The organism is Desulfothermus naphthae, assembly GCF_054657475.1.
Window position 1 is genome coordinate 1898693 of record NZ_BAAHYQ010000001.1, and the last position, 57671, is coordinate 1956363.

Annotated in this window: 57 protein-coding genes and 1 tRNA gene (1 of these 58 cut by a window edge); 47 read left to right on the forward strand and 11 right to left on the reverse strand. The window is 35.4% G+C overall.

The annotated features are described in order from the left end of the window. The first annotated feature begins 188 nt into the window (after positions 1 to 188). The 3 genes from ACYQ1E_RS09210 to cas6 are packed head-to-tail and all read left to right on the forward strand — an operon-like array spanning position 189 to position 1145. Positions 189 to 350 carry a hypothetical protein gene (locus ACYQ1E_RS09210; protein WP_459878251.1) on the forward strand — a complete coding sequence of 54 codons (162 nt, stop codon included), beginning with the start codon at positions 189 to 191 and terminating at the stop codon, positions 348 to 350. Beyond that, the gene (locus ACYQ1E_RS16290) at positions 334 to 702 is read left to right on the forward strand and encodes a hypothetical protein (RefSeq protein WP_488193119.1); all 369 of its coding nucleotides are present in this window, start codon (positions 334 to 336) and stop codon (positions 700 to 702) included. Before ACYQ1E_RS09210 ends, ACYQ1E_RS16290 begins: the two co-directional genes overlap by 17 nt. Further along, on the forward strand, positions 612 to 1145 hold the full coding sequence (gene cas6 / locus ACYQ1E_RS09215) for a CRISPR system precrRNA processing endoribonuclease RAMP protein Cas6 (RefSeq protein ID WP_459878507.1): 534 nt from the start codon (positions 612 to 614) through the stop codon (positions 1143 to 1145). Before ACYQ1E_RS16290 ends, cas6 begins: the two co-directional genes overlap by 91 nt. Here the strand turns inward: cas6 and flgL are convergent. The 9 genes from flgL to flgF form a co-directional block, all read right to left on the reverse strand. Further along, complete coding sequence (gene flgL / locus ACYQ1E_RS09220) at positions 1136 to 3013, reverse strand: flagellar hook-associated protein FlgL (protein ID WP_459878254.1); 1878 nt, start codon at positions 3011 to 3013, stop codon at positions 1136 to 1138. The two genes, cas6 and flgL, sit on opposite strands and share 10 nt — an antisense overlap. A gap of 80 nt (positions 3014 to 3093) precedes the next feature. Next, a complete protein-coding gene (gene flgK / locus ACYQ1E_RS09225) occupies positions 3094 to 5250 on the reverse strand; it encodes a flagellar hook-associated protein FlgK (protein ID WP_459878257.1) in 2157 nt (718 codons plus the stop codon). After that, positions 5251 to 5727 (reverse strand): flagellar export chaperone FlgN, encoded by a 477-nt coding sequence (gene flgN / locus ACYQ1E_RS09230; RefSeq protein WP_459878260.1) that lies wholly within the window; start codon positions 5725 to 5727, stop codon positions 5251 to 5253. Between the two features lie 51 nt (positions 5728 to 5778). Then, positions 5779 to 6696: a peptidoglycan DD-metalloendopeptidase family protein gene (locus ACYQ1E_RS09235; RefSeq protein WP_459878263.1), complete on the reverse strand. Its 918-nt coding sequence runs from the start codon at positions 6694 to 6696 to the stop codon at positions 5779 to 5781. Then, positions 6697 to 7818 (reverse strand): flagellar basal body P-ring protein FlgI, encoded by a 1122-nt coding sequence (locus tag ACYQ1E_RS09240; protein ID WP_459878266.1) that lies wholly within the window; start codon positions 7816 to 7818, stop codon positions 6697 to 6699. Continuing rightward, on the reverse strand, positions 7806 to 8480 hold the full coding sequence (locus ACYQ1E_RS09245) for a flagellar basal body L-ring protein FlgH (RefSeq protein WP_459878269.1): 675 nt from the start codon (positions 8478 to 8480) through the stop codon (positions 7806 to 7808). The genes ACYQ1E_RS09240 and ACYQ1E_RS09245 overlap by 13 nt, the downstream gene beginning before the upstream one ends. Before the next feature lie 19 nt (positions 8481 to 8499). Next, a complete protein-coding gene (gene flgA, locus ACYQ1E_RS09250; protein WP_459878271.1) occupies positions 8500 to 9447 on the reverse strand; it encodes a flagellar basal body P-ring formation chaperone FlgA in 948 nt (315 codons plus the stop codon). 6 nt (positions 9448 to 9453) lie between these two features. Further along, positions 9454 to 10236 carry a flagellar basal-body rod protein FlgG gene (gene flgG / locus ACYQ1E_RS09255; protein WP_459878274.1) on the reverse strand — a complete coding sequence of 261 codons (783 nt, stop codon included), beginning with the start codon at positions 10234 to 10236 and terminating at the stop codon, positions 9454 to 9456. Positions 10237 to 10259: 23 nt separating this feature from the next. Beyond that, the gene (gene flgF, locus ACYQ1E_RS09260; protein ID WP_459878277.1) at positions 10260 to 11027 is read right to left on the reverse strand and encodes a flagellar basal-body rod protein FlgF; all 768 of its coding nucleotides are present in this window, start codon (positions 11025 to 11027) and stop codon (positions 10260 to 10262) included. Between the two features lie 215 nt (positions 11028 to 11242). Here flgF and ACYQ1E_RS09265 point away from each other — a divergent pair. From ACYQ1E_RS09265 to ACYQ1E_RS09435, 35 genes are all read left to right on the forward strand, one after another. Beyond that, positions 11243 to 11318, forward strand: a tRNA-Gly gene (locus ACYQ1E_RS09265). Positions 11319 to 11405: 87 nt separating this feature from the next. Further along, positions 11406 to 11876: a ribosome maturation factor RimP gene (locus ACYQ1E_RS09270; protein WP_459878280.1), complete on the forward strand. Its 471-nt coding sequence runs from the start codon at positions 11406 to 11408 to the stop codon at positions 11874 to 11876. A gap of 73 nt (positions 11877 to 11949) precedes the next feature. Further along, on the forward strand, positions 11950 to 13179 hold the full coding sequence (gene nusA, locus ACYQ1E_RS09275) for a transcription termination factor NusA (protein ID WP_459878283.1): 1230 nt from the start codon (positions 11950 to 11952) through the stop codon (positions 13177 to 13179). A gap of 46 nt (positions 13180 to 13225) precedes the next feature. Further along, complete coding sequence (locus ACYQ1E_RS09280) at positions 13226 to 13441, forward strand: YlxR family protein (protein ID WP_459878286.1); 216 nt, start codon at positions 13226 to 13228, stop codon at positions 13439 to 13441. A 23-nt stretch (positions 13442 to 13464) separates the two neighbouring features. Further along, a complete protein-coding gene (gene infB / locus ACYQ1E_RS09285; RefSeq protein ID WP_459878288.1) occupies positions 13465 to 16068 on the forward strand; it encodes a translation initiation factor IF-2 in 2604 nt (867 codons plus the stop codon). A 32-nt stretch (positions 16069 to 16100) separates the two neighbouring features. Continuing rightward, positions 16101 to 16388, forward strand: coding sequence for a DUF503 domain-containing protein (locus ACYQ1E_RS09290; RefSeq protein WP_459878290.1), 288 nt, complete (start codon positions 16101 to 16103; stop codon positions 16386 to 16388). A 73-nt stretch (positions 16389 to 16461) separates the two neighbouring features. Next, a complete protein-coding gene (locus ACYQ1E_RS09295) occupies positions 16462 to 17415 on the forward strand; it encodes a DHH family phosphoesterase (protein ID WP_459878293.1) in 954 nt (317 codons plus the stop codon). A gap of 31 nt (positions 17416 to 17446) precedes the next feature. After that, positions 17447 to 18391 carry a tRNA pseudouridine(55) synthase TruB gene (truB, locus tag ACYQ1E_RS09300; RefSeq protein WP_459878296.1) on the forward strand — a complete coding sequence of 315 codons (945 nt, stop codon included), beginning with the start codon at positions 17447 to 17449 and terminating at the stop codon, positions 18389 to 18391. 29 nt (positions 18392 to 18420) lie between these two features. Beyond that, positions 18421 to 18690: a 30S ribosomal protein S15 gene (rpsO, locus tag ACYQ1E_RS09305; protein WP_459878299.1), complete on the forward strand. Its 270-nt coding sequence runs from the start codon at positions 18421 to 18423 to the stop codon at positions 18688 to 18690. Between the two features lie 190 nt (positions 18691 to 18880). Continuing rightward, positions 18881 to 21094, forward strand: a complete 2214-nt coding sequence (gene pnp, locus ACYQ1E_RS09310; protein ID WP_459878302.1) for a polyribonucleotide nucleotidyltransferase — start codon at positions 18881 to 18883, stop codon at positions 21092 to 21094. Between the two features lie 169 nt (positions 21095 to 21263). After that, positions 21264 to 23957: an HDOD domain-containing protein gene (locus tag ACYQ1E_RS09315; RefSeq protein ID WP_459878305.1), complete on the forward strand. Its 2694-nt coding sequence runs from the start codon at positions 21264 to 21266 to the stop codon at positions 23955 to 23957. Next, complete coding sequence (locus tag ACYQ1E_RS09320; RefSeq protein WP_459878308.1) at positions 23938 to 25263, forward strand: MinD/ParA family protein; 1326 nt, start codon at positions 23938 to 23940, stop codon at positions 25261 to 25263. The genes ACYQ1E_RS09315 and ACYQ1E_RS09320 overlap by 20 nt, the downstream gene beginning before the upstream one ends. 18 nt (positions 25264 to 25281) lie before the next feature. After that, positions 25282 to 26442 carry a lipid-A-disaccharide synthase gene (gene lpxB / locus ACYQ1E_RS09325; protein WP_459878310.1) on the forward strand — a complete coding sequence of 387 codons (1161 nt, stop codon included), beginning with the start codon at positions 25282 to 25284 and terminating at the stop codon, positions 26440 to 26442. Positions 26443 to 26460: 18 nt separating this feature from the next. Further along, a complete protein-coding gene (locus ACYQ1E_RS09330) occupies positions 26461 to 27456 on the forward strand; it encodes a Gfo/Idh/MocA family oxidoreductase (protein WP_459878313.1) in 996 nt (331 codons plus the stop codon). Between the two features lie 97 nt (positions 27457 to 27553). Then, positions 27554 to 27784, forward strand: a complete 231-nt coding sequence (locus ACYQ1E_RS09335) for a 4Fe-4S binding protein (protein WP_459878316.1) — start codon at positions 27554 to 27556, stop codon at positions 27782 to 27784. Between the two features lie 106 nt (positions 27785 to 27890). Further along, entirely contained in the window at positions 27891 to 28091 is a 201-nt protein-coding gene (locus tag ACYQ1E_RS09340; protein ID WP_459878318.1) for an FmdB family zinc ribbon protein, read from the forward strand. 43 nt (positions 28092 to 28134) lie between these two features. Continuing rightward, the gene (gene rlmN, locus ACYQ1E_RS09345; RefSeq protein WP_459878320.1) at positions 28135 to 29169 is read left to right on the forward strand and encodes a dual-specificity RNA methyltransferase RlmN; all 1035 of its coding nucleotides are present in this window, start codon (positions 28135 to 28137) and stop codon (positions 29167 to 29169) included. A gap of 1 nt (position 29170) precedes the next feature. Further along, the gene (gene hisI / locus ACYQ1E_RS09350) at positions 29171 to 29554 is read left to right on the forward strand and encodes a phosphoribosyl-AMP cyclohydrolase (RefSeq protein WP_459878323.1); all 384 of its coding nucleotides are present in this window, start codon (positions 29171 to 29173) and stop codon (positions 29552 to 29554) included. Then, positions 29555 to 30436: an ATP phosphoribosyltransferase gene (hisG, locus tag ACYQ1E_RS09355; RefSeq protein ID WP_459878326.1), complete on the forward strand. Its 882-nt coding sequence runs from the start codon at positions 29555 to 29557 to the stop codon at positions 30434 to 30436. Positions 30437 to 30439: 3 nt separating this feature from the next. Further along, positions 30440 to 31192 (forward strand): tetratricopeptide repeat protein, encoded by a 753-nt coding sequence (locus tag ACYQ1E_RS09360; RefSeq protein ID WP_459878329.1) that lies wholly within the window; start codon positions 30440 to 30442, stop codon positions 31190 to 31192. Beyond that, positions 31152 to 31382 (forward strand): hypothetical protein, encoded by a 231-nt coding sequence (locus tag ACYQ1E_RS09365; RefSeq protein ID WP_459878332.1) that lies wholly within the window; start codon positions 31152 to 31154, stop codon positions 31380 to 31382. The genes ACYQ1E_RS09360 and ACYQ1E_RS09365 overlap by 41 nt, the downstream gene beginning before the upstream one ends. Positions 31383 to 31530: 148 nt before the next feature. Then, a complete protein-coding gene (locus ACYQ1E_RS09370) occupies positions 31531 to 32826 on the forward strand; it encodes an IS5 family transposase (protein WP_459878335.1) in 1296 nt (431 codons plus the stop codon). Between the two features lie 410 nt (positions 32827 to 33236). Then, positions 33237 to 33563, forward strand: a complete 327-nt coding sequence (locus ACYQ1E_RS09375) for a hypothetical protein (protein WP_459878338.1) — start codon at positions 33237 to 33239, stop codon at positions 33561 to 33563. 148 nt (positions 33564 to 33711) lie between these two features. Further along, positions 33712 to 34686, forward strand: coding sequence for a Wzz/FepE/Etk N-terminal domain-containing protein (locus ACYQ1E_RS09380; RefSeq protein WP_459878341.1), 975 nt, complete (start codon positions 33712 to 33714; stop codon positions 34684 to 34686). Further along, on the forward strand, positions 34673 to 37543 hold the full coding sequence (locus ACYQ1E_RS09385; protein WP_459878344.1) for an SLBB domain-containing protein: 2871 nt from the start codon (positions 34673 to 34675) through the stop codon (positions 37541 to 37543). The genes ACYQ1E_RS09380 and ACYQ1E_RS09385 overlap by 14 nt, the downstream gene beginning before the upstream one ends. Positions 37544 to 37574: 31 nt before the next feature. After that, positions 37575 to 39734 (forward strand): YjbH domain-containing protein, encoded by a 2160-nt coding sequence (locus ACYQ1E_RS09390; RefSeq protein ID WP_459878347.1) that lies wholly within the window; start codon positions 37575 to 37577, stop codon positions 39732 to 39734. Then, entirely contained in the window at positions 39731 to 40486 is a 756-nt protein-coding gene (locus ACYQ1E_RS09395; RefSeq protein WP_459878350.1) for a hypothetical protein, read from the forward strand. The genes ACYQ1E_RS09390 and ACYQ1E_RS09395 overlap by 4 nt, the downstream gene beginning before the upstream one ends. Positions 40487 to 40820: 334 nt before the next feature. Further along, positions 40821 to 42251, forward strand: coding sequence for an undecaprenyl-phosphate galactose phosphotransferase WbaP (gene wbaP, locus ACYQ1E_RS09400; protein ID WP_459878353.1), 1431 nt, complete (start codon positions 40821 to 40823; stop codon positions 42249 to 42251). 645 nt (positions 42252 to 42896) lie between these two features. Then, the gene (locus ACYQ1E_RS09405; RefSeq protein ID WP_459878356.1) at positions 42897 to 43046 is read left to right on the forward strand and encodes a hypothetical protein; all 150 of its coding nucleotides are present in this window, start codon (positions 42897 to 42899) and stop codon (positions 43044 to 43046) included. A 112-nt stretch (positions 43047 to 43158) separates the two neighbouring features. After that, a complete protein-coding gene (locus tag ACYQ1E_RS09410; RefSeq protein ID WP_459878359.1) occupies positions 43159 to 44049 on the forward strand; it encodes an RpnC/YadD family protein in 891 nt (296 codons plus the stop codon). Positions 44050 to 44603: 554 nt separating this feature from the next. Then, a complete protein-coding gene (locus tag ACYQ1E_RS09415) occupies positions 44604 to 44807 on the forward strand; it encodes a hypothetical protein (RefSeq protein ID WP_459878362.1) in 204 nt (67 codons plus the stop codon). After that, positions 44794 to 45237 carry a PIN domain-containing protein gene (locus ACYQ1E_RS09420; protein ID WP_459878364.1) on the forward strand — a complete coding sequence of 148 codons (444 nt, stop codon included), beginning with the start codon at positions 44794 to 44796 and terminating at the stop codon, positions 45235 to 45237. The genes ACYQ1E_RS09415 and ACYQ1E_RS09420 overlap by 14 nt, the downstream gene beginning before the upstream one ends. A gap of 69 nt (positions 45238 to 45306) precedes the next feature. Then, a complete protein-coding gene (locus tag ACYQ1E_RS09425; RefSeq protein ID WP_459878367.1) occupies positions 45307 to 46161 on the forward strand; it encodes an RpnC/YadD family protein in 855 nt (284 codons plus the stop codon). 392 nt (positions 46162 to 46553) lie between these two features. After that, positions 46554 to 46784, forward strand: a complete 231-nt coding sequence (locus tag ACYQ1E_RS09430) for a four helix bundle protein (RefSeq protein WP_459878370.1) — start codon at positions 46554 to 46556, stop codon at positions 46782 to 46784. A 159-nt stretch (positions 46785 to 46943) separates the two neighbouring features. Further along, positions 46944 to 48017, forward strand: a complete 1074-nt coding sequence (locus ACYQ1E_RS09435; RefSeq protein WP_459878373.1) for an ATP-binding protein — start codon at positions 46944 to 46946, stop codon at positions 48015 to 48017. A 48-nt stretch (positions 48018 to 48065) separates the two neighbouring features. Here ACYQ1E_RS09435 and ACYQ1E_RS09440 read toward each other — a convergent pair whose 3' ends face one another. Beyond that, on the reverse strand, positions 48066 to 48506 hold the full coding sequence (locus ACYQ1E_RS09440; protein WP_459878376.1) for a hypothetical protein: 441 nt from the start codon (positions 48504 to 48506) through the stop codon (positions 48066 to 48068). A 220-nt stretch (positions 48507 to 48726) separates the two neighbouring features. Then, positions 48727 to 49326 carry a hypothetical protein gene (locus ACYQ1E_RS09445; protein ID WP_459878379.1) on the reverse strand — a complete coding sequence of 200 codons (600 nt, stop codon included), beginning with the start codon at positions 49324 to 49326 and terminating at the stop codon, positions 48727 to 48729. 639 nt (positions 49327 to 49965) lie between these two features. Here ACYQ1E_RS09445 and ACYQ1E_RS09450 point away from each other — a divergent pair. The 9 genes from ACYQ1E_RS09450 to ACYQ1E_RS09490 form a co-directional block, all read left to right on the forward strand. Further along, positions 49966 to 50157: a hypothetical protein gene (locus ACYQ1E_RS09450; protein WP_459878510.1), complete on the forward strand. Its 192-nt coding sequence runs from the start codon at positions 49966 to 49968 to the stop codon at positions 50155 to 50157. Between the two features lie 3 nt (positions 50158 to 50160). Continuing rightward, positions 50161 to 50310 carry a PIN domain-containing protein gene (locus ACYQ1E_RS09455; RefSeq protein ID WP_459878381.1) on the forward strand — a complete coding sequence of 50 codons (150 nt, stop codon included), beginning with the start codon at positions 50161 to 50163 and terminating at the stop codon, positions 50308 to 50310. A 50-nt stretch (positions 50311 to 50360) separates the two neighbouring features. Beyond that, entirely contained in the window at positions 50361 to 51422 is a 1062-nt protein-coding gene (locus ACYQ1E_RS09460) for an IS630 family transposase (RefSeq protein WP_459878384.1), read from the forward strand. Positions 51423 to 51439: 17 nt separating this feature from the next. After that, positions 51440 to 51667: a PIN domain-containing protein gene (locus tag ACYQ1E_RS09465; RefSeq protein WP_459878387.1), complete on the forward strand. Its 228-nt coding sequence runs from the start codon at positions 51440 to 51442 to the stop codon at positions 51665 to 51667. A gap of 557 nt (positions 51668 to 52224) precedes the next feature. Continuing rightward, the gene (locus ACYQ1E_RS09470) at positions 52225 to 53175 is read left to right on the forward strand and encodes a hypothetical protein (protein WP_459878390.1); all 951 of its coding nucleotides are present in this window, start codon (positions 52225 to 52227) and stop codon (positions 53173 to 53175) included. Between the two features lie 216 nt (positions 53176 to 53391). Beyond that, positions 53392 to 54318: a hypothetical protein gene (locus ACYQ1E_RS09475; protein ID WP_459878393.1), complete on the forward strand. Its 927-nt coding sequence runs from the start codon at positions 53392 to 53394 to the stop codon at positions 54316 to 54318. Positions 54319 to 54515: 197 nt separating this feature from the next. Continuing rightward, complete coding sequence (locus ACYQ1E_RS09480) at positions 54516 to 55502, forward strand: hypothetical protein (RefSeq protein ID WP_459878395.1); 987 nt, start codon at positions 54516 to 54518, stop codon at positions 55500 to 55502. Between the two features lie 210 nt (positions 55503 to 55712). Beyond that, positions 55713 to 56663 (forward strand): hypothetical protein, encoded by a 951-nt coding sequence (locus ACYQ1E_RS09485; protein WP_459878398.1) that lies wholly within the window; start codon positions 55713 to 55715, stop codon positions 56661 to 56663. Positions 56664 to 56873: 210 nt separating this feature from the next. Then, positions 56874 to 57671: the 5' portion of a hypothetical protein gene (locus tag ACYQ1E_RS09490; protein WP_459878401.1), read on the forward strand. It continues 105 nt past the right edge of the window; only the first 798 of its 903 coding nucleotides appear in the window; the start codon lies at positions 56874 to 56876; the stop codon falls past the right edge of the window.

A 57671-nucleotide genomic window follows, 5' to 3' on the forward strand; every position in this document is an offset into this window, starting at 1 on the left:
ATGGGGATATTAAGTGGTTTAATATCCAGGGGAATTCCTATGAAATCCAGGGGAATTCCTATGAAATTAATAAAGCGTAAGAGGGATATAATGATAGATTCAGCAGCATATGAGATAATAAAAAGAGAAGGGTTTGAAGAAGGGATCCAGCAAGGACTCGAGCAAGGGATTTAACAAGGAAAAGAAGAATGAAAAGTTTACATCCTCAGTACTTGTTTGATCATATAAAAATAGCAAAACTTCGCTTTATTTTTGAGAAAAATGGTAAAAGGAAAATTAAGGGTTATTCAGGCTCTGCCTGGAGAGGGGGTTATTGGAAAGACTTTAAAGAAGATCTTTTGTTGTTTTAAAAACAAACCCTGCAATGAATGTCTGGTAAAAAACAATTGTCCCTATTATAACCTGTATGAAAGACATAGTTTGGAACCTGGATTTTCAGATCTACCCAGACCATATATCTTTTATCCTTCACCTGTTACTGATAACAGATACTTAATATTGGATGTCACTCTGTTTGCCTATGGCTGTGATTTTGTCCTTCACATTATTATGGCATGTGAGGAGGCGGGAAAGCGGGGGATTGGCTTTGAGAGGATCCGTTTTTGTCTAAAATGTGTGTTACAAAACACATTGAAAAAAGAGTGGATACCTGTATATGTGCCGGGCGAAGTAAAAAAACTTATGATACAAATTTTTTATTAATTGACTGGCTTAATACTCTTCCCTGTGAACCAAAGAATGGATCCTGGAAGGTAGAAATAAGATCTCCATTGCGATTTAGAAAAAATAAAAAATATTTGAGATATGCAGATTGGGGATGGGCATTTGTCTCTCTTGCAAGGAGATTATCTCTTCTGAATTATTTATGTGGAGGCTTTAAACTAAATTCTGAACAATGGCTTGAGATAAAAAGTTTTTTGAGCCAACCAGGAAAGGTTGAAAATGAGATATTCTGGTATGACTGGAAACGTTATTCATCCACTCAGAACAAAAAAATCCCAATGGGCGGTGTTATGGGCAGGGCCTTTGTTGATGCCCCTCAATCAACAAAAGATATATGGTGGTGCTGGTGGCATGTGGCAAATATATTTCACTTAGGAAAAGGCACAAGTATGGGGCTTGGAAAGATAGAAGTTTACACGTAATTTACCAAGCTCACCTTCATTATCATTGATGCTGATTTTAATATTGCCTGATATATTGTTTGTTGCTGGCTTATCTGGGTTAATAGGTCAGCAAAGTCAATATCTTCAATGGTGCTTTTTCTTTCTTTTTGGTTTGTTTGAAGGTCTGATAAGATTGTTTCTGATGTGTTTAGTCTATTTATCTTTGCTCCAATTTGTGCGTGTATCTTAGTGACCTGAGTTAGGGCAGAGTCAATGTAGTCAAGGCAGCTCCTTATCTTATCTTGATCATTTAACTCCAGGGCAGCTATAAGTCTTCCAACCCCAACAAAGAGGTTACTTTTTTCATCAGATGCAAGGGCCATCTCCAGTCCCGAAGAATTTTTATAAAATCCACCAAATATCTGGGTGCCAACATGGGTTACTGGTATTTTTATCCCCTGGGAGATCTCTGTGTCCATACCAGCATCCCTTGGATGGATTGTGAATTGATCTCCTGATGAAAGAGAAGTCGTAACAGAAGAGGGGGCTATTTTTAGGATTCCACCTTTTACTGGCAGGGATTCATATCCTGAGCCTGTTGCAGTTATTTTATGGCCTGTATCCCATGTAATTCCACCATCTGTGCTGTATGAGTATTCTATCTCATCCCCTCCAGTAAATCCACTCCCAGTAACATTATCTATTCTCACTATCACATCTTCATGTATATCTCCCTGAGCAAATGCATATAGATCAGTGGATGATTGCTCTACTTCAATAGAACCAATTTTAAAGCTAAGTCCATTTAATTGAGGTGACGCACCTGATGAATCTAGTTTACTTAAAGTAACTTTACCCCCTGGAAGTTCTAACTCTAATTGAGGATTGGAATTATCTGCCTGAATATTGCCAGACCATGTAATTCCACCATCTATGCTATATTTATATTCAATGGGATTTCCATCTCCTAAAGTCCCTCCAGATACTATTCTTACTATAACTTCATTTTCAAAACTGCCGTTTTTTTCTGGAGTAATTGATAAGTTATAGTTACTGTAAGTAGAACTAGAAGGAATGGTCTTTATTTCAATTCCCTCTCCACTTTCATTATCGCCCTTATAAATTGCACTTGGGGCAAGTATTAATTCTGTTCTATCTTCATTTGCCAGTGTTTCATCAGTAACAACCTCATATCCTTTTTTTAGCTCAATTTGAACTCCACCAAGATCTAGAGTTGTATCCCCTGCATTTAAAGTTCCTGTTGTTATGGTAGTCTGAGAGCTCCCTTTTTTAACAGTATATGTGATTCCATTATCAATACCAATTCTTGCAGTTGCACTTCCTGATTTGCTGAATTCAATTACCACTACATCATCACTGCTTCCAGTTATGCTTTTAACATAAGCATTAACATCATCCATTCCTGTATCGTCTTTTTTATTTGAAAAAAGTGTAAGCCCTTTTTCAAAGGCCTGATTGTTGGTTTTGTGTCCAGCAAATATAGATCTGCCTTCATAGGTAGTATTTGACAGTGCAAGGAGCTGGTCAAATATCTGTTTTACTTCATTTAAGATACCTTTTCTGTCTTGTTCATTAAGGGTACCAGTAGATGCCTGAACTGTTAGTTCTTTAAGCCTTGTTAGTTGGTCTTCTGTCTGTTTTAGAGTAGTATCAGCAAGGGAAAGCCACCCTTTTGCATTATTGATATTTTCCTTATATTGTTCAATGGCCTTTATTGAGTCTCTATAAGATAGGATCCTTGCCATACCAACTGGATTGTCTGATGGTCTATTTATCTTTTTTTGAGTTGCACCCTGCTCATATAGTTTTTGTAGAGATGAAGTAGTCTGATCCAGGTAATTTATAAAATTTGTATATAACATGCTCTGGGATATTCTTGACGTCATTTTATGCTCCTTTTACATATGCTAGATAAATGGTAATTAGTAGGTAGAATTCTATTTACAACTCTATTAGACCCAACTGGTTATGGAAGCATTTGTATTACAGTGGACATCATCTGTTCAGAAACAGTTATTAGTTTTGCAGCTGCAGTATATGCCTGCTGAAATTTTAGTAAATTACTCATTTCCTCGTCTAAATTAACCCCTGAGATCTCCTTTTGTCTTTCATCTAAATCTGTTGCCAGTGATTTGAAAAAGTTGTAATTATACTCTGCCTTTGAAGTATAGGCACCAACAGTTGCAGTAAGGGAATTATAATAACTTTGTAAGGTATTTTGGGTAGTGCCTTCAGATTTTGTGGTAAATGAGACCTGTTTATATTGAAGTCCAGCAATATTGTTTGCTGTTGTGTTGTCTGCTGGATTTGCTTCTCCTGCGCCATTTATCCTTCCAGTAGCAATAAAATCAATATTTTGGTTTACATATGGATTTATGGCAACATCATACGCCCCTGTTCCTTCAAAAAAGGTGTTTATTCCAAGTGCTGCTAAAATTCCCGATGAATCTTCTCCAAAGGCAAATTGATAATTGGGATCTTTGGATGTTATTTTTAGTTTATTGTCAATTATCTCAGCAGAAAGATACGAATTAAGTCTGGAATCGTTGTTTATTGCATCCCTTAAATTTTCTAATGAATGGGTTGATGGGTCAAAATTTTCCCTCACATTGGCTGTAGTCGAATCCATATCCAGATAAAGGGCGCCCTGTACTAGCTCGCCAGTTGTTTTGTTGTAAATATAAATTCCAACATTGCCTTGAGTTAGTTTATCGTGAAAAAAAAGACCTGAGCTGCCTGAGCCAAGAGGGGCTGATGTGTTTTGGACCTGGTAGGTGCCTATTAGTTCTCCAAATTTTTTCAACCCCACTCCTTGAGAGTGCATTCTATTTACTTCCCATATGAGTTCTTTAGTAAATTCGTTAAATTTTTCTTTTATCTTTCCAATGTAGTTGTCTCTAAAATTGAACATACCTGTAATGGTTCCGCCGACCAATCTTCTGGTATTGTCCTTCTCATTTCCCAGCACCATGGGAGTTATGTTGACCTTGGATGACGTTGTTTGATACCAATATAGCCCATGTTTAGGCACAATTTGAAAGGTATCTCCTACCTCAAGTCCATTTGATCCAGTGTATTGGGATGGGTCATTTGGATCCCCAAACCATATCTTGACATCGCTATTTGGAAGGCTCACCCTGGAATCATAAGTTAAGGCAGGAATGGTGATATAGTTGCCATTTTCATCAGTAAGCCAGGTCTTTCCACCATCTATTGATATCTTCAGCCTTGCCACATTCGGATCGCTTTCACTAGATGCTACATCTCCAGCCTGCACCACCTGCAAAGTATATTCAAATTCATCTGAGCCCGAAAAATATACCTGCCCATTAAAATTTGAGCTTGGGGTAAGTGTTGTTATGCTCTGGGGACCTTCTAATGCCAATTTATAGGTTTCCATACCATCTACCAGGGTGTATCCAGATCTAGTAGTTACCAGTAGATCTCCTCCGCCATTGTCCATTACTGTGATGTCCATAAGTTGTGCAAGGTTCCTTAAAAGGGAGTTGCGCTTATCATACAGCTCATTGGGATTGTTTTTCCCAGGAACCTCGTGAGCTGTTATCTGTCTATTTAACTCTGCTATTTCCTGGATCAATTTGTTTGCCTTATTTACGTCCTGTTCTATAAAATGGTTTATCTGGGTCTGGATATTTTGCAGGTCAGTTGCTCCAATATCAATAGATTGAAGGAGGTTAAAACTATCTCCAAGTAGGGATGTTCGCACACTTGAATCATCTGGACGTTGTGCCAGATTTTGCCATGAGGCAAAAAATTGTTCTAGCGCTGCACTTAGTCCTGAATTTTCTTCATTCTTGAATACAGTCTGGACGCTATCTAGATTTTCATAGAGGGTACGCCACCTTTCTTGGTCAGAATATTTTTGGAGATATTGTTTTTCTATAAAATCGTCAAATATTCTGACAATTTCTTTGGCCCTCACACCCCTGCCCAGTTGTCCAGGGGCAAAGTCAATAGATGGCGCCTCTTCAATAATTACCTTTCTTCTGGAATAACCTGGCGTATTTACATTTGCTATGTTATTACCAGTGGTCTCTATTGCGCTCTGCGAGGTAAATAATGCCCATTTGCCTATGTCTAAAACTGATCCTATACCAACCATCTATAACCTCCCGCTAACAATACAAGGACCAGTGGTTTTGGTATCTAATGTGCCATATTTTGAATACACATCTTTGGCCTTGGGTCTTATTTGATCATATAAAAAATTAACAAGATCCTGTGTCTGCTCTAGATATGCTATTGCAAGGTCTGCATTTTTTGTGGCCTGTTCCATGCATTGATTTTCTTTTATCCTTATTTTTTCAATTAATTGTTTCAACTCATCTTTTTGTTCCTCTGAATTTATGAGCTCAGGTAGCTGGGAAAGTTTCGTTACTCTAAATTTTTTTTCAAGAACATCTAATAATTCTTGTTTTTCCTTTTGCAGTTGATAAAGCAATCTTTGAATTGCAAACTGATTTTTAGACAATTCCTTCTTGTTATTTTTTAGCAAGATCTTATATTCTTGTTTTTGTAGAGAATGTAAAACACCCAGAGCCTTTAGCTGTCTCTTTAAAGAATTAACTATCCTTTTCATTTTAATGGACTCCTGGTCTTTATATTTTTATCGTTTATTTTTAATTTTTGTTTATCCCTTTGTCCTTAGAAAATTTTGGGTATATAGTGAATTATCAATAAATTTTAAGGGATTTACTGGCCTATTATTAATCCTTACTTCAAAGTGGACATGGGGGCCGGTTGTTCTTCCCGTCAAACCTACTTTAGCTATTATGTCTCCCTTTTTTACATTATCTCCAATATGAACGAGATTTTCCTTATTATGGGCATACATTGTTTCTAATCCTGCTTTGTTTTTAATAATCACGACTTTTCCATAACCCTTTTTTTCACCAGAAAAAATTACCTCTCCATCTGTAGCTGCTTTAATTTCTGTTCCAATGGGAGCAGCTATATCAATGCCATTGTGCATTTTTTTTACCCTTAAAAAGGGATCTTTTCTCATACCAAAGTAAGAAGATATCTCTCCTGGAACTGGCAATATGATCTTAAAGGAGCTTTTAGAGTTATGTTTTTTTTCTATGTCATTTGCGATTTTGTTTACTTTATCTAGAATATAGCTGTTTTGTTCTATTTGTTCTAGCGGATTCATTTTTTTCTGGATATTGTTTGCACCCTGGATTTTTATATTTTTTGGTTCAGTTGTGTGTTCACTCTTTTTCTCAAGCTGATTTACCAGATTGTTATATAGAAATTTTGATAGTCCTATGCCTCCTTCTTGTGCCAATTTTTTTGAGAATTCAAAGTCAAAAAGATCCATATATTGATTATTTATAGGGTCAGAAAAAAGACCATTTTTTGAAACTGTCTTTTTCATCTCTCCCCATAATTTCTCAATAAAAATGGCCTCAAAATCAGTGCATACCTCTTTTAGTTTTTCTTTATCATTTCTGGAGTTGGAGGTTTTAATGGAGGTTAATTTTTGAGCTACTTTATTTAGATCCAGACTATTTTCTAATATCTTAGGGTCAATAGTTGTTTTTATCATTTAATATACCTCCAGCTCTGCATGTAAAGCTCCAGCAGCCTTGAGTGTCCTTAAGATGGAAATCATGTCCCTTGGGGATGCACCAATTGCATTTAGTCCATCAACAAGTTCTTTTAAACTGGCACCTTTTATTATGTTCAATTTTTTTACCTCTTCTTTTGCTTTGACCTGTGTCCTGGGAACACCTGTAGTGATTCCCAGACTAAATGGTGCTGGTTGAGAGACGAGAGGTGTTTCTTTTACCACTATCTGGAGATTTCCTTGAGCAATTGCAACTGGAGATATCTTTACATCCCAACCCATTACAATGGTGCCAGTTTTTTCATCCACAACCACCTTTGCCTTGGAATCTGGCGATACATACATATTTTCCAGACTTGCCATTAATGGAACTAAATTGTGTTTAAACTGTGGTGGAACCTTGAGTTCTATGGTGGATATATCCTTTGCAAAGGCAAAATTCCCACCTAACTTTTCGTTAATTTGCTTTACTATTTTTTCAGTAGTAGAAAAATCTCTAATATCTAAAGAAATAGTAATCTTGTCCTGTGAATTAAATTCAAAGGGTGTTTTCCTCTCTATTGTTGCGCCGCCAGGGATCTTTGCCACTGTGGGGATGTTTTTTACAGCAGAGGTTGCCTGGCCGCCTACGGAATATCCACCAAGCAAGATTGGTCCTTGGGCAAGGGCATATATCTTTCCATCTATTCCCCTGAGTGGGGTTAAGATAAGCACCCCGCCCAAAAGGCTTTTTGCATCTCCAATTGAAGATACAGTTACATCTATTTTGTCTCCTGGCTTTGCAGACACTGGCATCTTGGCGGAGACTACAACTGCTGCCACGTTTTTGGGCTGGATATTTTGGGGATCTACCTTTATTCCCATGTTCTCAAGCATGTTAGCGATTGAACGTATTGTAAATTCTGATCCCCTTTGATCTCCAGTGCCAGATAGTCCCACAACAAGTCCGTAGCCAATTAGTTGGTTGGTTCTAACACCACTGAATTTTGCAATATCCTTTAGTCTCACGCTCTCGCAAAATAATTGTGGATGAGATAAAAAAACTATGAAAAAGATCATCAGTATCAGCTTGATTTTTTTGTTAAATCTTAAAATGGCCATATTTTATCCACCAATTTTCCCATCCATCCCTGTTTTTGTTTGTCTGATAACACACCTTCCCCATATACATAGATCTTTGCATCTGCTAGTTGATTAGAGGTAATTGAGTTATCCGGACCTATATCTCTTGCCCTGATCAATCCATGGACTTGAATTATCTGTTTTTCTCCATTAACCATAATTTCTCTGACCCCTTGAAGTTCCATAAGGCCATTTGGAAAGACCCTGATAATTCGGGCTGCCACAGTCGCAGTGACAGTGGTCTTTCTTGTTATTTCTCCTGATGTATCCAGTTTGTTATTGTTTACAGCCTTTAAAAGGGGCACATTACCTACAGAGTTTGGGAGTCCCATAAATTTTGACTGTCCAAGAAAGCTGCTAAATCCAGCATTTATATGATATTTTTTTTCTGACTTGGTATCTGATTCACTGGAAGCGCTGCTTTGCTCCAGGATTTTTACGAGCACAATATCTCCCACCCTTTTTGCCCTGTTGTCTTCAAAAAGGAGCGTGGCCTCTGAAGGTTGAAAAAGAGAGCCTGGATTATCTATTTTTAAGATCGGTTCTGGTTGAGGAGGTATAAGTGGTGCTACATAAGAAGGGGATTTTGCTGAACATGCTGCTAAAATTGCCAGTATCAATATTACAAATATATTTTTCATAACTAAACTCCCCTCTTAATTATTCAACTTTTACAGTTTCTCTATCTACCACCTTTGCATAGACCACTCTATGGCTCTGGATGTTTAAGACCTTTATAAAATCGCCTATATTGCCATCTTCTAAGCATCTACCAATGGTCCTTAAAATAATGCTATTTCCTTCATAAACTAATTTTACCTTTTGTCCTTTTGATACCACAGGAATGGGTTCTAATCTTTCCATAGTAATTGGTTGCATGGCCCCTATTGGAACCTTGATCCTGTATGGCCCGGTTTTACCGTCCCAGATATTTTTTGGAAGATATGCGAGATTTTTTTTGATAAATGTTATTTTATCAGGTGTCAGCGGCTCTCCAATGTTTAAAGGTCTCTTTGCACAGGGCACAGGTTTAAACACATCTAGGAAAAATCTACCACTTCTCTTTTTTGTTATTTTTTTATCCTTTAATGTAATAAAATATACTGTATTTGAACCTGCTTTTATATTATTTCCATATACCTGGATATAAATTTTTTCTCCTTTTCCAAGTATTATATATTCTGGCAATACCACATCTCTCAATCTTATATCTCCACCCATTTGAGAACTATTATTTTTGACAAAATTCATAAGTAGAGAAAAGAGTTTTTCTTTATTTAGAATATATTTTCCTTTAATTATCTGAATTTTATCTGGTATATCACAACTATTTAGCAATTTATCAGGAAGATTATCTGATAATATTTTTTTCAAAGTATTTCTTTTTAGAGTAAATTTTTGAGGATAGTGCGATATATCCAATATAAGCATTTTTTTAATATTTGACGCTATTTTATTTGAACTTTCTGCAAGTATATCTTCAAATCTTACAAAGTTATCAGATACAAAAATTACGTTTTTGATTTTTATACAAAAGCAAAGTCCTTGATAAGATATTATGAAAATTAAAATGAATAAGGTAAAAATATAAAAAATTACTTTTCTCATATTCATCTACCTTATTATACTATTTGCAGTTCGTAATATTTGATCTGATGCAGTAACTGTTTTTGAATTGCTTTCAAAAGCCCTTTGGGCCATAATCATATTAACCATCTCTTCTACTAACTCCACATTGGACATCTCTAAAAATCCCTGAACAATTCTTCCAGCATTATCTGTGCCTGGAGTAACCTGTTGGGCTGCTCCTGATGCAGGAGTTTCTAAATAGAGGTTCCCGCCAATTGCATTTAGACCTGCAGGATTTATAAAGGTATATATTGGTATATCAGCTCCAGCTAATTCATTGCCTTCTTTATCTAAGGCTGAGATATGACCATCATTGGTAACTACTATATTTTGGGTCTCTGTTGGCACAGTGAATGTTGGTTGCAGGGGATATCCCCTTGCAGTAACTATCTGTCCATTTTGATCAATCTTAAAATTGCCAGCCCTGGTGTATGCCAGTTGTCCATTTACATCCACCTGAAAAAAACCATCGCCTTCTATTGCTAGATCAAGTGGATTGCCTGTGTTTTGCAGATTTCCTTCTTTAAAAAATTTGTGCACAGTAGCAGGTCTCACTCCAAGTCCAATTTGAATTCCCGTTGGGATAGTTTGGCCTGCCTGATTTTGATGTCCAGCTATTTTTAAGGTTTGATACATGAGGTCTTCAAATTCTGCCCTGCTTTTTTTAAAACTAACTGTATTTACATTGGCCAGGTTATGGGCAATGGTATCTATGTTGAGTTGTTGTGCAACCATACCTGATGCAGCAGTCCAAAGGGACCTGATCATAATAATTACCCCCTTTTCCAAAATTATGTTGGATTACCAACCTTATTTATTACGTTTCTGTCTTGGTCATTGGTATTGGTCATTACCTTTTGCATGGCCTCAAAGTTTCGCAAGGTATCAATCATTTTCACCATCTCTTTTACCACCTGCACATTAGAGCCTTCTAAATGTCCTTGATATATTTTTGGATTATTTACTGGTTTTTCATTGTTGGGATTACTTTTATATAAATTCTGCCCAAATTTTTTAACAAGGCCTTTATTTTGAAAATCCACAATTTCAATAATACCCACTTGTGTATTTCCAACATAAACTACACCATCTTCAGTTATTGTAATCTTTCCCCTTCCAGCAATCTGAATAGGTCCTCCTTTTCCAAGGAGCTTGTAACCCTGTGGAGATACAATGAAGCCATCTTTATCTAGGGTAAAATTTCCAGCCCTTGTGTACATTATTCCATGTGGGGTTTGTAATTTAAAAAAGCCTTGTCCACCAATTGCCAGATCCAGAGGATTTTGTGTGCGTCTAAGATCACCTTGAGAAAAATCTATTTTCTTTTCACCTATTCTCGGTTGGGTATTTAGATCCTTCTCAGGCCACCTTACACCTCCAGTTATCCCGAGATTTGGATCATTAAAGTCATGGGCATAGTGGATTAACACATCCTCAAAACTGAGCTTATCCTTTTTATATCCAATGGTTGAAGCATTAGCCAAATTATTGGCTATTATATCTAATCTATATTTTTGAGTCAGTGCCCCGAAAACTGAGTTGTATACACTATCCTGCATGGGAAAAAACCTCCTTTGTTGAGTAATAAGCAAAATCCAGGCCAGCTAATTTAAGACCAGTTTTGTCAATAAGGTGAAAAAATAAAGATAAGGGAAAGGTACACAGATCTTTTCGAGTTTTTTCAATTTTTTGACACCACATTTATTTTCAAATATTTTTGTTCAACCCTTGACTATTTTGAGAGTTTTGAATATATATAAAGAAGCTTATTTGAGCGGGTGTAACTCAGTTGGTAGAGTACAAGCTTCCCAAGCTTGGAGTCGCGGGTTCAAATCCCGTCACCCGCTCCACTCCTGGAAAAAATTTAATTGGAAAATTTTGGAGTGGGCCTATTTGGTCCACTTTTTTTTTGAATAATTTAAGCTTTGGAAGGGGAAATGGAGTTTGAAGATATAAAAGAAAAACTCAGAAAAATTGTAACTGATGCAGTTTTGACCCTGGGATATGATTTGTGGGGCATGGAATTTTTAGGATCTATCAGAGGTGGGGGAATACTAAGGGTATATATTGACTCGCCCTCAGGCATCTCCATTTCTGATTGTTCCCAGGTCTCAAAACATCTTGATGTAATATTGGATATAGAAGACTTAATTCCTGGTTCTTATACCCTGGAAGTATCTTCTCCTGGTCTGGACAGGACATTTTATGAGATAGATCAGTTAAAGGATTATATTGGTCAGATGGTGTCAGTTAAATCTAAGATTCCAATTGAATCTAGAAAAAAGTGGAAGGGAATACTTAAAGCTGCTGACCTAACTAATAAGGTAGTGGTAATAGAGACAGAGGTAGAGGAATTTTCAATTCCCTGGGAAGATATTGAAAAAATTAAGTTGATATATTTTGAATAGGAATTTTAAATATTGCAAGAGATGGGGGAGAGTCTTTAATTTTTGCTTAGTTTTCATAAGTGGAGGTTATCTCATGGGGTTAGAGTTAAAAAGGTCTATTGAAATTATAAGTAAAGAAAGAAGAATAGATAAAGATGTATTAATAGATACATTGGAAGAGGCTGTAAAGGTAGCTGTAAATAAAAAATATCACAATAAATTAGATATAGAGGTAAATTACAATGAAGATACAGGAGATATGGAAGTATATCAATTCAAGAGGGTGGTGCAGGAAGTAGAAGATCCTGATAGGGAAATTTCCCTGGAGGAAGCCAAAGAGATAGATCCAAATGTTCATTTAGATGATGAGGTGGGATTTAAACTGGAAGTAGAAGATCTTGGCAGGATAGCGGCCCAGTCAGCCAAACAGGTTATAATCCAGCGTATGAGGGATGCTGAACAGGAAATTATATATGAAGAATATAAAGATAGGATTGGTGAAATAGTTAGTGGAACAGTCCAGAGAAAAGAGAGGGCTGGACTTATAATAAATTTGGGTAGGACTGAAGCCCTTTTGCCCAAGGAAGAACAGATCCCTACAGAACACTATAAAAGGGGTGATAGAGTAGATGGTTATATAATAGATGTCAAAAAAGAAGGCAGAGGGCCGCAGATAATATTATCCCGTTCCCATCCAGCTTATATGGAACTCCTTTTTAAAAGGGAAGTTCCAGAGGTTAGTGATGGAACAATTATGATTATGGGAATAGCCAGGGAACCTGGAATTCGGGCAAAGGTGGCACTTTATTCAAAAGATAGAGATGTAGATCCAATAGGCGCGTGTGTTGGTGTTCGTGGCTCTCGCATAAATAAGATTATCCAGGAATTTAAAGGGGAAAAAATAGACCTTGTTGTGTGGAGTCCAAATATCACTACTTATGCTGTCAATGCACTGGCACCAGCCAGAATTTCCAGTATTACAGTTGATGAAGATGAAAAGAGTTTAGAAGTAGTGGTCCCTGACAATCAGTATTATTTAGCAGTTGGGAAAAAGGGACAAAATGTAAAATTGGCCAGCAAACTGCTTGGTTGGAGTATAGACATTATAACAGAAAGTCGTTATGGAGAAATCTATCAAAATAGACAAAAACTGGAACAACTGGCTGGAGTTGTGGGAATTAGTGTTGATGCATTTTATGAGGCTGGTCTAAATTCTTTGGAAGAAGTGGCACAGGCCTCAGATGATGACCTCCTGGAAATGGAAGGTATGGATGAGGAAAAATTAAAAGAATTGAGATCAGCGTTAAATCTATTGATGGCATAGAGGAGAGGTTTGTCAAAATTTTTGACAAATTTATGTTTAAGGCCTTATGAAATATATACCAGAGAGAACCTGTATTGTGTGTGGAAAAAAGACATATAAGCATCTTTTAGACAGATATGTCTATTTAAAGGGTAAATTTATTTTAGATAAAGATAAAAAAATGGATGGAAGGGGCTTTTATATTTGTAGAGAGGAAAGTTGTCAAAAAAAAGCAAAGAAAAAGCTTTCTTCAATTAAATCCAGATTTGAGAGAAGTAGTTAGACAAGTGGTTTTAAGGGGGGATTATGGCCACAAAAATGCGTGTTAGAGAATTATCAAAAGAATTAGGTATAAGTAATAAAGAGCTTTTACACCTTTTAAGAGAAGAAAATATCCCAGTAAAGAGTCATATGAGTGGACTTACAGATGAACAAGTCGCACATGTAAAAGAGAAATTTAAAGAAGTAAAACAACAACAGAGGGTGGAAAAAAAGAAAGTGGCCTCTGGAATTATAATAAGAAGACGGCCTGTAAAGAAAAGAGAAGAAAAAATAAAAGAGGGTCAAGAGGTAAAAGAAACTAAATTTATAGAAGAAAAAGAGCAAGAACAAGATAGTGTTGAAGAAAAAGAGGTCAAAGAAGAAGTTGAAAGAGAAGAGAAAAAAGAAGTTAGTGGACAAGGAGAAAAAGGAAAAGAGACTTTAAAGGAAGAAGAAGAGACCAAATCCCCCCATTTTAAAAAGCAAGATGTAGAAGAGAAAAAGGAAGAAAAAAAGAGAAAAAAGTCATTTAAAGACAGGAGAAAATTTAGAAAAAAAAGAACATATCCAAAGGCACGGGTGATTACAGTACCAAAAAAAGAAGATAGGCAGACCAAGGAAAGTGAAGAGCTTACTAAGGAACAAGAATTTAAGGCCCCAGAGGTTCCTGTGGTACCTGAGAAGATAGATAGGGCAAGGCGAAAGAAAAAAGGCAAAAAAGTTGTAGATGTATCAGGCATTTATGAAGAAGAAGCCAAGAAGAAAAAGGTCGATTGGAAAAAGAAAAAACAAACTCCACTGGAGGATAAAACAGGTGGAAAGGTTTTAAAGAAAAAGAAAAAAGAAGAGAAACCACATGAGCCACCAAAAATTACCACTCAGCCAATTAAGGCAGCCAAGAGAAAGATAAAAATAGAAGAGGCCATCAGAGTAGCAGACCTTGCTCAGCAGATGGGGGTTAAGGCCCAGCAGATAATTAAGAGCCTTATGGACATCGGGGTAATGGCCACTATTAATCAGTCAATAGATTATGACACTGCTGCACTGGTAGCTGCAGAATTTGACTATGAGGTGGAAAAGGTTGGATTTTCAGAAGAAGATTTTATTTTACCCAAAGAAGAAGATAGACCAGAAGACTTGAAGCCTAGACCCCCAGTGGTGACAATAATGGGCCATGTTGACCATGGTAAAACTACTCTATTGGATGCCATTAGAAAATCTGACGTGGCTCTACGAGAGGCTGGAGGTATAACCCAGCATATAGGAGCATATCATGTAAAAGTTGGTAATGGATATGTAGTATTTTTAGATACACCTGGTCATGAGGCATTTACTGAGATGAGGGCAAGGGGAGCTCAGGTCACAGATATTGTAATTTTAATAGTTGCTGCTGATGATGGTGTAATGGAACAGACCAAAGAGGCAATAAATCATGCAAAGGCTGCAGGTGTCCCTATTATTGTGGCAATTAATAAAATTGACAAAGAAAATGCGGACCCAGAAAGGGTAAAAAGAGAACTCGCAGAACTTGGGCTTTTACCAGAAGAGTGGGGTGGCGACACAATTTATGTAAATATTTCTGCAAAGAAAAAAGTTGGTATTGATCAATTGTTAGAGATGTTACTCCTTCAGGCGGAAGTCTTAGAATTAAAAGCTAATCCAAATAAAAGGGCCAGGGGGTTTATTATTGAATCCAGATTGGATAAAGGTAGAGGGCCTGTTGGAACGGTTCTCATCAAAGAAGGCACATTAAAGACAGGAGATAGCTTTGTCTGTGGTTTAAATTATGGAAAAGTCAGATCCCTAATAAATGATAAGGGTCAAAAAGTAGATAGTGCTGGGCCGTCCATGCCTGTTGAAGTGCAGGGATTTGATGGAGTGCCAAATGCGGGAGAGGAGTTTGTGGTTGTTGAAAATGATAAGGTAGCAAAGAAGATTGCAGAGACAAGGCGTCAAAAACACAGAGAAAAAGAGCTTGCCACACAGACAAAACTCACCCTTGAGAGTTTCTTTAAGGCAAAAGAAGAAGAAAATATTAAGAATTTGAATCTCATTATAAAAACAGATGTTCAAGGATCCTTTGAGGCAATAAACGAGGCTTTAGGAAAACTTTCCACTGATGAAGTAAGCGTAAAAATAATCCATGGAGCACCTGGTGCCATCAATGAAAACGACGTAAGATTGGCATCAGCCTCTAATGCCATTATAATTGGATTTAATGTACGTCCAACTGCTAAAGTAAAGGAATTTGCAGAAAAAGAGGGAGTTGAAATCAGGTTCTATTCAGTTATCTATGACCTGGTAAATGATATTAAAGAGGCTTTAAGTGGTCTGCTTGCACCAATTAAAAAGGAGGTGTACCTTGGTCAGGCAGAGGTCAAAGAGACCTTTAATATACCAAAGGTGGGAACAGTTGCAGGGTGTGTGGTCATAGATGGTAAGGTTCAGAGAAATGCACCCATTAGAGTCATCAGGGATGGAGTTGTGGTGTACACTGGAAAGATTGCATCTTTAAAAAGATTTAAAGATGACGTAAAAGAAGTAACAAAGGGATTTGAATGCGGCATTGGAATAGATAAATTTAATGATATAAAAATTGGTGATATAATAGAAGCCTTTGAAGAAGTAGAAGAGAAGAGAACTCTTTAATTTAGAAGCAATAATAATGTTGGGCAAATGTTATGCAGATTGGATGTGTAAGAGTTGAATTTTATCTCCACGGTGTTTTTTCCTTAAAGGAAAAGAGAAATATTGCAAATAGTATAAAACAAAAACTCAAGAACAAATTCAATATTTCAATTGCAGAAATAGAGTCTCAAGATAGTTTGAATAGACTTGTATTTGGTATTGCAATAGTTTCAAATAGTGGAAAGATAATCCAAAAAGTAGCTGATAATGTGTTAAATTTTTTAGAAAAAATAACCAGCGAAGAAATAGTAGATACTTCAGTGGAAATATTCAGTCTTTAGAATGAGTTTTTGAGTTGTGGGTGTTAGGATTTGAGTGTTAAGTTTTTTACTTTGGACAGAGAATATAGAAAAAATGAATATAAAGAAAAAGATAATTGATGTAATAGCTAAGAATAATACATTTTTAGTAACCTCCCATATGAACCCAGATGGAGATGCTGTTGGGTCAATGGGAGGTATGTTTTATTTACTTAAAACATTAGGGAAAGATGTTTATCTTTACAATACATCCGAAATTCCAGATAGATTTTCATACTTAGATATTAGAGATTATGTAGTCCATAAATTACTAAGAAATGAATATGACTGCATTATTTTTTTAGATTGTGGAGATAAATATAGAGCTGGTAAGGAAATAGACAGACTCCATGTAAAAGTAAGTATAAATATAGATCACCATCCCACCAATGATAATTTTGCTGATATAAATTGGGTAGATGCAACTATGTCTTCTGTTGGTGAGATGATTTTTTATTTAATTAAAGAAGCAAGAGTAGAATTAACTTATAATATATCTGAGTGTTTGTATACAGCTATAGTATCAGATACAGGTTCTTTTACATTTAGCAATACACGTCCAAGCACTTTAAAGGTTGTTATGGAAATCTTAGAGAATGGCTTTGATTTAGATGATTTTAACAGAAAATATCAAAGGTATTGGACCTTAAATAAAGTGCATCTACATGGCCTTGCTATGCAAAATGCCAAGTTATATTTTGATGGGAAATTAGCACTAACAAAGATTTCACGAGAGTTATTTGAAAAGACCAATACAACATCAGAAGAAGCAGAAGGGATAATTAATTATTTGAGACAGATCAAGGGCGTCAAAGTAGCTGCTATTTTGCGTGAAGATGAGGACAAGGTGAAGGTGAGTATGAGGTCATGGGGAGAGGTGGATGTGAGTAAAATAGCCATGGAGTTAAATGGTGGAGGTCATAAAAATGCAGCAGGCGGAAGTCTAGATTTGCCCTTGGATGAGGCTGAGGAGGCCTTTATAAAATGTGTAGCTGGTTTTATATGTTGAGGAAAAATAAAGAGTTCTATATCTGGTATTTATGGTAAAATCTGGAATGGATTCCAAAAAAATAGCCCAATGTCATGGTGTTTTAGTTCTAAATAAACCTAAAGGGCCAAGTTCAACTTCATGCATTGAAAGGATAAAGAGGAAGTTTAAGCAAAAAAAAATTGGACATGCTGGCACATTGGACCCCATGGCATCTGGAGTTTTAGTTGTTCTTCTAGGCAAGGCCACTAAATTGGCCCCTTATTTAATGGAAGGACATAAGGTTTACAGAGGAGTTATTCGTCTAGGAATTGAGACAGATACTTATGATATTACGGGAAATGTTTTAAAAGAATCGTCCTATCTAGGTTTAACAGAGGATGAGATAGTTAAGGCAGTATATGAATGGCAAAATATAAAAGAGCAAGAGGTTCCCCCTTATTCAGCGGCAAAATACAAAGGGAAGACCTTTTATTCTATGGCACGGCAAGGGGAAAGGCCTCCAAAAAGAGTGAAGAAAATTTATATTGACCAGGTAGAGGTTTTAGGCGTAAATTTGCCTTTTATAGAGTTCAGGATTAGGTGTTCAAAAGGCACTTATGTCCGTTCCCTGGCCCACAGCCTGGGGAAACGGCTAAAGGTTGGTGGTGTGCTATTTTCTCTAATCAGGGAGAGGGCAGAACCTTATGGCCTTGAACACAGTGTGTCAATGGAGGAACTCTTAAATTCCCCATCCCTTTTTTTTGAAAAGGTAATTGATCTATCTGAGAGTCTGCCTCACTGGCCAAAGTTAGCAGTTGATGAAGATATCTCAAACAAGATAAAGAATGGAAATTTGATAAGGGTAGGAGAGATTGGCGGAGCATACCCTGAAAAGGAAGGAGAGAGGTATCTTTTTTTAGATCCTTCTTTAAGGGCTTTGGCCATTATGGAGACCAGATTCATAGATGGAACTCTTTACTGGAAGATTTTAAGGGGACTTTGGGGAAGAGAGTAAAAACTAAAAATTAATTAAGGAGGTTTGCTGTGGCACTTTCAGCTGAGGAGAAAAAAAGGATTATTGACGAGTTTAAACTGCACGACAAAGACACAGGCTCACCAGAGGTCCAAGTTGCTTTGCTCACTGCAAGGATCAATTATTTAACAGAACATTTTAAGGTTCATAAACACGATTTCCATTCAAGAAATGGACTACTTAAACTCGTTGGACAGAGGAGAAAGCTCTTAAATTATCTGCGTAAAAAGAATGTAAACAGGTATAAAGAGCTTATCCAGAGATTAAATTTGAGAAAATAAAAAAATGGGTCAGGGGCAATTGAATTTATCAGCCTCTGACCCTTTGGTAAAAATAAATTTTATTGTGTGATATAAATTCACGAGAAGATGCGCTAAGTGTTAAGTGCTAAGCGTTAAGAAATTCTTAGCTTTTAGTCCTTAGCCCTTAGCTTTCTCATAAGTAATTATAAAAATTAGGAGATAAAAGAGTATGGGAGATATTAGTGGAATTAGGGTAAGTGCTGCGATTGATAACAAAGAATACATAATAGAAACAGGAAAATTAGCAAATCAAGCCCACGGGAGTGTATGGGTTCAAAGCGGTGATACAGTTGTACTAGTAACTGCTGTAACCCAGCCCCTGGATAGGGAAATAGATTTTATGCCACTTACAGTTGAATACCAGGAGATGTCATATGCCTCTGGTAGGATTCCTGGTAGTTATTTTAAACGTGAAATTGGACGACCTTCTGAGCGAGAGATTTTAGTATCGAGGCTCATTGATAGACCTCTGAGGCCACTTTTTCCAGATGGTTTTAGGCAAGAAGTGCAGATAATTGCAACTGTACTTTCAGCTGATCCAAATTGTGATCCTGATGTACTTGCTGTAAATGGTGCCTCCTGTGCCCTTCATTTGTCTCAGATCCCATTTCTTGGACCAATTGGGTGCGTTCGTGTGGCATATGTGGATGGAAATTTTGTGATTAATCCATCTTCCGTAGAATTGGAATATAGCAAGATGGATCTGGTGGTGGCAGGGACAAAGGATGCAGTTGTCATGGTGGAAGGAAGTTGTAATTTTGTCTCAGAAGAACTTGTTGTGGAAGGGATTGAGTTTGCACATAAGCACATTCATGCCTTTGTAGAATTACAGGAAGATTTAAGAAATAAGGCTGGAAAGCCAAAAATAGAAGTAGAGGAGAAGAGGGAGGATATAGAACTTTTAGATGCAATTGAAGAAGTTGGGTATAAAATCCTCTCAGATGCCCTGAGGATTCCTACAAAAGTAGAGAGGAAAATGGCCCTAAAGCAGGCCCAGGAAGAAATAATTGGAAAAATTGAACAAAGATATGCAAGCAATGAAGAGTTATTCAAGGAAAAATTAAAACATCTTCCGGGCTACATTAAAAAAGTAGAGAGTAAGATAGTCAGGGAGTGGATAAAGAATGGTCATCCTAGAATTGACGGTAGGAAACTTACAGATATCAGAAACATAGATATTGAAATAGGAATTTTGCCCAGGGCTCATGGCTCAGCCCTCTTTGCCAGAGGAGAGACCAAGGCCCTTGGGGTGGTGACTCTGGGTTCAAGTCACGACGAGCAGCACATAGAGACTTTAACTGGTGATTTCAGTAAACGTTTTATGGTACATTATAATTTCCCTCCATATTGTGTTGGTGAGGCTAAAAAATTGCGTGGTCCATCTAGGAGAGAAATTGGTCATGGGGCCCTTGCAGAGAAATCTCTAACCCCCATACTTCCTTCTCCAGAGGAATTTCCTTTTACTATTAGGTTGGTATCAGAAATAATGGAATCTAATGGTTCTTCCTCCATGGCCACTGTTTGTGCAGGATCCCTCGCACTTATGGATGCTGGAATCCCTGTAAAATCTCATGTTGCAGGCGTGGCTATGGGGCTTATTAAAGAGGATGATGAGTTTTTTATATTAACAGATATTCTGGGTGATGAAGACCACTTAGGTGATATGGATTTTAAGGTTGCAGGGAACAGAGAAGGAATCACTGGAATTCAATTGGATATAAAAATAACCGGCATATCAAAGGATATTTTAATTAGGGCGTTAAAACAGGCCAGGGAAGCCAGGTTCTTTATCCTGGATAAAATGGAGAGTGTTATATCCAAACCAAGAGAGCAACTATCAGAATATGCACCAAAGATTGAAGTAATAGAAGTAACTCCAGATAGGATAAAAGATATCATAGGTCCATCAGGTAAAAATATAAAGGCCATAGTGAAAGAAACAGGTGCAACAGTTGATATTGAAGATAATGGAAAGATAACCATATTTGCCCCTGATAAGGAATCCTTGGACAAGACCATAGAAAAAATAATGTTTTATGATCAAAAACCAGAGCTGGGCAAGACATATAATGGAAAGATAAAACTCTTAAAAGATTTTGGTGCAATAGTTGAGATACTTCCAGGTGTAAATGGGCTAGTTCATATCTCGCAGCTAGATATAGGTCGTATAAACAATATTTATAAAAGTTTTTCTCCAGGACAAAAAATCAAGGTCAAGGTTATAGAAATAGAGGAAGGCACAGGAAAAATTAAATTGAGCAGAAAGGCTGTATTGCTGGATGAACAAAAAAGAGGGGGACATATTGATCAGAGAAGTAGTAAAAGACCTGTAAATAGGGAGAAGGGTCTTAAAACGAATTTAGGATATTCAAAAAAAAGATAAAAAACCGCTTGAAATTTACATTCTCATCTCATATAAAAAAGTAAAAATATTTGGTGATCCTGAGTTGATTTTTCCTCTTTTTTTCACCAATAAGTTCTTAAAGTGTTACGTAATGGTAATAGTTTGATAACTCTCAACATGAAAAGTTTGAAGTAAGAGGGAATGAGAGTTGGAAGGTTATGACAAAAAAAGATTGAGTCCTTGCATTGAAAAGATTTTAGAAATACCATCCTTTCCTTCAGTGGCCATAAGGGCCCTGTCTCTTTCTCTAAAAGAAGATTTAGATATTAAATCATTGGCAGAGGTGATAGTTGGTGATCCAGCATTGGTTCTCACTATTTTAAAACGAGCTAATTCTTGTGAGAAGTTTCGTAGAAAAAAAATTACCGATGTATACCATGCAATATCCTTGCTTGGAATTTCTGATCTGCAATGCATACTCTTAAGTAATATTACTTTTAGTTTTTTAGAGAAATGGAAAGAGAATAAAGATGCCTTGGCCCTTCATAAAGAAATTTTAAATCACTCTCTTATTACTGGTATTTTTTCTCACCTTATAGCAAAACTCACATACCCTGAATTAAAACAAGAAGCATTTTCTTGTGGAATACTCCATGATGTGGGGAAATTGGCCATCCTTTTGTGTGAAGGAGAAAATTACATTAAAGCAGTTAAGGATAGAAACAAAAATGGAAAAGATAGTCTTTACTTAGAAAATGAAATTTTAGGTTTTGATCATACAATCTTGGGTAGAAGATTGGCTAAAGAATGGAATTTATCAGAATCTCTGATAGAAGTTATTTCCTATCATCATTTAAATGTTCAGACTCTTGGTTTTGTAAAAGATAATTTTCTCCTTATATGTATTGTAAAGCTTGCCAATATCTTATCTCATGAATTTGTCTTTGATGGTGAGATATTAGAGGAAGAAAATAAAGAAAAAAATCTTCTTATAAAAGAATTAAAGTTAAATAACGAAGAATTGAAAAACATAAAGCAATTGTTTTTAGAAGAGTATAAAGGCAAAGCAAGTTTTTTTGACCTCAAAGAAAACTTTGAAGAGCTATTTTTAGAAACAGTTGAAAGGGCCAATCGTCATATATCCCAGTTGGCTCTTAAATTAAGTGAACAGAAAAGAGAACTAAAAAGAAATTATGAATTTCAGAAATTAATTAATAAAATAGGTTTAGTTATATCAGGATCCTGCAATGTTAAAGAACTCTTTCAAAATATTGCCCGAGTTTTTGTCAATTTTCCTGTGTTCAAAGCAGGATTGATTTATGTTTTAGATAGAGAAAATTGGATATTAGAAGGTCATATCTGGCATCAATCAAAAAAAAGTAGGTCTATTAGATGTTTTTTAGATAAACAAGGCAGGCCAGTATGGGATCAGCAAACATCAAAATTTCCTACTTTACTAAAAGAATTGTTCTCTTCTTATAAGAAGAGGATTTTTCTGGAACAAGCAGAAAAACTTGATTTAGCTATATGTTATAAATATCCTTTTTATACTGTTCCTCTTTATTCTGAAAAAATAGATATGCAGGGAGAATTATGTCTGACGCCTACCTCAAAGGGTTACTCAATTTCAGATAAGGAAAAACTTTATCTAAGCCAAGTCATCAAACTTGTGGTGTCTACCCTGGAAAATATCAGGCTAATTGAGAGATTAGAAAAAAAGAATGAAGAGCTTACCTATGCATTATGGAGAAATCAGCAACTTCAAAAACAGGTCCTCCATACTGAGAGATTGGCTATTGCTGGTCAGTTGGCAGCAGGTGCTGCCCATGAAATCAATAACCCCTTAGCTGTAATAAATGCTAGGGCCCAGTTGTTACAACTAAAAGAGACTGACGAGGTAAAGAAAAAGCAACTAAATCAGATTATTGAACAAATAGAGAGAATAAGCAATATTTTAACAAGATTAATGGATTTTGCCAGGCCAGCTCCTCCAACCTTGACATCAGTTGATATCCATTCTCTATTGGATAAAGTGGTGGATTTTGTTGGTCCAGGCTTAAGAAAATACAACATAGTTGTAGAAAAAGAATATAAAGAAGATCTTCCATACATAAAGGCAGATCCGACACAGTTAGAGCAAGTTTTTTTGAATCTAATTATCAATGCCCAACATTCAATGGAACAATCAGGAGGGATGCTGCGTCTTAAGACTTCCCTCAATAGTGCTGACAAACAGGTAATTATTGAAATTGCAGATCAAGGATGTGGGATACCCAAAAACCAGTTAAAAAATGTATTTGACCCTTTTTTTACCACAAAGGAACCAGGTAAAGGAACTGGCCTTGGGCTTTCAATATCTAATTCTATAATAGAAAATCACTATGGAAAATTAGAGATAAAAAGTAAAGAAGGTGAAGGTACTACTGTTAAGGTAATATTACCATTGGACATACATGAATTAAGGGAACCAGATTCATTTGATTCATATTCAAAACAGCCCAAGACATATAATATTAAACCCAAAATATTAATAGTGGATGATGAAAAACACATAAGAGAGATATTGTATGAAACATTGGAAGAAGAAGGTATGGAGCCAAATATCTGTTCAAATGGGGCAGAAGCACTGGAGCTATTGGGAAAGAAGAGGTTTGATCTAATTTTGTTGGATATGAAGATGCCTGTATTAGATGGGCTCTCACTTATTAATGCAATAAAAAGAAAGGATTTAACTATACCTATAATTATTATAACAGGAATGGCAACACATGAAGAAATAAAAGATGCTTTGAGTAAAGGTGTATATAAGTGTATTAAAAAGCCCTTTCATATTAAGTCCCTTCTAAAAGACATAAAGAGCATCCTCTCCAAGGAGGGTCTTTTTGAAGAACTCTCAATGTAGGATTATATCTGTTGCCAGTGGTAAGGGTGGAGTAGGAAAAACTTCCTTTTCTCTTAATTTAGCATATAATCTCTCAATAAAAAAAAAGAAGGTCTGTATAATAGATGCAGACTTAGGACTTGCCAATATTGATGTAGTGCTTGGGATAAATCCAAAATATACCCTGGAAGATTTGATTTTTAATGGCAAAAGTGTTGAAGAGATTATTTATCCAGTGGATGATTTTCTTCACCTTCTTCCAGGAAGCTCGGGCATTCCAAAGTTAGCAGACCTCTCTCCTTCTCAAAGGAGAGAGCTGATTCAGAAGTTTTCATCCCTCACAGGATACGATTTTATTATAATAGATAATTCCCCTGGAATAGCACCCTCTGTACTCTCTTTTTGTCTGGCAACAAAGGAATTAATTTTAATTATTACTCCAGAACCCACTTCTATCACAGATGGTTATGCTCTTATAAAAAGTTTAAAAGAAAATGGACTATATTATCCGCCTTTTTTAGTTTTAAACAGGGCAAAGTCCAGGGAACAGATAAAAAAAGTAATGGGTAGGTTTCAGGATGTATGTAAAAGATTTTTAGGCATATCTATTCTTTTTTTAGGAGCATTATTTGAAGAAAGTATAGTTGGAGAAGAGCTTACCCATAATGCGCCAATATCCAAATTATACCCAAATTCTCTGGCAAGTAAATGTTACAAACTTATAACAGATAGAATTTTAAATAGACCCAAACAGAACCTTTTTTTATCAGATCCAACAGAAGTCATAAAGCAATCAGTAATACAATTTACTGCCAGGATTGCTAGACAAGATTTTGATAAAAAGATTGAAGATCCTCTATCTTTACTGACTTCACTCAAAATTTTAATTGAAAATGCAAAGTCTCTTAAAAAGGACAAAATATTAGTTGAGAAAATTAAACAACGATTAAAAGAAATAGAATATATTGTAGATTCATATCTAAACACAGATAAGTTAAAAAAGAAAATAGGTGTATTATCCCTAGATATTCCAATGAAAAATCTTATAACTGATATTCTTTTAGACAAAGATTATGAAGTGATAGATCTTATCAATATAAAGGATATAAATTCACTAGAGTTGGATCTAGTTATTTATTACCATCTTCCAACCAAAAAACTTTCAAGTTCCTACATGAAAATTTTTAAGTCTTCTACTCCTATTTTACTTATATCACCTTTTAATTATTTTATCCAACATAAAAATATAAAAGGTTTTTTGAAATCTCCCTTTAATATAGAAAATTTTTATCTGGAAGTAAATAAATTAATAAATGGTAACTCATAAATACAACAAAGAGAAAAAATGTGCGCTCAAGAAAATAATATTATAGTTCCCAGAAGTGAGAGTATTTGGATAAGTGCCCTTGAGACTTCCGCAGACCTCCATGGACAAAAACTGATTTCAGCCCTTAAAACATTAGGAGGTAATATTAAGTTTGTTGGTATTGGCGGAGTTAATATGTCAAAAGAGGGCATGAGCAAGGTTTATAGTTCAGAAGAATTTGCTGTTATGGGTTTTTTTGAAGTTTTAGACCATATACCCAAGATTTTGAAGTGTTACAGAAAAATAGAAGATATTTTTAAAACTGGAAAAATAAAATGTGCTATATTAATAGATGCCCCTGATTTTCACTTTAGAGTGGCAAAGATTGCTTTTAAATATAACATCCCAGTATATTATTATATAAGTCCCCAGGTGTGGGCCTGGAGACAGGGTAGAATAAAGTTTTTAAAAAAATATGTAAAAAAACTCCTCTGTATTTTTCCCTTTGAAAAAGGATTTTTTAGACAAAATGGTTTGAAAGTTGAGTATGTTGGGAACCCACTAATGGAATATTTGGACTTTGATTTTTTAGATAATTTAAAAAAAACAGATAATTCTCTTATACTTATGCCAGGTAGTAGAGAAAAAGAAGTGCGAAAGATTTTTCCAATTATGGCAAAGGCAAGTGAGATAATTTTATCAAAGATTCCCAATATAAAATTAAAAATTGTTGTGGCACCTGGAATAGAAAAGGAATTTTTTGATAATGTTCTCCATGGTGATATTAATTATAACTTGGTTGATTTTGAAAATAGATATATAGAGATGGCAAAATCTAAAGTGGCTATTGTGGCATCTGGCACTGCGTCCCTAGAATGTGGGCTATTGAGATTACCTACTGTTGTAGGGTATAAGGTGAGTTGGCCAACATATTTTATTGGCAGGATTTTTGTTAAAGTCAACTTTATAAGTATGACCAATATAATTATGGAAAAAGACATATTTCCAGAGCTGATTCAAGGGAGATTTACTCCTGAAAATGTGGCCTCACATCTTATAGAATGGTTGAAAAATCCCCCTTTGTATGAACAGATAAGAGAAGATCTCCTTAAGTTGCGAGTTAAATTAGGGCAAAAAAGGGCTTCTTTTGAAGCTGCTAAGATTATCTGGGATGATCTTATAAAAAATAAGTATCTATAAAAACTCATGAGGTTTTAAATGGACAAGATAAAATTTGGTATAATTGGCGTAGGACATTTAGGCCATTTTCATTTAAAGGTAGCTAAAGATATTTCTTATTATGATATTGTGGGAATCAATGACATAGATCCAACTAGAATGGAAGAGATATCTAATAAATACAATGTAGCTGTTTTTAAAGAGGTAGATGAATTATTAGAAAAATGTGAGGCCATCTCAATAGTGGTTCCTACTAAATCCCACTATGAGATCGGGTTAAAGGCCTTGGAGAAGGGTTGTCATGTATTTATTGAAAAACCCATTACAGAGACTGTCGAGCAGGGCAAGATGTTGGTTTGTCTGGCAAAAGATAAAGGGTTAAAATTACAAGTAGGTCATATTGAGAGATTCAATCCAGCATTTTTGAGTCTTCAACATTTAGAACTCTCTCCTATGTTCATAGAAGCGCATAGGCTCAGTGAATTCAATCCAAGAGGAACAGATGTAAGTGTGATACTTGATATAATGATCCATGATCTGGATATAGTGTTAAAATTGGTTGATTCTCCAATTAATTTTCTCCATGCCTGTGGAGTGGCCGTTGTGTCACCATCAGAAGATATTGCAAATGTGAGGATTGAATTTGAAAATGGGGCAGTTGCCAATTTAACTGCCAGCAGAATATCTGCAAAGCACATGAGAAAAATGAGACTTTTTCAGAAAGATCAATACATCTCTATAGACTTTTTGAATAAAAAAAGTGAAATTTTGAGTTTAAAACAAGTAGACCATTTAAAAGACACAGGATATGATATTTTGCCTATTGGGGTAATAGGAGAAGGCAAGAATAAGAGGGATATTTTTTTTGTATCTCCTCCTAACATAGATGTGAATTCTCTAAAATTAGAGTTAGAGGAATTTGCAAGGTCAATAATTTTTGATGACCCGGTTAAAGTTACAGGTGAAGAAGGTTTAAGGGCATTGGAACTTGCCCATGAAATAATTAGACTAATGAAAAAACCATCTAATATCTAAGCAATTTGACAGGGTTTAAAATAAAAGTTTTGTGATGGATGTTACAGCTATTTTTGTTAACAATTTTTTAGAAGCTTAAATATAATGGAGAAAATATATGCAAAAAAAGGAATTTTCTGCAATAAAATACGACATTTGTGACCCAAAAAAATGCAATCCCCAAGAAGGTAAGTGTTTTTCTGCTGAGGCTTGTTCTTATAAAGTAATGAAACAAATTGATGGGCCCTTTGAACCACCTGTTGTTTTTCAAGATTTATGTATGGGTTGTTGGGATTGTATAAGTGCATGTCCTCTTGGAGCGGTCTATAAAAAGACCATCTTAAGTTAATTGATTGATTTGCTCGGCAAGATAAATTGTTTGAAGAGAACTTGACTATTTTGACTTTGTATAAATCTTAATATAGTGAATTTAATCTTTATCAGGGAGGATGAAAATGATTTTATTTGAATTTATTTGTGAAGACTGTAAAAAAGAATTTGAAGAACTTGTTAAACCTGGGCATGATAGAGTAAAATGTCCAAATTGTGGTTCCTTAAAGGTAAAAAAACTCTTATCAGCAGTAAAAGTCAAAGGGGTGGAACAGGGGCCAGTTGCAAGTGCAAACAGTTGTGCATCTGTTGGGGGATTTTCTTGAGCTTCCTAAAAAATCGCCCAGGTGTGGGCAGGTGGTGCAGGTTATGAGAAATATTTTAGATCTTTCTTCCACTGAAATAGAGGAATATTTAAGAGAAATAGGTGAGCCAAGGTTTCGAAAATCCCAGATATGGAACTGGCTGTATGTACGTGGAGTATTGGATTTTCAACAAATGAGTAATCTCCCCAAAAAATTGCGTTTTAGATTATCTGAAGATTTTAAAATAGAATTACCTGAAGTTTGCGCAGTAAAGACTGCTAAAGACGGCACTATTAAATTAGCACTTAGTTTACAAGATAAAAACATAATAGAAACTGTCTTAATACCCGAGAGGACCCATTATACCCAGTGCCTGTCATCTCAGGTTGGATGTGCCCTTGGGTGTACATTTTGTAGCACAGGAAAAATGGGATTTATCAGAAATCTCTCCCAGGGCGAAATTTTGGGGCAAATACTTATTGCACGGGCATTTTTAAAGGAAATTAAAGCCAAACTAAAAATACGAAATCTGGTGTTTATGGGCATGGGTGAACCTCTCCTCAACTGGGATAACGTAAAAAATAGTCTTTATATTTTAAGGGATAAACAGGGGTTTGATTTTTCTTACAGACATACAACTATTTCTACAGTGGGCATACCAAAGCCCCTTAAGGAATTTGCCAAAGAAGATTTAGGTTCAATAGCCGTCTCCCTACATGCTCCGAATCAAAATCTAAGGGAACAAATTATGCCCAGGGCGGCGAAAATAATGGAACTGGATGAATTAATAGATCTCCTTAAGTCTATTCCTCTAAGAAACAGACAGAGAATTACCATTGAGTATATTTTGATTGGGGGGGTAAATGATTCTTTGGAGCATGCCAGAGAGTTAAATAAAATATTATCTCACATAAAATGTAAGATTAATCTTATCCGTTTTAATCCAGGGCCTGATATAGGCTATGCTCCTCCTGATGAGAAACAAGTAATTGCCTTTGAAGACTATCTCAGATCCAAGGGACAGATTGTTACCTTGCGAAAAAGCAAAGGACAGGATATAAGTGCTGCATGTGGACAACTAAGGGCAGAGGTGAGTTAAGATGAAACCAAATTTTGAGAAAGGTGGAGGATTAGTTCCTGTTGTAGTGCAGGATTACAAAACTTTAGATGTGCTTATGCTTGCATATATGAATGAAGATGCATGGGAGGCCACTTTAAAGACAAAAAAGGCCCATTACTTTAGCAGGTCTAGAAACAAGCTCTGGCAAAAGGGTGAAGAATCTGGTAATATTCAGATAGTAAAGGATATAAGGATTGATTGTGATAAAGATACCATCCTTCTTTTAGTAGAACAAATTGGTTCTGCTGCCTGTCATACTGGCTATAAGAGCTGTTTTTACAGAAGGATAGTGGAAAGTGATGGAGAGCTTAGAGAAGAGATATGTAGCGAAAAAATCTTTGATCCCAAGGAGGTGTATAAGTAAATGTCTGAGGAAAAAGTTTTAAAATTGGGGATACCAAAGGGTTCACTCCAGGATGCCACTATAAATTTGTTTAGAAAATCTGGCTGGAAAATCAATTTACACCACAGAAATTACTTCCCTGAAATAGATGATCCCCATGTCACTTGTACCCTTTGTAGGGCCCAAGAGATGCCCATATACGTTGAAGATGGAACATTAGATGTTGGGCTCACAGGAAAGGATTGGGTTTTAGAAAATGAGGCAGATGTAATTGTTGTTGATGAGCTGGTCTATTCAAAGGTGAGTAATAGACCTGCTAGATGGGTTCTGGCAGTTGCTGGAGATTCACCATACAAGAGACCAGAAGACCTCAAAGGAAAAAAAATCGCCACTGAGCTAAAGAATTTTACCAAAAAATATTTTGAAAGTGCAGGAATTGATGTAGAAGTGGAATTTTCATGGGGAGCAACAGAGGCAAAGGTGGTGGCTGGCCTTGCTGATGCAATAGTTGAAGTTACTGAGACAGGAACAACAATCAAGGCTCATGGACTAAGGATTATTGCAGAATTACTACAGACCTGCACCCAAATTATAGCAAACAAGAGGGCATGGGAAGATGAGTGGAAAAGAAACAAAATCCTTCAAATGAAGACCCTCCTAAAAGGTGCACTTAAGGCAGAGAGGATGGTGGGGCTTAAAATGAATGTAAGAGAAAATGATTTAGAACAGGTGCTTAAAATGCTTCCAAGTCTTACATCTCCCACTACATCTAACCTTTATCAAAAGGGATGGCTTTCAGTTGAAGTTGTAGTGGACAAAGATGAAGTAAGGGATCTTGTTCCAAAATTAATGGATATTGGAGTTGAAGGGATAATTGAATATCCCTTAAACAAGGTCATATAAAAAATGAAAAGATTGTATTTAAACTTTTTATTATTAATTTTTTTGTTGAGTTGTGCTACAACAAATCAACAAATTATCACAAAAGATGTGAGGGCTAGATTGGATCTAGCCCAGGCATATATATTAAAAAAACAACCACGCCTTGCCTTTATTGAATTGAAAAAAATTGAAAAAAAAGCAAAGAGAATTCCCTATTTTTATTTTTTAAAGGGACTTATTTATCTTCAGACAAAAGAGCCTGACAAGGCTATTTCCTCTCTCACATATGCTATTAAACTTGACCCCCAATATGGAGATGCCTGGAATAATTTAGGACTTGCATATCTTGCCAAAAAAGATGAAAAAAAGGCTATTTCATGTCTTAAAAAGGCCCTTTCAATAGAGACTTATAAAACCCCTGAATATGCTGCTCATAATCTCGCCTTAATTTATATAAATAAAGGGAATTTGGATAAGGCCATTTTTTATGAAAAAAAAGCCCTTACCTTAAATTGGAGATATCTTCCTGGATATTTTTCAATAATTAATTTATATGTAAAAAAAGGAGATATTTCTAGTGCAATATACTGGATAAAAAAGGGGATTTACGCATATCCTGATAACCAAAATCTCTATTATCTACTTGGGGAAAATTATCTCAGATTGGGAAAGACAAAAGATGCAAAGATGGCCTTTGTTCAGGTCCTCAAACTTGACAAATCAAAAGAGACAAAATTTGCCAAATTGGCCAGAGATTATCTGGATATCCTCAAATAAAAAAGACTATTCAAGGGTCTTAGGGATTAATCCATGGATCTATGATTTTGCTGCATACAATTTCTGGGCCCGCCCAGTTGGTTTAATCTCCTGCCTAACTATGCTCAAGTTAGTTGGATGTGAAGTTGCTCTATTAGACTGTTTATATCCAATGTGGAAAGATATTAAATGGCCTAAGCCAGCTAAATAGTCGATGCTTAAAAAATATATAATTTACTGAAAATACTTTACAAAATGTTTGTTATAATGTAATATAAACGACCAGAAAATGTTTAAAACAGGTAAAAAGGTGGTAGAAAAGAATAAAAAAATGGAAGGGAAATTATATGCAGACATGTATGCCAAAGCGTAGAATACCACATTTGATATGTGGAGATTTATTAGATTTTATTAATCCTGATGATGCTTTGATAATTTTATCTAAAAAAATTCCATGGAAAGAATTTGATAAAGCATTTGCGAGTAAATATAGTAAGCGGGGTCGTCCTGCCAAATCTACTAGATTGATGGTTGGACTTTTAATGTTAAAACACTTGTATAATTTAAGTGATGCAAAAGTAGTGCAGATGTGGACACAGAATCCATATTTTCAAGCTTTTTGTGGAGAAAGTAGATTTAGATGGTCTCCTCCATGTGCTCCATCAGAGCTTACACATTTCCGAAAACGCATAGGAGAAGATGGTGTAAAGAAAATATTTGAAATATCTGCTCAATTACATAAAGACAAAATTCAAGAAAAAGAGATAGTTGTAGATACTACAGTTCAAGAGAAAAATATTACATTTCCAACAGATACAAAGTTAATGTGTAAAATTATTTCCAAATGTAGAAAAATAGCTAAAGAAGAAGGAATAGTTTTACGTAGAAGTTTTAGAAGAGAGTTACCTGAGTTGTTAAAAAAAATAAGATTTAACAAGAGGTCAAAGGATAAGAAAAAAGTTAAAAAAGCCAGAAAAAGGATTAAGACTATAGCTGGGATATTGATTAGAGAAATAAAACGTAAATTGCCAGAAGATGTTTATCCCAAGTATGTAAAACAAATAGAACTATTTGAAAAAGTGCATTCTCAAAAGAAAAAAGATAAAAATAAAATTTATAGTCTTCATGAACCAGGAGTCTATTGCATAAGCAAAGGTAAAGAACATAAGAAATATGAATTCGGTTCAAAGGCAGCTATAGCAATGACAAAAAATAGTGGAGTAATAGTTGCTGCAGTAAATTTTGAAAGAAATCAATATGATGGTCATACATTGCCAAAAGTATTGTGTCAAACAGAGGAGATAGTAGGAAAAAGACCAGAGGTGGCCATTTGTGATAGGGGATTTAAAGGTAAAAGCAAAATAGGCTCAACAAAAATTATTATCCCAAAGAGTCCTAAAAAGAAAGCAACACCCTATCAAAAATCCAAGATGCGTAAGAGATTTAGACGAAGGGCGGCGATAGAACCAGTAATAGGCCATCTAAAATCAGATTTTCGTTTAGCCAGAAACTTTCTAAAAGGGACAATAGGAGATACAATCAATTTACTGTTGGCAGCAGCAGCTTATAACTTCAAAAAGCTGATGGATCAGCTTGCCTTTTTTTTGTTTCTTTTTATTTTTCGTCCTTTTTTTACAAAAAAATATCAAAATTAAGAGCCGATGAATGAATCTTGAGCTTAATCTAAAGTGAGTATGGAAAAAATTTTAGAATAAAATTTAATAAAAGGCTTTTTTTAAGCATCGACTAAATATGGCACAGGTCCATATCCTAGAGTAGAGTTTCCAAAACCTTGTGGATTAGAAAATGTTCCAAGAAAATTTGCAAGATATGGGCTGGATTTTAATGCAGTTAAAGGTGCCCTGAAAAATATGTCACCACCTGATTTTGTTGTGGCCCGACTTTGACAGTTAGAGTAGGAATTTATTGGAATTTGGGGTAGATTTTTAAAAAAGTTTTATTTCATCAGCTATATGCTTTAAAATAGCTTGACAGGATTTACTTTTTGAAATATATATTTATACACATCTATGTTAAACTTTTTGCAAAAAAAGGAGGTAATAGGATGAAAAGATTATTAGCAGTATTATTAATTGGAGCCACTTTGTTTTTAGGTGTACCTATGAGCATAGGAGCTGAGGCAGTCGGTGGTGCAGCCGGAGCAGGTGCCGGGGGGGGAACTGCGGCAGGTGCAGGAGCAACAGGTGGTGCTGCAGCGGGAGCAGCTGCAGCGGGAGCAGCAGGCGCTGCTACTGCTGGTATCACTACAAGTATGGTTGCAATAGGCGTGGCTGCAGCTGCTACTATAGCAGGCGTGGTTGCAGCTGCTAACTTAGATGATGATGATGGGGGTTATTGTGGTCACGGTCATGGTCACGGTCATGGTCACTGATTTGGCTAACTTAAAAAGACCTTTAAAAAAGGTCGTCTTGTACAAGACGACCTTTTTTTTTGGAATATCTATTTGAATAATTTTTAAGTATTGACAATAAAAAGTAAATATAGGAAGGTGCCCAAGAATTTAATTTAAGGAACACATTATGGAAGAGAGATGGGAAGAAGAGGAAATAGATTTATATGAACTGTGGCTTGTTATTGTAAAATATAAAAAGATGATTTTAGGTTTAACCTTTGGTGTGGCCTTTGCGGTGGCAGTACTTTCTCTATTTATGACAAATATATACAAAAGTGAGGCTACGATATTGCCAGTGGGTAATAATGAGCAAATAAGTGGAGCCCTAGCTGGATTGGGAGGATTAGCTCAAATGGCAGGAATTTCTCTTCCTTCAGGAGGGTCAAGTTCTGAAATTATTGCACTTTTAAATTCAGATATCCTTAAGGAAAAGGTTATACTGAATTATAAAATCCTACCTCTGCTGCTTTATGAGCAATGGGACAGTGAGAAAAACACATGGAAAAAACCAAATCCTATAATTAAGTGGTTTAAAGGAGTTATTCGTTCTTTACAACCCAGTAATCGTGAGTCAATAAAAGAAAGCGATGTCCCTACTTTAGAGGATGGGATAAGAGAATTTGAAGATATATTTAATGTTCAAGAAGACAAAAAACTTGGTACTATTTCTATTTCCATAGAATATCCAGATCCAGAGATTTGTGCAAAAGTTGTAAAATACATATTGGATACACTGCGAGAGCATATGAGTGAAGAGGCAATTAGAATTGCACAAAAAAATAAAAGGCTTTTAAAACAGGAGCTATTAAAAACTTCTGATCCCACTATTCAGCAAAAGCTCTACACCTTGATTGCCAAGCAAGTTGAGACAATAACAATGGCAAAGGTAAATGAAAACTTTGCCTTTAAGATTATTGATCCTCCAAGGGTGCCAGATAAAAAATATAAGCCAAGACGTACGCTTATCGTGGTGGTATCCTTTATAACTACTTTGTTTTTAAGTATATTTTTGGCATTTTTTTTAGAATATATAAATAATGTAAAGCAAAGATCCGGGGCTAAAGATTTAGTTGAAGGAGCTGTTAAGAATGAAAAAAATTAAAACACTATTTTATTTTATAATGTTATGGCTGTTCATTTCAATTGGTGGTTATGCTGAAGTCACTAATATTTCAAATCTTAGTACATCTCAAAAAGAAAGGATTTATAAGAAACTTCAACAAGGCGGTAATTTAACTCCCGAGGAAATTGAAATACTAAAAAATAGTAAAGAATTTCAGAGTGTAAACCCGTCAATAAAGGAGTTGATTTTAAGGAAATTCCAACAAGGCGGTAATTTAACTCCCGAGGAAATTGAAATACTAAAAAATAATAAAGAGCTTCAGGGATTAAGACCAGAGGAAATAATAGAAGGGAAAAAATTACTGGAAAAGCCCCGTGTGCAGACAAAAAAAGAAACAGTTGAGATTAAGTCCATACCTCCGAAACAAAATTTTTTCGCAATTTTTAAAAAATATTTAGAAGTAAAAACAGGGGAACTAACTGTCCCTACAAATATAAAGCCCTTTGGGTATAATCTGTTTAGGGAAGTGATATCAAAGCCACTTCCAGCCCAGCCTGTTGCTCCAGATTATATAATTGGACCTGGAGATGAAATACAGGTTTTATTTTGGGGAAGATTAAATGCACAATATACTCTATTAGTTGAGAGGGATGGTAGGATACTTTTCCCTCAAATAGGACCATTAACAGTGGCCGGAATGACCTATGAGGAGATGAAAAGTTTTCTCACTAAACAGGCCACAAGAATCATTGGAACTAATGTAGCTATTACTTTGAGCAGGCTTCGCCAAATTCAAGTTTTTGTTTTAGGCGAGGTGAAAAATCCAGGTCCTTATAATTTAAATGCCATGTCAACTATTTTAGATAGTCTTATAGCTGCAGGGGGTCCAACTGAAAGAGGGAGCTTAAGGAGGATTGTTTTAAAGAGAAACAACAAGGTAATTAGTGAACTTGATTTATATGATCTGCTTTTAAAGGGTGATAAAAAAAATGATAAAAGATTAAGACATGGAGATACCATATTTGTCCCCTTAGCAGGTCCTTTGGTTGGTATTGCAGGTAATGTGAAAAGGCCAGCCATTTATGAATTAAAGGAAGAAACAACTCTGGAGCAAGCTTTAAAGCTTGCAGGAGGTTTGTTGCCTATTGGATGGGACCAAAAAATACAAATTGAGAGATCTGAGAATCACAAATGGAAAGTAATCTTAGACGTTAATGCTGAAGACAAATCTAATTTAAAAAAATTTAAGTTAAAAGACGGGGATTTAATTAAAGTTTTTTCAATTATTCCTCAAAACATGAATTCCATAAAGCTCATGGGGAATGTTCGCAGACCTGGTTCTTATTCCTACCATCAAGGAATGCATCTCAGTGAAATAATTACCAGTGTTGATGATTTGTTGCCTGATACTTATTTTGATTACGCGTTGATTAAAAGATATGTATGGTCTACTGGAGAAACAAAGCTTGTTCCATTTAATTTAGGAAAAGTGGTCTTGGATAAAAAAGAAGATGTTGAACTAAAACCCTGGGACAAAATATATATATTTTCAAAATGGTTATTTGAACCAGAGCCTTCAGCTACCATTAAAGGGGAAGTAAGAAAGCCTGGTAGCTATAAAATGAAAGAGAAGGAATTTAGAGTAAAGGATCTTATTTTATTAGCTGGAGGCTTAACTAAACAGGCCTATATGGAAAAGGCAGAAATTTATCGTTTAGATAAAATAAATAAAAAAAGAAAGCTCATAACCTTTAATTTAAAAAAAGCACTTATGGGTGATCCTGACGAAAATATTCCTTTAAAAGACTTGGATGAAATTATAATCCATTCTATTTGGGAATATATACCAAAGCAAACTGTCACAATATATGGGGAGGTAAATTCCCCTGGACAATATCCATATGTCAAGGGAATGAGAATAAAGGATTTGGTTTTTGCTGGTGGAAATATTAAAGAATCTGCATACTTAGATGAGGCTGAACTTACTTCTTATAACATAATAAATGGAAAACTTAGTTTAGTGTCAGTTCGAAAAATAAGTTTAAAAAGGGCCCTTATGGGCGATCCAGAGAACAATGTGCCATTAAAACCATATGATAAACTATTTGTGAAAAAAATCTCTGAATGGGGAAAAGTTGAATATGCTGAAATTAAGGGGGAGGTTTTGTTCCCTGGAAAGTATATAATAAAAAAAGGAGAAAAACTCTCATCTTTAATTGAGAGAGCTGGAGGATTTACTAAAGAAGCCTATTTTTATGGTGCAAAATTTTTTAATAAAAAGGCCAAGGAAATTCAGAAAAAAAGCTTAAATGATTTAATTCAGGATTTAGAACTCAGGGCAAATGTATCTATTACAAAATCAATGCAGACAGCAATTTCGTCAGAAGAGACTCAAACCTATAAAATAGCTTTAATGTCTATTCAAAATTTTATAAACAAATTAAAAAAGATAGAACCTGAAGGACGGGTCTCCATTAAACTTACAGAGCTGTCTTCTTTTAAAAATTCGAAATATGACTTCCAATTATCAGATGGGGACCTCTTGATAATCCCAAAACGACCTGAGTTTGTTACAGTGATGGGAAGTGTATATACTCCAAGTGCTTTTTTGTATGAACCTGACAAGACTATTGGTGACTATATTAAACAAGCGGGCGGTATTACAAAAAATGCCGATGAAGATTATATCTACGTATTAAAGGCAAATGGTGAAGTATATTCAAAACAGCAGGCTAGATTTTTGACAAGCTTCTACAAATATAAGCCAATGCCAGGAGATACAATTGTAGTGCCCGAGAATTTTGAAAAAATACCATATTTAAGATTAATAAAAAATATTACAGAGATAATATTTAAGATAGCAACAACTGCTGGAATTGCCATTGCTGCCCTTTAAATGGGACATTAATCATGAGGAGAATATTAGGATGATAAATAGGATCCTATTTGGGATCCGAAGGTGGATCGTTATTTCTTTTATATTAATATTACCATATAAGTCCTATGGTTATTTCCCTGATTCATGTATGCTTCCACTGGATTCTTTAGAGAGCTATACTGGCATTTGGCAAATGCCAAATGCCAGGGTCCTTCCTGACTGGCATTTGCGTTTAACCTATGGCGATAGTGATCCTTATTCTTATTTTGGGGGAGCCCTAGGCCTGTTTAATAGACTGGAAATCCACGGACAATTCACAGTAGTCCACACCATAGATGCCTTTAAAGGATATGGCTATGGTCGTTATAAAGATAGATCAGCTGGTGCTAGATTAGTTCTTTTAAAAGAAGATGAATTCCTTCCTCAAATAGCCATTGGAGCCTTTGATGCAACTGGTACAGCACTTTTTGCTCAAAGATATCTGGTCATGTCAAAAATGATAGAAAATTTTGATATTACCTTAGGAGTGGGACAGGGGATACTGGCTGGTGAGTTTATAGGGGGTGAATCAAGGGCAATGGGAGGAAAAAAAGATACTGGATTTTCTTTTTTATTTTCCTCTCCATTTAGAAAGACAAGACCATTTGGCGGAATAGAATATCATTTTAATCCACACCTTATCTTTAGTGCAGAATATTCTAGCATAAACTATGAAAAGATGTTCGGGTTTATTGCTAAACATAAAAAAAAAGTAAAACAAGATAACAGCAAAATTCCTTTTAATTTTGGAATTAAATATAAAATTGGCTCAGCTATTCAAGCCAAGGTTGCTTTAATGAGGGGTAGGTGGCTGGGCTTTGGGGTTAATGTGGACCTTCCCATGGACCCTGAAGGTTTTTTAGGTTGGAAAAAGGAACCCAAATATAAGGTATATGAAAAAATAAGGTTTAATGCCTATTTTGCAACCAACTTGGAATTGGCTCGAATTTTAGCTGACGAATTAAAAAATGATGGATTTAAAGATATTAGAGTTGCAGCAAGTGATATATCTATATGGATTGAGGTGGAAAATTCAAAATATATATCTCCTCTTCGAGCATTACGTAGGGTGATAGTTATAATAGACAATCTATGTCCACCAAGGATTAAGAATTTTTATATTAATTTTAAAAAAAATGGTAAAATACTAACCAGTATTAGAACCAGTAGAGACAATATACGTGCATATTTAAATAGTCGTATAGATAAAAGAACTTTTCTCTATTATTCAGATATAAATCTATACAAGGATAAAAATCTAAGTAATTTTCTCAGTGAAAAAACTGTTTCTGAATTTGTAAGCCCAAAGGAGAGATGGTGGGATTTTAGGTTAGACCCTAAGTTATATACATTTATAAATAATAGGTCAGGATTTTTCAAACATAAAGGAATAATTCGTACTTCTTTAAAGCTTTATCCAACAAGATCAACTCTCTTAAAAGGTGAATTAGAATTTACTCTTTTCAATCAATACGATGAACTTATTTTTCCTCCTTTAGAACCCGAACCTACAAGAACAGATATGGTATTGTATGAGAAACAGTCTAAACCAAGAATCTCTCAGCTTGCAGTTGATCAATTAATTGAAATTCCTAAGATAGGGTGGCTGAGAGGAGCACTCGGATATTTTGAATATGGATATGCTGGTTTTGGTATAGAAGGATTTAGATATTTTAATGATGGAAGATGGGGTTTGGGGTTAGAGAGTGAAGTTGTTAAAAAAAGATCCATTGATGATAATTTTAAACTAAAGAAAGATAGTAGTACTTTTTATACTGGTTTTATTAACCTTTATTGTGAGATATGGCCCTCGCAAGGGGTAGAAGGAGGGTTAAAGATAGGTAGATTTTTAGCTGGGGACAAAGGAGTAATGATTATTTTGAGGCGTTCCTTTAAATATTTTACAGTTGGAGCATGGTACACAAAAACAGATACTTCGATATTTAAGTCAGACAAAAACAGAGAAGCAGAGGAAAAGGGATTTTATATTTCTTTTCCATTTGCTGTGTTTTCAGACAGAGAAAAAAGAGGAATCCTCACATATGGTATAACAAGCTTTACAAGGGATCAGGGTCAAACTTTAAGACAGCCTAGATATTTGTTCCCTCTTAATCCTTGGGATACTCCTGATTACCTTAAAAGAAATTTGGACGAGATTAGGGGACAATGAGGGTTAAAATAGTTTTATTAATCTTATTTTTGTTATTTGGATGTGCAAAGACTAGATGGTATAAAGAGGGAGCAACGCAGTGGGATTTTAATAAAGATGAACAAGAGTGTTTAAAACTAGCCCACAGAACAGCAAAAGAGGCCACTGTTGGAGGCAAAAAAGAAAATTTAGAGGTTTTTATAACTAGTTATGAAAGATGCTTATATCAAAAGGGTTGGTCAAAGATTTCTCTGGAGAAAATTAGACAACCATCTAGAATGTCTTTAGCTTATATAGATAAAAATAATGTATTATGTGGACTGGGAATAAGGCTGGATTTAGGGAAAAGGTTTTTGGTGGTAAAGGAAGAAAAAAAAATATATGGCCCAACTATTTTGCATTCATTTCTAATAAAAAAAGAAAAAACTTTTTTAAATATTGTTTTTCAAAAAAGTTTACAAGGTATATTTAAAAAGAACCCTTATGGAGTAGGGGAAGGTTATTATATTTATGATAGTTTTTTCTCAAAAAAAGTTCCTTTGTCCTGGACTGTTTATTTTGGGAAATTTAAGAACAAATGGGTAAAGTGTATTGGAGCAATTTATTTTATTTCAAAAAAAGAACGAGTTATTGTGGTGATCTCAGAACCCTTGGGTTTTCCAAGTCAAAAAATCCCATGGCTCGGCTATTCTGCTAAACAGATTAAAGAGATTAGATCATTTAACAGTAAATGGTTAAAGTGGTTGAAGAGCCAATTTAATATTCCAAATTAAACTTTTTAGACCTTCCTTTTCTGGTTTTTAACTATCACATATATCACAATTTGTATGTATTGAAATAACAAACATTGAAAACCAAAAAATGCTGCAATTCTCGGTGAAAAAATAATTTGATTTTATGGCTTTATATTGTTAGGACATTTACAATTTCTCGTATTTCTGTGTAAATAGTATGTTTACAAACTCACCGAGAATTTCTACAAAAAATGGATTATTTTTGACATTGACCGCCATCTTTTTTAAAAAATAACTAAAATTTTTTGGGGATATCTTGATAAAAACTATCAAACTTTGGCCTGTGGACAAAATTAAAGGATAAAAATTTCTTATGAAATTTAAAGATCTTATTGGAAGAGGATTACTTTTATTGCATGATTTTGCAATCAGTTATCTAGTATTAAATTTTTCTATATATCTTAAGAATATTTTAGGGGAGTTTGGTGTATTTAATGTAAAACCAGGTGTGAATGATTATTTTTCTCAAATATGGTGGGTTTCATTTTTTTTAATCCTTATGTTCTTTATAAAAGGTTTGTATTGTAAAAGATTACCTTTTTGGACTGAGACCAGAGAAATAGTTCTAAGTGTTTTTTTTACTATCCTTTTATGTTTTTCGGTTATTTATTTGAAAAAAACGATAAATTTTCCAAGGGCTATTTTGATTTTATATTTTTTCTTTATAATATTTATTTTACCTATTTCTAGATATTTTTTTAAGTTGTTTTTATGTAAAATCTCTATTTATAGCAAGGATGTTATTATATTAGGTGCAGGAGTTGCAGGAAAAACAGTAGTCCAGGGTCTATTATATAATAGAGAACTTGGCTTTAATGTTATTGGTTTTTTAGATGATAATAAATTAGGGAAATACATAACAATAAATGGAAATAAATATAATGTGTTGGGAAAAATAAGAGATTTTAAAAAGATAATAAAAGAAAAAAACATAGATTCAGTAGTAATTGCAATGCCTTCTCTTGGAAGAGAACGTTTAGCAGAGCTTGCAGCTGAGGTTCAGTGTTTTGTGAGAAGATTATATATAGTTCCAGAAATGAGAGGTATTTCTATCTCAAACAGTGAGCTTTACCATTTGTTTGAGGAACAACTGTTTTTGTTGAAAATAAATAATAATTTACAATCATTAAAAAATAAAATGGTAAAAAGATTATTTGATTTAACTATGGGGATCTGTCTTTTGCCTTTTCTTATTCCATTAATACTTATAATAGGAGTAATGATTAAATTAGATTCAGAGGGAAATGTTTTTTTTAGTCATACTAGAGTGGGAAAAAAGGGAAAAAAAATAAAAGTTCTTAAATTCAGAACAATGTATAAAGATGCTCAGGATAGATTAAAGAAGATTTTAGAGGAAGATGAGAGGGCAAGAAGAGAATGGGAATCTACTTTTAAATTAAAAAATGATCCAAGAGTTACAAGGATTGGTCAATTTTTAAGAAAGACTTCTTTAGATGAATTACCTCAAATATTTAATGTGTTAAAAGGAGACTTAAGTTTTGTTGGACCACGTCCTGTTGTGGAGGAAGAAATTAAAAAGTATTATAAAGAAAATGCTCGCTTCTATTATATGGTGATGCCAGGCATTACAGGATTATGGCAGGTAAGTGGAAGAAGTAATACTGATTATTCTTATAGAGTCCAACTAGATACCTGGTATGTCCTGAATTGGTCTCTGTGGCTGGATGTTGTAATCTTGTTTAAAACTATAAAGGTAGTATTAACAAAAGATGGTGCTTATTGAAGAAAAGTGAGGATTTCCCTAGAAAGTATGTTAAAAAATAAGAATTTCCAAATTAATAAATACAAAGACTTATTACCCCCAATGTTACAAAAGAAAATTCCACCCATATAACAAATTAAAAATAAAGACAGAAAGTTACTGTGGGGCATAAAATATACAAAAGTTAGAAAAGATTTATATAAACTGCTCACACTAAATTGGTTAAAGGGAGCGGATATTGTAGAGGAAGTTTAAAGTTCAATGTTCAATGTTCAACGTTTAAGGAAACTAGAATCTAGACCTTAGAACGTAACTTAAAATACGGTATTTAAAGAGCGCATATATAATGATGCGAAGCTAAAAAAGACTTCCTCATTTTACAAAATTAATCACTTATTAAAAGAAAAAATCAGGAACTGGCTGAAGATTGAAGGATTTAGTGAAAAATAGTTAGAACTTTTATGGAACTATTATAGAGGATGTATCTTAGATATTCTAAAGATTATACCAATTAAGAAAAAAGAAAAGGACTTAAAGGAATTTTTAGAGAGGGAGAAGTGGCTAGCATATACAGAGATAGTGGATTGCCTAACAGAGTTTGATGAGGATGGCAGGGAATTTTTTTTGGAAGTAAGTCAAGAAATTGTGCAAAAAGGATTTTATTCTTTGGAAAGAATAAATAAAAAAGAAAAAAATTTTCTACAGAGATGGACAGAAAAAGAGATACTGTTTTATGATCCTTTGGAGTTGAAAGCAACAGGAAATAGCAGAATATACGAAAAAGGGATGGAACTTTTGCTTGAAAAAATAAATTGAGTTAAGGGTTAATGGGTAAAGTGTGTATGGGTGGTTAGTGTGAGTAACATACACAGATCACAGACATAGATCATCCACAGAAACATAGACCAAGATATAATAGGAATTTTCTATGCAATATGACATAGCATCGAAGGTAATACTATCCCATTGTAGGGGTGCGGTATTAAGGGATCTTTGTGGACTTAAAGTTAAGGAATCAGAAATAATAGATATACGACCACAAGAGACAACATCAGTTAGGAGATCAGATTTTGTATTAAGGGCATTATTTGAGGATAATAGAGAAAGATTGGTGCTTATAGAGTTTATAACAGAGTGGAAGAAATATTTGCCTCTTAGGACATTGGAGACAAGGTGTCGTCATATACTGCAGGAAGAGGTTGATGTAAAAACAGTGATGATAGTGTTAAGGCGTTGTGGAGAGGTAAGGGATTATTATCATGACAAAGAGATAGAATTCAGGTATAAAGTTGTAAAGGTGTATGAGTTAAAGGCAGAAGAGATATTAGAAAAAGGTTTAATATGTTTATATCCTTTTGTGCCTTTGATGGAAGGGGGAGAAAAATTAGTGGAAGAAGCAGAAAAAGGAATATACGAGGGAGAAGGTAGCAGGCAGTACAAGTCAGATTTGTTAACAGGGATGGCAATATTAAGTGGCTTGATATCCAAAGAGATACCGTTGAAGTTAATTCAAAGGAGGAGGGATATAATGATAGAGTCAGCAGCTTATGAGATAATAAAAAAAGAAGGATTTGAAGAGGGTATTCAACAGGGAATTCAACAAGGAATTCAACAAGGGATTCAACAGGGATTATTGATGGAAGCACGGGAGAACTTATTGGAAATTCTTGATGAACGTTTTGATATTGTGCCAAAATCTATGGTTCAAAAGATTAAGCAGATTGACAGTAGAGAAGTATTAAAAAGTTTGCTTAAGTTAGCCATGCGAGTAAATTCATTAGAAGAATTTGAGACAAAATTAAATAAAGCCATGAACTAGAGAGTGAACAGTGTGAGTAACATATATAGATCACCCACACAGATCACAGACACTTTTAGAGTGACCAGTGTGAGTGATCAGTGTGAGTGAGAGAAACAGATAAGACCCAGATAATATACACAGATCACCCACACAGATCACAGACACTTTTAGAGTGACCAGTGTGAGTGATCAGTGTGAGTGAGAGAAACAGATAAGACCCAGATAATGTACACAGATCACCCACACAGATCACAGACACTTTTAGAGTGACCAGTGTGAGTGATCAGTGTGAGTGAGAGAAACAGATAAGACCCAGATAATGTACACAGATCACCCACACAGATCACAGACACTTTTAGAGTGACCAGTGTGAGTGATCAGTGTGAGTGAGAGAAACAGATAAGACCCAGATAATGTACACAGATCACCCACACAGATCACAGACACTTTTAAGGTTATAGGGCTAAAGGGTTAGATAGTTAGGGTTACAAACCCACAATCCCAATAAACTCAATAAACACAATGAATCCAAGGGTCCCACGACCTCATAACTAATGTTCGGAGGGCTGAATATGCAAGACTTAAATCAAGAACAGTTAGATATTGAAATCCTACCTAATGAGGCGAAGAAGGAATTAATGCAGTTTTATAAAATGCTCTTGAAGAAATATAAAATTAAAGAGAAAGGGCTTTTGCCTAAAGGTTTCTATCAACCTATAAAAGTAGAATCTTATTCAAAAATTGCAGCGCGGGAAGAAATATATGACAGAAGATAGAGTTTTTGTAGATACTAATGTTTGGATATATGGACTTACGGATAGCGCATTAGAAACTGATAAAAAGAAAAGAGAAATTTCTCTGTTAGTGCTTGAAGAATTATTAAAACAGCAGGTACAAATTTACATATCTATTCAAGTAATTAACGAATGTCATTGGAATCTTGTTAGAAAGTTTGAATTAATAGATGAAAAAGTTACGAGATTAATTCAGGAAAATGTAATAGAAATTACAAATGTAGTAAGTGTAGATATGGGTACTTATATGAAAGCTAATATGTTAAGAATGCGATATCATCTGTCGTTTTGGGATAGTCTTATAGTTGCTTCAGCTTTAGAAAGCGGATGTTCTATCCTGTACACAGAAGACATGCAAGATGGACAGGTGATTGAGGGGAGGTTAAAGATTGTGAATCCCTTTGGGAGATAAGTCAACAGTGTGAGTAATTGACACAGATCATCCACAGAAACATAGAATAAGATATAATAGGAATTTTCTATGCAATATGACATAGCATCCAAGGTAATACTATCCCATTGTAGGGGTGCGGTATTAAGGGATCTTTGTGGACTTAAAGTTAAGGAATCAGAAATAATAGATATACGACCACAAGAGACAACATCAGTTAGGAGATCAGATTTTGTATTAAGGGCATTATTTGAGGATAATAGAGAAAGATTGGTGCTTATAGAGTTTATAACAGAGTGGAAGAAATATTTGCCTCTTAGGACATTGGAGACAAGGTGTCGTCATATACTGCAGGAAGAGGTTGATGTAGAAACAGTGATGATAGTGTTAAGGCGTTGTGGAGAGGTAAAGGATTATTATCATGACAAAGAGGTAGAATTCAGGTATAAAGTAGTAAAGGTGTATGAGTTAAAGGCAGAAGAGATATTAGAAAAAGGTTTAATATGTTTATATCCTTTTGTGCCTTTGATGGAAGGGGGAGAAAAATTAGTGGAAGAAGCAGAAAAAGGAATATACGAGGGAGAAGGTAGCAGGCAGTACAAGTCAGATTTGTTAACAGGGATGGCAATATTAAGTGGCTTGATATCCAAAGAGATACCGTTGAAGTTAATTCAAAGGAGGAGGGATATAATGATAGAGTCAGCAGCTTATGAGATAATAAAAAAAGAAGGATTTGAACGGGGGATTCAACAGGGATTATTGATGGAAGCACGGGAGAACTTATTGGAAATTCTTGATGAACGTTTTGAGATTGTGCCAAAATCTATGGTTCAAAAGATTAAGCAGATTGACAGTAGAGAAGTATTAAAAAGTTTGCTTAAGTTAGCCATGCGAGTAAATTCATTAGAAGAATTTGAGACAAAATTAAATAAAGCCATGAACTAGAGAGTGAACAGTGTGAGTGATCAGTGTGAGTGAGAGAAACAGATAAGACCCAGATAATGTACACAGATCACCCACACAGATCACAGACACTTTTAGAGTGACCAGTGTGAGTGCTCATGTCAGAGGCTAAAGGCTAATGGCGAAGGGGCGGAGGTTGTAGATGGCAAAGTTCAAAGTTCAAGGTTCGACGTTCAAGGTTAAAGGGTTAATGGGTTAGGGAGTTGAGGGTTTATGGGTTATAGAGTTGAGGGTTAGAGAGTTGAGAGTTAAACCCAACAAACTCAAAATATGGTTATCGAGAGATTTGAAGACATCGAAGCGTGGAAAGAAGCACGAAAAATAGTTAAGAGAGATTACAGTCTTGCGGATCAAATGAGGAGAGCAGCTCAATTATGGCGAATATAGCGGAGGGATATGCAAGGAATGGAAATAGAGAATTTATTCGTTTTCTTTTTATTGCTAAATCTTCTGTTGCAGAATTACAAAGTCATCTTTATGTAGCTATGGATCAAGGATATATAAAAGAAGACGATTTTAAGGAAATTTACCAAGATTTGGATAAAATCCAGCGAATGATCTCAAATTTTATAAAGTATCTCAAAAAAACTCTCAAACGCGAGTAGAGTTTAAGGGTTAAGGGGTTGAGGGTTATAGGGTTTAAGGGTTAGAAGGTTACAAACCCAATAAACCCAACAAACTCAATTAACCCAATAACGCTATAAACGCACTAACTCAATAACCCAATAAACCTTGAACTTCAAAGGTAGAACAAGGAGATTTAGATGAAAATAGAGACATACCGTGGGGCACTGTTTGTGGATAGGGAGGATGAGATAGAATTTTTTGTAGATTGGTTTAGTGAGGTACCGCAGAGGTTGTTGTTAGTTTACGGACCTAAATCAAGTGGTAAGACCACGGTGATAGAGTATGTAGTGGAGAAGAAGCTTCTTACGGAAGAAAAATGGTGGAAAGAAAGTAAATATTGGGTCAAATATATTAATCTGAGACGGAAGTTTATTTCCAGCTATTCTAGTTTTTTACACTCTTTTATATTTCCCGAGGATGTGTATAGAGAGACGGTGGAAACAGATGGCAAATTTTCGTTAAAATTTTTTAGTTTAGAGCGAAAGGTATTGCAGGAGATAGAGAGGAAAGAGAGGGATTTATTTGAGGAGCTAATGAGAAAGATTGAGGATGAGGCGAGAAACAAGAAGTGTATATTGATCATAGATGAGATACAAAAATTAGAAGAGATTTATATTAACAGTAGCAGGGAGCTTTTAAAAGAATTTTTAAATTTTTGTGTTTCTCTAACTAAAGAAAAACATTTATCCCATGTAGTTATCCTTACATCAAATACGGTATTTATAGAGAGGATATACAATGATGCGAAGCTTAAGGAGACAAGTAGATTCAAGAAGATTGATCATCTTAGCAGAGACAAGGTAGAGAGGTGGTTATCAATAGAGGGTTTTACCACGAATGAGATAGAGCTTGTCTGGGAATACCTTGGGGGCAACATAGGAAGAATCTTAGAGGCCATAAAAATTAAGAAGAAAGGAATAGATTTAAAGAAATTTTTGGAGAGGGAGAAGTGGTTGGCGTATACGGAGATAGACGAGTTTTTGGCCGTTTTTAACGAGGAAGAAACTAAATTTTTTAAGGAAGTAGCAAAAGAGATAGTGAAAAATAGTTATTACAGTATTAAGGGATTAAAGGAAGACAAGAGGAAGCTTTTAAGGAAGTGGGCCGAAAAAGAGATACTTTTTTATGATCCTCTGGAGCTAAGGGTAACAGGAAACAGCCGGATATATGAGAAGGGAATGGAGATTTTGTTAGAGGGTTATAGCGTTTAAGCTTTTCTCTTTAAAAACGTGAAAAAAATTTACGTTTTTTAGAGGAGCCTAAATCATTGCAAGTTCTTGAGTAATGAGGGTTAAGCCTTGATGGATGAGGAGATAGGACTTTTCAATATTAGATGGTTGTGATACACTATGTTCTAAGTCCTTTTTAAAACACCTTGAAATTATGGGATTTTTAAAAAAGTCGTTAGCACAAATTGTAGCCCAAAACCACTTCCAGCCAAATTTAGTAACCACATAAAATGATTTACCTTTTGCCTTTTTGACTATCTTTCTAGAGATTAATTTTTTCAATTCATAGCGAATTTGAGAGGAATTTCGGAAGTAGTTGGATAGAGCATTTCTGAGTTCAGAAGTTTTAAATCCAAAAGAGGAATATTTGGTTTTAAGCAATTCTTTGATGAGAGCAAGTTGTCTGTCTTTTCTGAGGTCAGGAGCAGGGACCTTATGGTTAAGGTGGTCAAGAACAGGTTTTGAAAACATGTCTGGTTCAACCTCACATAATGAGGAGAGATCAACGTCAGCACAACAATTGAGGAATTTGTTATTGGCATCAAGACCTTTCCATAAATAGGCCTGTAGATAGAGAACAGGTTTTTTAAGCCCCAGCGATTTAGGGTTGTTAATGGTGGTTCCTGCCCGCCAGTGCCTCGAGAATATGTGGGATTTAAGTAAAGTAAGCAGGGCATAGAAATAATGTTGTTTAAATGACAGAGTGTCGAGGCAGTTGGCAGGCGGGGATGTAATAGTGTTTTACAGGTTTTCTGCATTTATAGAGGCGATGAAAAGTCTTTTTAGTTTTATTGGAAGTTAATTTCCGAGAAGCAAAGGTAAAAACAGGTTCTTTGTCGGTGATAATACAGAAGACATGATTTTTAAATTGATTGTATTTAGAGGCGAATTTTTTTTGAACATAGTCAAGTTTAGCACCCTTTTTCCCGCCATGGAGGGAAGGCCACCAGAGAATAGGGATGTCAAATTTATTAGCTTGTTTTGAGATATGAGAGTTAAGTTGGCCTGCCCGCCAGTGCCTCACCAATAATATGAGGTAGTTAACTAGACTAAGCAGTGCAATATCAATAAGTCCTTTAAAAGACTGAATGTCAAGGCGATTGGCAGGCGGGTCAGTGAAAATGCGCATAACGCCATTAGAGCGTTTAACAAAACCCATAGATTTAAGGAAAGAAGCAACGCCTGCTTCATAGAAGAGGTCTAAAATGTAACCGTGAAGAATAACACGATCAAAAGATGTGTAGGAAAACTTGATATTTTTTGAAAATTGAGCGATAAAGTTGTTGTTCACAGGTAATTTTCCTCCTTATGGAGTGTTGACTAATCACCTATTTAGGAAATTACTTGTGAACATTCAATTTTTTTTCAGGCAAAGTTATGGGACTTATCAATAACTAAGAAATTCATAACACAAATCAACATCCAGTTTTCGGAACTTTAGTTTGTTAACATATACAGATTACCCACACAGATCACAGACACTTTTTACAGTGACCAGTGTGAGTGATCATGTCAGATGCTAAAGGCTAATGGCGAAGGGACGGAGATTGTAGATGGCAAAGTTCGACGTTTAAGGAACTTAGAACCTAGCGGTGAATGACAGAATGTCAAGGCGATTGGTAGGCGGGTCAGTGAAAATGCGCATAACGCCATTAGAGCGTTTAACAAAGCCCATAGATTTAAGGAAAGAAGCAACGCCTGCTTCATAGAAGAGGTTGATAATGTAACCGCAAAGGATAACACGATCAAAAGATGTGTAGGAAACTTAACATGCAGTTTTCGGAACTTTAGTTTGATAATAGAGAAAAGGGAATAAAAGAAATGAAAGCGATTCTTATGGGAAACCAAATTTTATTTATTTGATAAGGAGGGGCTATGATGGAAGTTAAAGAAACTGAAAGGCTTAAACTTATTTATCTTAATAGAAAAACTGTCCCCTGATTTGCAGGAGCAAGTAATTGATTTTATCAATTTTCTGATTGAGAAAAGGTTAAAACAGAAAAAAATGGATATGGAATATGATTTTAAAATTAAAGAAATTTCAAAATTTGCTGGTGCACTAGATAAACTTTGGATAGAACCTCTTACCTATCAAAAAAATTTACGGAAAGAATGGGAGTAGAAATTGAGAGTGTTAATGGATACTAATGCTATTTTGTATTACCTTTCTGATAAAGAAATTGCTTTTGTTAAAGTGGAATTTGTTATGTCATTTATAACTGAAATAGAATTATTATCTTATCCTGGGCTTAAAAATGGAGAAGAAAAAATATAGTATCCTTCAGAACTTGATATAATAGGAACGATTTGATATAATGAATATTTATGAAAGGGGAACGTATTAAGGTTAAAAATATAGAAGAGCTAAAGGAAAAATTAAAGGGTGAGAAGAAAGACAATATTTTGGTAAAACTTATTTTTCTAAATCTTATAAGAGAAGGGATAGATTTTGAAAAGGCGAGTAGCGGTTGTGGGATAGCCCAATCGACAGGATACTTATGGATAAGGGAATGGAACCAAGAGGGTTATAAAGGGATAAAAGGTAAAGGAAGAGGAAAAGGGGGAGGAAGGCCAAGTAGGCTATCAGAGGAAGATTTAAAAAAGCTTAAGGAATTACTTAAAAAGAGAGCTTATTGGACTACAAAAGAAGTAAGGGCATTGATAAAAGATACTTTTGATATAGAATACTCCCAAGACCATGTAGTAAGGATATTGAGAGATAAGCTTAAGATGCATTTTTCTAAACCATATCCGATGGATTATAGGAAACCAAAAGATGGAGAGAAGATATTAGAGAATCAACTTCAACTTACTTTTTCTCTGTTAAAGGAGAAAGGATTTAAAGAAGAGGAGATAGCAATAGGTTTTATAGATGAAACAAGTCCGCAGAACACCGCCAATACAGTAAGGGTATGGAGTTTTGAGAAGACAAGAATTATAAAAAATACAACAAAGTTCAAGACAAACACAATAGGTTTTTATGCTATAAAAGGAGAAAGTGTAAAATCATTTTTAGAAGATTCAAAAGGCTTATCAATAGCTAAGTTTTTAGAAAAGATAAGAGAAGTAAATAAGAAATATAAAGCGATAGTAGCAATAATAGATAATTTTTCATCCCATAAGAGTAAAGTAGTAAGAGAGAAGGCATCTGAGTTAGATATTTATCTAGTCTATCTTCCCCCTTATTCACCAGAGTTAAATCCTATTGAATATATCTGGAAAAGTATAAAAAGAGTGTTTTCATTAGTTTTTGTAAAAGATATAAAAGAGATGAAGGAGGTTATATCAGAAGCATGGAATAGGTTATGTAAAAAACTAAGTTTTGCTAAAAGTTGGATAGAAAAATTTTTAAAGGGCACCCCATATTATATGAAATTGTGCGGATAACTATAATAAGAGCATTTTTGAAAACGGTTGATATTGTAGATGTGAATTCTAAAATCAAAGAATATACTATTAATTTTAGGAAAACTTACAAATTAAAAATCCCTGATGCAATGATTTGTGCTACAGCATATTTTTTTGGCATTCCTTTAGTGACGAATGATAGGCAAATTTTTAAAGTAAAAGAGTGTATTATTACAACTTACGAAATATTTAGAAATACTTATGTAGTTTTAAAAAGAGAATAAAAAAAAGGGTTATAGATGAAAGGATATTTAAAGTATCCAAAGTATTTGGATTTTAAATCAATATTGCGTAAATATATAGCTACTATCAATAAAAATTTGTTTCAAAGAATACAAGATATTTTGTAAAGAGATAGGTTGTAAAGAATGATAGATTAGTGTAAACCAGATCACCCACACTTTTCCCTGTGACCAGTGTGAGGGATCAGATCACCCACACAGATCACAGACACTAATAAGAGTGACCAGTGTGAGTGAACAGTGTGAGTGTGAGACACAGATAAGACCCAGATAACATATACAGATCACCCACACCGATCACAGACACTAATAAGAGTGACCAGTGTGAGTGAACAGTGTGAGTGTGAGACACAGATAAGACCCAGATAACATATACAGATCACCCACACCGATCACAGACACTAATAAGAGTGACCAGTGTGAGTGAACAGTGTGAGTGTGGGAAACAGATAAAACCTAGATAACATACTCAGATCACAGACACTGTAGTGAGGGTTAAGGGTTATAAACCCAACAAACTTAGAACATAGGGATTTTCCATGCAATATGATATAGCATCAAAGGTGATATTGTCCCATTGCAGGAAGGTAGTATTAGAGGAACTCTGTGGGCTTAAGATCAAAGATGCAGAACTCATAGAGGTACGGCCTCAGGAGACAGCATCTTTAAGGAGATCAGATTTTGTTTTAAAGGCATTGTTTGAAGACGGGACAGAGAGGCTAGTATTACTGGAGCTAATAACCCAGTGGAAGAAATATTTGCCTCTGAGGACTCTGGAGACTAGATGTCGTCATTTGCTGGAAGAAGGTCTGGAGATAGTGACAATAATGATAGAACTGAGGCCGTGTTATGGATCAAAAAATTACTATCAAGATAATGAGGTTGAATTTAAATATAAATTGGTAAAGTTATATGATATAGAAGCAAAAGAAGTATTGAGAAAGGGGAAAAAATGTTTGTATCCCTTTGTACCCTTGATGAAGGGTGGCAGGGATTTAGTGGAAGAAGCAGAGAGAGGAATATATGAGGGGGAAGAAGATCGTACATATAAGGCAGATATGTTGACAGGTATGGCCATATTAAGTGGACTTATATCAGAAGAAATCCCCTTTCAGTTAATTCAGAGAAGGAGGGACATAATGATAGAGTCAGCAGCCTATGAGATAATAAAAAAAGAAGGATTTGAACAGGGAATTCAGCAAGGGATTCAACAAGGGATTCAACAGGGAATTCAACAAGGAATTCAACAAGGAATTCAACAGGGGATTCAACAGGGAATTCAGCAAGGAATTCACCAGGGATTATTGATGGAAGCACGGGAGAACTTATTGGAAATTCTTGATGAACGTTTTGAGATTGTGCCAAAATCTATGGTTCAAAAGATTAAGCAGATTGACAGTAGAGAAGTATTAAAAAGTTTGCTTAAGTTAGCCATGCGAGTAAATTCATTAGAAGAATTTGAGACAAAATTAAATAAAGCCATGAGCTAGAGAGTGAACAGTGTGGGTGATCAGTGTGGGTGCGAGACACAGATAACACACACAGACCACAGACCACAGATCACAGACACTGGGGGAGTGACCAGTGTGAGTGAACAGTGTGAGTGTGGGAAACAGATAAAACCTAGATAACATACACAGATCACAGACACTGTAGTGAGGGTTAAGGGTTATAAACCCAACAAACTTAGAACATAGGGATTTCCCATGCAATATGATATAGCATCAAAGGTGATATTGTCCCATTGCAGGAAGGTAGTATTAGAGGAACTCTGTGGGCTTAAGATCAAAGATGCAGAACTTATAGAGGTACGGCCTCAGGAGACAGCATCTTTAAGGAGATCAGATTTTGTTTTAAAGGCATTGTTTGAAGACGGGACAGAGAGGCTAGTATTACTGGAGCTAATAACCCAGTGGAAGAAATATTTGCCTCTGAGGACTCTGGAGACTAGATGTCGTCATTTGCTGGAAGAAGGTCTGGAGATAGTGACAATAATGATAGAACTGAGGCCGTGTTATGGATCAAAAAATTACTATCAAGATAATGAGGTTGAATTTAAATATAAATTGGTAAAGTTATATGATATAGAAGCAAAAGAAGTATTGAGAAAGGGGAAAAAATGTTTGTATCCCTTTGTACCCTTGATGAAGGGTGGCAGGGATTTAGTGGAAGAGGCAGAGAGAGGAATATATGAGGGGGAAGAAGATCGTACATATAAGGCAGATATGTTGACAGGTATGGCTATATTAAGTGGACTTATATCAGAAGAAATCCCCTTTCAGTTAATTCAGAGAAGGAGGGACATAATGATAGAGTCAGCAGCCTATGAGATAATAAAAAAAGAAGGATTTGAACAGGGAATTCAACAGGGAATTCAACAAGGAATTCAACAAGGAATTCAACAGGGGATTCAACAGGGAATTCAGCAAGGAATTCACCAGGGATTATTGATGGAAGCACGGGAGAACTTATTGGAAATTCTTGATGAACGTTTTGAGATTGTGCCAAAATCTATGGTTCAAAAGATTAAGCAGATTGACAGTAGAGAAGTATTAAAAAGTTTGCTTAAGTCAGCCATGCGAGTAAATTCATTAGAAGAATTTGAGACAAAATTAAATAAAGCCATGAGCTAGAGAGTGAACAGTGTGGGTGATCAGTGTGGGTGCGAGACACAGATAACACACACAGACCACAGATCACAGACACTTTTCCCTGTGACCAGTGTGAGTGTGGGAAACAGATAAAACCTAGATAACATACACAGATCACAGACACTGTAGTGAGGGTTAAGGGTTATAAACCCAACAAACTTAGAACATAGGGATTTCCCATGCAATATGATATAGCATCAAAGGTGATATTGTCCCATTGCAGGAAGGTAGTATTAGAGGAACTCTGTGGGCTTAAGATCAAAGATGCAGAACTTATAGAGGTACGGCCTCAGGAGACAGCATCTTTAAGGAGATCAGATTTTGTTTTAAAGGCATTGTTTGAAGACGGGACAGAGAGGCTAGTATTACTGGAGCTAATAACCCAGTGGAAGAAATATTTGCCTCTGAGGACTCTGGAGACTAGATGTCGTCATTTGCTGGAAGAAGGTCTGGAGATAGTGACAATAATGATAGAACTGAGGCCGTGTTATGGATCAAAAAATTACTATCAAGATAATGAGGTTGAATTTAAATATAAATTGGTAAAGTTATATGATATAGAAGCAAAAGAAGTATTGAGAAAGGGGAAAAAATGTTTGTATCCCTTTGTACCCTTGATGAAGGGTGGCAGGGATTTAGTGGAAGAAGCAGAGAGAGGAATATATGAGGGGGAAGAAGATCGTACATATAAGGCAGATATGTTGACAGGTATGGCTATATTAAGTGGACTTATATCAGAAGAAATCCCCTTTCAGTTAATTCAGAGAAGGAGGGACATAATGATAGAGTCAGCAGCCTATGAGATAATAAAAAAAGAAGGATTTGAACAGGGAATTCAACAAGGAATTCAACAAGGAATTCAACAGGGAATTCAGCAAGGAATTCAACAAGGGATTCAACAGGGAATTCAACAGGGAATTCAACAAGGAATTCAACAAGGAATTCAACAGGGGATTCAACAAGGAATTCACCAGGGATTATTGATGGAAGCACGGGAGAACTTATTGGAAATTCTTGATGAACGTTTTGAGATTGTGCCAAAATCTATGGTTCAAAAGATTAAGCAGATTGACAGTAGAGAAGTATTAAAAAGTTTGCTTAAGTTAGCCATGCGAGTAAATTCATTAGAAGAATTTGAGACAAAATTAAATAAAGCCATGAGCTAGAGAGTGAACAGTGTGGGTGATCAGTGTGGGTGCGAGACACAGATAACACACACAGACCACAGATCACAGACACTTTTCCCTGTGACCAGTGTGAGTGACCGGTGTGAGTGTGGGAAACAGATAAAACCTAGATAACATACACAGATCACAGACACTGTAGTGAGGGTTAAGGGTTATAAACCCAACAAACTTAGAACATAGGGATTTTCCATGCAATATGATATAGCATCAAAGGTGATATTGTCCCATTGCAGGAAGGTAGTATTAGAGGAACTCTGTGGGCTTAAGATCAAAGATGCAGAACTCATAGAGGTACGGCCTCAGGAGACAGCATCTTTAAGGAGATCAGATTTTGTTTTAAAGGCATTGTTTGAAGACGGGACAGAGAGGCTAGTATTACTGGAGCTAATAACCCAGTGGAAGAAATATTTGCCTCTGAGGACTCTGGAGACTAGATGTCGTCATTTGCTGGAAGAAGGTCTGGAGATAGTGACAATAATGATAGAACTGAGGCCGTGTTATGGATCAAAAAATTACTATCAAGATAATGAGGTTGAATTTAAATATAAATTGGTAAAGTTATATGATATAGAAGCAAAAGAAGTATTGAGAAAGGGGAAAAAATGTTTGTATCCCTTTGTACCCTTGATGAAGGGTGGCAGGGATTTAGTGGAAGAAGCAGAGAGAGGAATATATGAGGGGGAAGAAGATCGTACATATAAGGCAGATATGTTGACAGGTATGGCCATATTAAGTGGACTTATATCAGAAGAAATCCCCTTTCAGTTAATTCAGAGAAGGAGGGACATAATGATAGAGTCAGCAGCCTATGAGATAATAAAAAAAGAAGGATTTGAACAGGGAATTCAGCAAGGGATTCAACAAGGGATTCAACAGGGAATTCAACAAGGAATTCAACAAGGAATTCAACAGGGGATTCAACAGGGAATTCAGCAAGGAATTCACCAGGGATTATTGATGGAAGCACGGGAGAACTTATTGGAAATTCTTGATGAACGTTTTGAGATTGTGCCAAAATCTATGGTTCAAAAGATTAAGCAGATTGACAGTAGAGAAGTATTAAAAAGTTTGCTTAAGTCAGCCATGCGAGTAAATTCATTAGAAGAATTTGAGACAAAATTAAATAAAGCCATGAGCTAGAGAGTGAACAGTGTGGGTGATCAGTGTGGGTGCGAGACACAGATAACACACACAGACCACAGATCACAGACACTTTTCCCTGTGACCAGTGTGAGTGATCAGTGTGAGTGTGAGAAACAGATAAAATCTAGATAACATACTCAGATCACAGACACTGTAGGGAGGGTTAAGGGTTATAAACCCAACAAACTTAGAACATAGGGATTTTCCATGCAATATGATATAGCATCAAAGGTGATATTGTCCCATTGCAGGAAGGTAGTATTAGAGGAACTCTGTGGGCTTAAGATCAAAGATGCAGAACTTATAGAGGTACGGCCTCAGGAGACAGCATCTTTAAGGAGATCAGATTTTGTTTTAAAGGCATTGTTTGAAGACGGGACAGAGAGGCTAGTATTACTGGAGCTAATAACCCAGTGGAAGAAATATTTGCCTCTGAGGACTCTGGAGACTAGATGTCGTCATTTGCTGGAAGAAGGTCTGGAGATGGTGACAATAATGATAGAACTGAGGCCGTGTTATGGATCAAAAAATTACTATCAAGATAATGAGGTTGAATTTAAATATAAATTGGTAAAGTTATATGATATAGAAGCAAAAGAAGTATTGAGAAAGGGGAAAAAATGTTTGTATCCCTTTGTACCCTTGATGAAGGGTGGCAGGGATTTAGTGGAAGAAGCAGAGAGAGGAATATATGAGGGGGAAGAAGATCGTACATATAAGGCAGATATGTTGACAGGTATGGCCATATTAAGTGGACTTATATCAGAAGAAATCCCCTTTCAGTTAATTCAGAGAAGGAGGGACATAATGATAGAGTCAGCAGCCTATGAGATAATAAAAAAAGAAGGATTTGAACAGGGAATTCAGCAAGGAATTCAACAAGGGATTCAACAGGGAATTCAGCAAGGAATTCACCAGGGATTATTGATGGAAGCACGGGAGAACTTATTGGAAATTCTTGATGAACGTTTTGAGATTGTGCCAAAATCTATGGTTCAAAAGATT

Excerpts from the sequence above, each read along its gene's own strand:
- ACYQ1E_RS09210 (WP_459878251.1), top strand. The coding sequence starts at position 189 with ATGAAAAGTTTACATCCTCAGTACTTGTTTGATCATATAAAAATAGCA.
- cas6 (WP_459878507.1), top strand. The coding sequence starts at position 612 with ATGTGTGTTACAAAACACATTGAAAAAAGAGTGGATACCTGTATATGT.
- flgL (WP_459878254.1), bottom strand. The coding sequence starts at position 3,013 with ATGACGTCAAGAATATCCCAGAGCATGTTATATACAAATTTTATAAAT.
- flgK (WP_459878257.1), bottom strand. The coding sequence starts at position 5,250 with ATGGTTGGTATAGGATCAGTTTTAGACATAGGCAAATGGGCATTATTT.
- flgN (WP_459878260.1), bottom strand. The coding sequence starts at position 5,727 with ATGAAAAGGATAGTTAATTCTTTAAAGAGACAGCTAAAGGCTCTGGGT.
- ACYQ1E_RS09235 (WP_459878263.1), bottom strand. The coding sequence starts at position 6,696 with ATGATAAAAACAACTATTGACCCTAAGATATTAGAAAATAGTCTGGAT.
- ACYQ1E_RS09240 (WP_459878266.1), bottom strand. The coding sequence starts at position 7,818 with ATGGCCATTTTAAGATTTAACAAAAAAATCAAGCTGATACTGATGATC.
- ACYQ1E_RS09245 (WP_459878269.1), bottom strand. The coding sequence starts at position 8,480 with ATGAAAAATATATTTGTAATATTGATACTGGCAATTTTAGCAGCATGT.
- flgA (WP_459878271.1), bottom strand. The coding sequence starts at position 9,447 with ATGAGAAAAGTAATTTTTTATATTTTTACCTTATTCATTTTAATTTTC.
- flgG (WP_459878274.1), bottom strand. The coding sequence starts at position 10,236 with ATGATCAGGTCCCTTTGGACTGCTGCATCAGGTATGGTTGCACAACAA.
- flgF (WP_459878277.1), bottom strand. The coding sequence starts at position 11,027 with ATGCAGGATAGTGTATACAACTCAGTTTTCGGGGCACTGACTCAAAAA.
- ACYQ1E_RS09270 (WP_459878280.1), top strand. The coding sequence starts at position 11,406 with ATGGAGTTTGAAGATATAAAAGAAAAACTCAGAAAAATTGTAACTGAT.
- nusA (WP_459878283.1), top strand. The coding sequence starts at position 11,950 with ATGGGGTTAGAGTTAAAAAGGTCTATTGAAATTATAAGTAAAGAAAGA.
- ACYQ1E_RS09280 (WP_459878286.1), top strand. The coding sequence starts at position 13,226 with ATGAAATATATACCAGAGAGAACCTGTATTGTGTGTGGAAAAAAGACA.
- infB (WP_459878288.1), top strand. The coding sequence starts at position 13,465 with ATGGCCACAAAAATGCGTGTTAGAGAATTATCAAAAGAATTAGGTATA.
- ACYQ1E_RS09290 (WP_459878290.1), top strand. The coding sequence starts at position 16,101 with ATGCAGATTGGATGTGTAAGAGTTGAATTTTATCTCCACGGTGTTTTT.
- ACYQ1E_RS09295 (WP_459878293.1), top strand. The coding sequence starts at position 16,462 with ATGAATATAAAGAAAAAGATAATTGATGTAATAGCTAAGAATAATACA.
- truB (WP_459878296.1), top strand. The coding sequence starts at position 17,447 with ATGGTAAAATCTGGAATGGATTCCAAAAAAATAGCCCAATGTCATGGT.
- pnp (WP_459878302.1), top strand. The coding sequence starts at position 18,881 with ATGGGAGATATTAGTGGAATTAGGGTAAGTGCTGCGATTGATAACAAA.
- lpxB (WP_459878310.1), top strand. The coding sequence starts at position 25,282 with ATGTGCGCTCAAGAAAATAATATTATAGTTCCCAGAAGTGAGAGTATT.
- ACYQ1E_RS09330 (WP_459878313.1), top strand. The coding sequence starts at position 26,461 with ATGGACAAGATAAAATTTGGTATAATTGGCGTAGGACATTTAGGCCAT.
- ACYQ1E_RS09335 (WP_459878316.1), top strand. The coding sequence starts at position 27,554 with ATGCAAAAAAAGGAATTTTCTGCAATAAAATACGACATTTGTGACCCA.
- ACYQ1E_RS09340 (WP_459878318.1), top strand. The coding sequence starts at position 27,891 with ATGATTTTATTTGAATTTATTTGTGAAGACTGTAAAAAAGAATTTGAA.
- rlmN (WP_459878320.1), top strand. The coding sequence starts at position 28,135 with ATGAGAAATATTTTAGATCTTTCTTCCACTGAAATAGAGGAATATTTA.
- hisI (WP_459878323.1), top strand. The coding sequence starts at position 29,171 with ATGAAACCAAATTTTGAGAAAGGTGGAGGATTAGTTCCTGTTGTAGTG.
- hisG (WP_459878326.1), top strand. The coding sequence starts at position 29,555 with ATGTCTGAGGAAAAAGTTTTAAAATTGGGGATACCAAAGGGTTCACTC.
- ACYQ1E_RS09360 (WP_459878329.1), top strand. The coding sequence starts at position 30,440 with ATGAAAAGATTGTATTTAAACTTTTTATTATTAATTTTTTTGTTGAGT.
- ACYQ1E_RS09370 (WP_459878335.1), top strand. The coding sequence starts at position 31,531 with ATGCCAAAGCGTAGAATACCACATTTGATATGTGGAGATTTATTAGAT.
- ACYQ1E_RS09375 (WP_459878338.1), top strand. The coding sequence starts at position 33,237 with ATGAAAAGATTATTAGCAGTATTATTAATTGGAGCCACTTTGTTTTTA.
- ACYQ1E_RS09380 (WP_459878341.1), top strand. The coding sequence starts at position 33,712 with ATGGAAGAGAGATGGGAAGAAGAGGAAATAGATTTATATGAACTGTGG.
- ACYQ1E_RS09385 (WP_459878344.1), top strand. The coding sequence starts at position 34,673 with ATGAAAAAAATTAAAACACTATTTTATTTTATAATGTTATGGCTGTTC.
- ACYQ1E_RS09390 (WP_459878347.1), top strand. The coding sequence starts at position 37,575 with ATGATAAATAGGATCCTATTTGGGATCCGAAGGTGGATCGTTATTTCT.
- ACYQ1E_RS09395 (WP_459878350.1), top strand. The coding sequence starts at position 39,731 with ATGAGGGTTAAAATAGTTTTATTAATCTTATTTTTGTTATTTGGATGT.
- wbaP (WP_459878353.1), top strand. The coding sequence starts at position 40,821 with ATGAAATTTAAAGATCTTATTGGAAGAGGATTACTTTTATTGCATGAT.
- ACYQ1E_RS09410 (WP_459878359.1), top strand. The coding sequence starts at position 43,159 with ATGCAATATGACATAGCATCGAAGGTAATACTATCCCATTGTAGGGGT.
- ACYQ1E_RS09415 (WP_459878362.1), top strand. The coding sequence starts at position 44,604 with ATGCAAGACTTAAATCAAGAACAGTTAGATATTGAAATCCTACCTAAT.
- ACYQ1E_RS09420 (WP_459878364.1), top strand. The coding sequence starts at position 44,794 with ATGACAGAAGATAGAGTTTTTGTAGATACTAATGTTTGGATATATGGA.
- ACYQ1E_RS09425 (WP_459878367.1), top strand. The coding sequence starts at position 45,307 with ATGCAATATGACATAGCATCCAAGGTAATACTATCCCATTGTAGGGGT.
- ACYQ1E_RS09430 (WP_459878370.1), top strand. The coding sequence starts at position 46,554 with ATGGCGAATATAGCGGAGGGATATGCAAGGAATGGAAATAGAGAATTT.
- ACYQ1E_RS09435 (WP_459878373.1), top strand. The coding sequence starts at position 46,944 with ATGAAAATAGAGACATACCGTGGGGCACTGTTTGTGGATAGGGAGGAT.
- ACYQ1E_RS09440 (WP_459878376.1), bottom strand. The coding sequence starts at position 48,506 with ATGTTTTCAAAACCTGTTCTTGACCACCTTAACCATAAGGTCCCTGCT.
- ACYQ1E_RS09460 (WP_459878384.1), top strand. The coding sequence starts at position 50,361 with ATGAAAGGGGAACGTATTAAGGTTAAAAATATAGAAGAGCTAAAGGAA.
- ACYQ1E_RS09470 (WP_459878390.1), top strand. The coding sequence starts at position 52,225 with ATGCAATATGATATAGCATCAAAGGTGATATTGTCCCATTGCAGGAAG.
- ACYQ1E_RS09475 (WP_459878393.1), top strand. The coding sequence starts at position 53,392 with ATGCAATATGATATAGCATCAAAGGTGATATTGTCCCATTGCAGGAAG.
- ACYQ1E_RS09480 (WP_459878395.1), top strand. The coding sequence starts at position 54,516 with ATGCAATATGATATAGCATCAAAGGTGATATTGTCCCATTGCAGGAAG.
- ACYQ1E_RS09485 (WP_459878398.1), top strand. The coding sequence starts at position 55,713 with ATGCAATATGATATAGCATCAAAGGTGATATTGTCCCATTGCAGGAAG.